Origin of the sequence: Uliginosibacterium gangwonense DSM 18521, from assembly GCF_000373965.1 — a bacterium.
Classification (GTDB): Bacteria; Pseudomonadota; Gammaproteobacteria; order Burkholderiales; family Rhodocyclaceae; genus Uliginosibacterium; species Uliginosibacterium gangwonense.
Map to the genome: position 1 here is coordinate 1 of NZ_KB892845.1, position 40,697 is coordinate 40,697.

Sequence of the window (40,697 nt, forward strand, 5' to 3'; positions counted from 1 at the left end):
AGCTGAGGGGGCAGTTCAAGGCGCTCAAGTTCATTGAGCCAGCGCAAGTGCACGGTTCCATTGACGATCTGGTCGGCATGGACGACATCAAGGCCGAGGTGGCACAGATCAAGGACCAATATCAGCGCCGCGCGGAGTATGCCGAATACGGCATNAGCAAGCCCTTCAATGTGATGTTCAGTGGTCCGGCGGGGACCGGCAAGACTAAGCTGGCCAGTTACTTGGCCAAGGAGCTGGGGCTTCCCATCCTGTTCCATTCCGCCGCCAACCTGGAAACAGGCTTTGTTGCCGGCGGTTCGAATACGTTGAGCCGCATCATGACAATGGCCAAGCGGAGAAGGCGCTGTATCGTCTTCCTCGACGAGGCTCAGGACCTTTTCATGAAGCGCGGTGGCCGCCGCAAGTTTGACGATGACACGGCGAATACGCTGTTGTCGGTGCTCGACGGCGTGCGCAACCGAAACGAAGCTGAGATCATCTGGATAGTAGCCAGCAACTTCAACAGCGAAAGCATGCCGATGGACGAAGCCATGCTGCGCCGCTTCCAAATGAAGGTTGACTTTCGCATGCCCAACCGCGAAGAGCGGTTAGCGATCATCGCTCATTACCTGGGCCAACGTGCCGGCAAGGTGTTGCCTAACCTCGACCTACGTCACATGGTGGACGTGACCGAGGGCTGCAGCCCTGCCGACCTGGAAACCATCGTCAACCAGGCCGGCATCACAGCCGTACAGGTGGGCGAGCTGATTGGCGCCGATACCTTGATGCAGGCTGCTGAACGGGTGCTGGTGGGCAACGTCAACATCCAGGCTACCGAGGAACGCGAGCGTGACCGCCGCATCATCGCCGTGCACGAATGGGGTCACTTTCTCGTTGACTTCGAGCACGAACGCACACAGCCCAATAGCAACTGGGAGCAAATCCTTGCCGATATGAAAACGATCAAGATTTCGCTCAAAGCCAACCCGCGCACCAACGCGTTGGGCTTTGTATTCCACAAACAGGGGACCAACTTGCTTAAGACCAAGAGCGACATCGAACACGATGTGCGTGTGTTGCTCGGAGGAATGGCGAACGAAGAACTATTTTTTGGCGAGGAAGGTACGACCAATGGGGCGCACAATGACATCACACGCGTGACGCAGTTACTGCACCACGCTGTCGGCGAGATGGGCATGTACCGTAAAACCCGCCTGAACTACGGGTCACTTACCAAAAGACGCCAAGACGGTGTCTATGAAATGGACGAAGAGACACGTAGCATCATGGAGGCTCAGAGCGAGCGCCTTTACAACGAAACCAAGGCTGTGCTCGCCCGGCTCAAGCCGCTGACCGAGCATCTGGTTGGCAAGCTGCTGGAAGCTGGTGAGATGAGCCTGAATGAGGTGCTGTTGGAGATCCGCCGCTTCGAGACGAGTTGATACATTTTCGACCGTGTAGTCAGTCAGTTTGAAACAAGAAGATGAAATACGTCATTTCCTAGGAGTACCTCTTTCGAGACATCAGTCCGGGGGTTTCAAAGACATCCTCTTTTGAATTTCATGCCTGATTGACCCTCATATTGATTCCGCACTGACCCGCTTCTTTTGGGTTATGAATGCATGGTTGAGAACTTAGAGTTGTCAGCCTGGCTGGGTCAGTGACACTTGGCCAATCAAGCACGGAATTCAACATCTTGACCAGATTTTTTTCGCGGTCCAGGCCGAACGGCGGAAATGTGAAGCGCAACTGACGCTCAATACGCCTGCCCTCAATGACCGCTGTGGCCAACGATGAGTCGGCGAAGACAGTGAAAGCTGGTCCCCTCTGCCTATCCAATCCTCATTGGCCGGGTATCGGCCATAGCGGCCCTTGGACTGAAACGTCAAATCAGGCAGCAACTTGCCGCTTAACTGCCGTTCAGCGTTTGGAGGTCGTGAACGGCAGCTTTCCTTTTCGACGAATAGGTGCTCAGCCGCTCACGGCAGCCAAGTCTACTGGCAGCTTCCCGCTGATAACAGACAGGCTGTTACTCCTACCGCGTTTCCATCGTGGCCAACATCGACGGACAAACCTGTTCAGCCCGTAATCCGTCAACAACTCCCTGACGGTCAACTGGCAACCTGTTCTGACTCACCTTCCACTTCCCTTCGATTGCCAGAATGGGAATCTCGATGCCGACAATGGCTTTGAGTTGAGCCGCGATAAAGTCATCGGGGGCGTCAGAAACCGTCCAGGGGTGTTCGCGTTGGCGCTCATGGTTGTTGGTCATCTCGTCGATCTGTGCCCGAACCCAGGTCGCATCATCAAAAATCTGCGGTTTGCCGCGAACCTGGACCATCGCAAAATTCCAGGTGGGCACAACTTTGCCGCTTTCAGCTTTGGACGGATACCACGAGGGTGTCACATAGCATTCAGGTCCCTGGAAGACCACCAATGCCTCGGCTCCCTCTCGAAGAGCATCTAGTTGCTTGTTTCCCCTTGCCAAATGGGCACGCAGTATCCCGTGTTCTCCACCGACATGAAGCGTGAAGGGAATCAGGTTTGCCATCAGGCCATTGCTCCCCGCGGTAATCAGCGTCGCCAAGGGATGTGCGGTTATCAGGCCATGAAGAACATCAAGGCGTTCTTCACGAAACATGGAGGGGCAGTGCATTTCAGGTCCTTTCGGAAGTCAATTCGTGGATGCATTTTTTCGCTAAACCGGACTATTATTAAGAGCCAGTTATCCACAAAGTAAATGATCCAGTATTTCGCATAAAGGAGCCTGGTCGTGCCGCGTCGCCAGCCGTTGATAGAGATTCCTGCCCTTGGAGCCTTAGACCGCACCCAGGGTGGTATTGGCCGGCAACTGGCAGAGGCTTTACGCAACGCCATCTCCCGAGGGGAACTGGCTGCTGGCGAGCCGCTACCATCCAGCAGGGCGCTGGCCAAGTCCTTAGGCGTATCACGGGGAACCGTGACGGAAGCCTACGAGCAGTTGATGGCCGAGGGGTGTCTGGATGCGCGACCTGGTGCCAGCACGCGGGTAGCGGCTACGCTTCATGAGCCGAATGTGGCTGTTCAACGCAGTTCCGTGAGTGACGCGGATTCCATGCCTATGCCACCCGAGTCTGCCTCGCGCTATGCGGCCGTTGCTGAGCGCTTGACTCCGTTACCCTTGGTACCGTTCTCCGTTGCCGTGCCAGAGGGCGCCGTGGCGATGGATGACCACTGGCGGCGACTCAGCAACCGTGTCCGGGTATCGCAAGTCGCGGCCCCATCTGGGTACAGCGACCCAAGCGGCTTGCTGCCACTGAGAGAGTCGATTGCCAACTATTTGCGGAAGGCTCGGGCTGTTCGTTGTAGCCCAGAGAACATCATCATCACCGAAGGTGCACAACAGGGGCTTTTCTTGGCGGCCAGGGTACTGCTGTCTCCCGGCGACGCAGCCTGGGCTGAAGACCCTGCCTACCCGGGTCTGACCTCGGTGCTCGAAGAGCGCGGCATTGAGGTACAGAGAATCGCCGTGGATAACCAAGGTTTCGATGTGGCAAAAGCCTTGGAGATGTGCCCAGCAGCCAAGGCTGTCTTTGTGACCCCTTCGCATCAATACCCAATGGGGATGCCATTGAGCATGCCTAGACGCTTGGCACTCATTGAATGGGCCAGAAAGTCCAACGGTTGGATTGTCGAAGACGATTATGACAGCGAGTTGCGCTATGCCGGCCAACCGTTTCCTGCCATGCAAGGTTTGGATAGCAGCCGGGTCGTTTACCTGGGGACGTTCAGTAAAGTCTTGGCGCCTTCGCTTCGGCTGGGTTACCTCGTAGCACCGGATTGCTTGGTGAAGGCGTTTGTCGGAGCACGGGCTCTAGTGGGTCGAGGTTCGCCAGTGACTGAACAGCATGTCATCGCGGCCTACATGAAAGAGGGCTACTTTGAAGCACATATTCGGCGGATTCGCGGCATCTACGGCGAGAGACACCAGATTCTGATTGATGCACTACACCTTGAACTGCCAGAGCTACACATCCTGTCGGCCGACCAGGGAATGCATATCGTTGTTTGGCTACCGGATGGGCTGGACGATGTGGCTGTTGCGAAGGCGGCTGACGAAGCAGGAATTGCGATACGAGCCTTGTCGCCGATGTGCTCAGGCAATTCTCCTCTATCCGGTTTAATGCTCGGCTTTGGTGGCTTTACGGACGAGCAGCTAAGGGATGCGGTACGAAGGCTGCGCCAAGTGCTTAAAGAAGCTGAGAGGCTTTCAAAGTAACGCCCCCTGGCTGCTCGCTATTAGCGAATAGGGCTTTGTCAAATGGCTGCTCAACGGATGGCAAGCGAACGTTGCAACCCAATTGATCAAGCTCTTCCCCAGGTCGGGAGGGTGAGTTCGGCAGGCGCGAACCGGCCGTTTAACACGATTCCTATCGACGCTGTCGGAATTAGCTGTTGAGCAGCCATCGTCCAACGGCCTCGTTGAGACAGAGCGTGGGAGAAATAGCGTCCCGATAGCGCTCAAGGATGCGGTGCCAGCCCAGATAACTGTCGAGGTATTTGGTGGCAACGCCGTTGAATCGGCGCATCCACGTTTTCAGGCGACTATCGTAGGCATTGACGTTCTGGATGTGGAATACGCCGTCGATGACATGAATACCTTGCTGTACGTTCAAAGCGCGATGCACGACGCCGGTTAGGCGTGCAAAGGTTTTATAGACCTTGGCCCCATCGGTACAGAGCACGGCGTCAGGCGCAATGATCGGGCGCAGGACGGCGATAACGTGGGGCGCATCCAGCTTGACCAGACGGAAGTTGGCTGTCTCTCCACTGCGGTCGAGCACGACCAGCACTGCGATCTGATATCGCCTGGGCATAGCGTGACCATTGTTTGCGCTTGCGCAGATGCGCCAAGGGTGTTCCGGTCAGCGCGTTGCACGTCCTGCCGCAGTCATGGCATCGATAGCGAGGTAAACCGTGGCTTTGCCCCCACGGATGCAGCTGCTCGGCATCTGCACCGCAACGCGGACAATTTGACGGGCGGGAACAGGTCTCGCCCAAAGACGGCCTTGCCGACCCCGACAAGGCGAGCGCCAACCTTGTTCTCTGCCGATCTGTCAGCAAGTCCAGTTGCTGCAGATACTCTGAAAATACTTGTTCAAGCATGATGGACCTCCGATCGACCCATTCATGCTTTCAGTTTAGAACCTGCTACAGCTAATTCCGACAGCGCCAAAGGAAATGTTCACGTTTTGCACTGTGATACTTGGTGATTCTTTTTGTCCGTTGTATTTCGGATCACCACAATGTGTGGCAGGAGATTGCTCTTGGGCTTACCCTGCCGCCACATTCATCGCAATAACATTCTCTTCTTGCCGGAGCTTCCGCGCTGGATTGAAATGAGTCGCCAGTGTTTGTTGTGTTACCCACGATTTGCCTCTCCCTTGAGTCGTCTGTTTGCAACACTACATCCACTGAACACGATCAAGGACAAGGCGTGGCCCAATTGGCCCATTCTTTACTGTCCCAAATATACGTGCTTTGCAATGGATCATCTGGCATTCGTTAAGGATCTGCTTTCTGTCGTCTCGTGCAAGATTGGAGGCAGAAGCGAAAACCAGACCAAACCAATCAGTCTCCACGGAAGCCGAGGCGATTCACAACCCCTGACTTCTTTCACTAATATTTTCTATATTGGTGGCTGATTTATCCATGGCAACCTGCAAATTCGCTCGTTACTATGTATTTCATAATACCAAATACAAGTGACATCAAGGAGCTAGTGGGGCCGCTTTGGGGCTGGCTGAGGAAAATGCCTTGAGTCGGTTCGCTTATGTCTTTCCCTAGAGCTTTGATGTCTGCTACCTGCGTGAATTACATCGTAGTGCAGGTTGTTTGCAAGAAGACACTAAGAAAGAGACAAATCAGATGAGAACATATCTTTGTAAGGCGCTACTTGGGTGCTCCATTCTCGCCGCTGCAGGCGCACAGGCGGCAACTACCATTACTGTGGCTTCTTTTCCAAGCCACGATGCCCAAGTGAAAGCGTGGCTCCCTGGGTTCAAGAAGGCTCACCCAGAAATTGAAGTCAAGCTTATGAGTCTGGCTTTTGCTGATCACCACACTGCCATGACAACTGCGCTCGCAACCGGCGCTGGTTTGCCAGATGTGATGGCGATCGAGATTGGTTATATCGGCAAATTTGCCGAGTCCGGTGGTCTTGAGGATTTATCTAAACCACCCTACAGCGCACTGCAATACCAAAGTAAATTTGCTCGTTTCTCTTTCCCGCAGGCCACCAGCGTTAATGGGGCTTTGATGGCAATTCCTACGGACATTGGGCCAGGGACTCTCTTTTATCGCAAGGATATCATTGAGAAGGCGGGTGTTACTGAGGCGGATCTTTCCAAGAGCTGGGAAGGGTTTGTTGAAGCGGGGAAGAAAATTAAGGCAAGCACGGGCGCCTATCTGCTGGCTAATGCCAAAGACATCAAGGATATCTATATTCGCACGGGCCTGAAAGACGGCGAGGGGATCTACTTCGACAAGAAGAACAATGTGCTCGTGGATAGCCCTCGCTTCCATAAAGCGTTCGAGCTTGCCAAGGCCGTGCGTGTTGCCGGAGTGGATGCCAATATTCCGCCCTGGGGTAACGAATGGTCGGAAGGTTTTCGTCGTGACAAAATTGCCACCCAGATGATGGGGTCTTGGCTGGCGAGCCACTTTGCAACATGGCTGGATCCAGATCACAAAGGCAAGTGGCGTTCCGCACAATTGCCAGGTGGTTCCTTTGCTCCATTTGGAGGCTCCTTTTTTGCCATCCCTAGCAAATCCGCTAATAAGCAGGCTGCCTGGGAGTTTATCAAGTACGCAACGATGAACAAGGACGCACAACTTGAAGCATTACGTCTGGTGGATGCGTTCCCGGCCTTGATCGAGGCGCAGAATGATCCATTCATTGAAATGCCTATCGAGTATCTTGGCGGGCAGAATGCGCGTAAGCTCTGGAAAATTGCTGCCAACAATATTCCCGCCGTCAAAGTGAATCGTTACGATGCAACGGCTCAGGATATCGTTGATACTGAATTGAATAATGTCATGGAGCGTGGCAAGGATATTAATCAGGCGTTGGCGGATGCTAAAGCATTGATTCAGCGGCGCGCACGAAGATAGGGAGAGACAAGCTTGCTGGATGAAAATAGCTCGAATCCTTGAGCGGCTTGGTAATTTCAACCCTGAGTTGTGGCAATAGTACCCCCGCCATGACTTGGGCCTGGAGAAACGAAATGAAGCATATATTGTGTGCAATCCCCCTTGTTTTTGCCACTTTGTTTGGCTCTACGGTGATGGCTGAGAGTCTTCCCGAAGCTGAGCTGGCACTGCCAATACTGGAGGATACGAATGCAGGAGATACGCAGGGGGTGTTCTTCGGGATTTTTCGGGAGATGACGGCGCCAGAACTGGTGGCTGAGGTTCCCGGGGATTTGCGTCGCAAGCCCGCTGCGGTGTTGAGCTTTTCGCGTTTTGGCGGAGCATTTCCGCAAACTCAGGTTTTGTATCTGCATCAACAAGGCTATGTTCCCCAGATTACCTGGGAGCCCTGGGGCCCGCATGATGAACCGATGCCCTTGGCCGATTTTGTGAATGGGAAGTGGGATGCCTATATCACACAGTATGCGCAAGATGCTGCGCGTCTTGATCTTCCTTTCATGTTGCGCTGGGGGCATGAGTTCAACAGCGATTGGTATCCTTGGGCGCTGATTAAGAATGGCCGTGATCCGGCGCTTTACGCCAAGGCTTTTCGCCATATTGTTGACATTTTTCGGCGGGAAGGTGCCAACAAGGTTCAGTTTGTCTGGTGTTTCAATAATGACAGCGTGCCAAATGAATCGTGGAACAACCCCGCTGCGGCTTACCCAGGGGATGATTATGTGGACTGGGTCGGTATTGATGGATATAACTGGGGGGCAAGCAAGAGTTGGAGTTCATGGCGTAGCTTTGAGCAAGTCGTGAAATCTTCTTACGATATGGCACTAAAGATAGCTCCAGATAAGCCCATTATCGTTGCTGAAATTGCGTCTGCGGAAACTGGGGGCGACAAGGCGGTCTGGATCAAGGGTATGTTTGCAACACTTCCCAGTATGCCCCGTATCCGTGCGTTGTCGTGGTTTGATCTGCGCAAGGAAACTGCATGGAATATTGATTCCAGTAGCCAGGCGTGGGCTGCCATGATTCAGGGCTTACGCCAGCCTTGGGCGCGCGGTAACGCTGAGGCCATGTATAAGGTGGCGGGCCGTAAAGCAACCGCTTCAGATAAATAGTTTGATGTCTTTGTATGTGCAAGGAGCGTGGCAGGGTTTGTGTTCTGCTCATCTCCTTGTCTTGAGTATTGTTGCGTCAGGATTGCATTATCATGATTAAATCACGTCTTGTTGTTGATCGAGACTTTGTCATATCCGAACTGGATCGTCGTCTGTTCGGTACTTTTGTGGAGCATATGGGGCGGTGCGTTTATACAGGGATTTACGAGCCTGAGCACCCTCTTGCTGATGAAAACGGGTTTCGGCAAGACGTCATTGATCTGACCCGCGAATTGGGCGCCACGGTGGTCCGTTATCCTGGTGGCAACTTCATGTCTGGCTATAACTGGGAGGATGGGGTGGGGCCGCGTGACAAGCGCCCGACCCGACTTGACTTGGCCTGGTATTCCACTGAAACCAATCAGTTCGGGACCAATGAGTTCATGGATTGGTGTCGCAAGGTCGGTATAGAACCCATGTATGGCGTCAATCTGGGCACACGTGGGCCAGATGAAGCACGTCATTTCATCGAATACTGCAACCATCCCGGTGGCACAACGCTTTCTGATTTGCGTCACAGCCACGGTTACGAAGCTCCGCATGATATCAAATTGTGGTGTTTGGGTAACGAGATGGATGGTCCCTGGCAGATTTGTCGCAAAACAGCAGATGAGTATGGGCGCATTGCGCTGGAAACCGCCAAATTGATGCGCATGGTAGACCCCACCATCCAGCTTTCGGCTTGTGGCTCATCTTTTTGGGATATGCCAACGTTCGGGGCATGGGAAGACAAGGTTCTTGAGCATTGTTTTGACGAGGTGGATTACCTCTCTTTGCACAGCTATTTTGGTAATCATCACGACTCAACAGAAGAATATTTCGGTAATATCGAGCTGACTGATCGTTTCATCAAGCAAACCGTGGCAGTGGCCGATGCAGTGGCAGCGCGCAAGCATTCCAAACGCAAGATCATGCTTTCCTTTGACGAATGGAATGTCTGGTATAAAGCACGCAGTATTGAAGATCTGCGTAAGCCGGGGTGGCCCGTGGCGCCACGTTTGATTGAAGAAGTTTACAATCACGAGGATGCGCTGGTGGTGGGGGGCGCGTTGATCGTGATGATGAATAATTGCGACCGCGTGAAGGTGGCTTGTCTGGCACAGCTTGTGAATGTGATCGGCCCGATCATGACCGAACCTGGCGGCGCAGCATGGCGCCAAACCATTTTTCATCCTTTTGCGCAGGCCGCACGGTTTGCCCATGGCCGTGTGTTGCGCCCAGTGATTGATTCCGATTCCTATGAAGCCAAAAGCTGCGAGGAGGCGATTTCCTATTTGTGCGCAGCAGTCGTGGATGATGAGGCAACAGGTCGCACCACGATTTTTGCCTTGAACCGCCATCTGGAAGAAGATATGGAGTTGCGTATCGAGTTACGCGGCCTGGGCACTGATCGTCGTCTGGAAACCGCACTGGAGCTGTTCCACACCAACATGAAGGCCGTCAACACCAAGGATGCCCCCAATACTGTTGTACCTCGTGAAAACAAGGAGGTCCGCTTTGAAGGGGAAACCTTGATTGCGTGGTTGAAACCCGGATCATGGAACGTGCTGGTCAGCTCTGCCGTAGCGCAATAAGTGAGATAGAGAAGGTAGGATGCATGTTTGAGCGTGAGCCCGTAGTTGGCACAATGAGTGCGCAAGTGGCAAAAATTCTAGGAACGCGGATCGTGGGTGGGGAATACCAACCCGGCGACACGCTGCCTATAGAGGGTGATCTATGCGCACAATTTGGGGTGAGTCGTACTACGGTCCGCGAAGCAATCAAGCACCTGGCGGGCAAGCGTCTGATTGATGTGCAGCCCAAGATTGGTACGCGCGTCCTGCCATTTGCAGATTGGAACCTTTTGGATCGAGAAGTTTTGGCGTGGCGCCTGGAAGCACAGTTTGACTCGAAGATTGTGGAAGACATCTTTGAGATGCGCCTGTGCTTTGAACCGCGCGCCAGCCTACTGGCTGCTCGCCATGGTTCAATTGAGGATTTGCGGCTGATCGAGAAGCGTTATACGAAGCTTGCTGCCATCGCCAACGCAGGTAATGATGTACAGCAGGCTGCGCAGGCTGATCTTGAGTTTCACCTGACCATCATTAATCTTTCGCATAACGGGATGTTTATCACCATAGGCAGCGCAATCAAAACGGCACTGCGGGTGTCCTCGGAAATGCTGTTACGTCACGCTGAGAACCCAAGCGAAGACTTGGACCTGTACGACAATGTACGTCGGTACATCGTCAATCGAGAGCCTGAACACGCGGCAGAAGCAATGATCCGTTTGCTGGAAGCCTCTCGCGCCCGAATGCTACCTTTCACCACCAAGGTTTGATTCCATTTCAAACTTATCATGAATCGGTAGCAATACCGCCGTCATCACTAATCGGCTAGGCGATATAAAGAGTGAGTAATGCAAACCTAAGGACTTTTACTAGCACGCCTGTAGTATGGTGCTTCATAGAGACTGAAAACGCAGCGTACTAAAATAGTCTCTTCATAGATATTGTTCCTGCGGCGCATTTAGTGTATTTATAATGCATTGGCCGTTGGCCTGCCATGCTCAAAGGCCGTAGCATTATCCAGTGTTGTTGAAGCAATTGCTTGTAGTGCTTCACAGGTAAGGAAGCCTTGATGTGATGTAATCAGTACATTGGGGAAACTCATCAGACGTGCGAGTGTGTCGTCCTGGAGGGGGCGATCAGAGAGGTCGTTAAAGAAAATACCTTCTTCCAATTCATATACATCCAGACCTACACTTCCCACTTGACCAGACTTGAGGGATTCAATTAATGCAACGGTGTCTATCAAACCGCCCCGGCTTGTATTGATGATAACGACCCCTCGACGTGTCAAAGCTAAAGTATCAGCATTAAGGATATGGTGGCTATTTTGTGTAAGTGGCAGATGGAGCGAGATTACATTGGCTTCGCGTATCAGGCGTTCGATGCTCACATACTCAAATCCTATTTCTGCGGCAATCTGTGGACTTTCATGGGTGTCGTAAGCGAGAAGGCTGCAGCCAAAGCCTTTGGCTATTTTCAGTGTGCTTTGGCCGATACGCCCAGCCCCTAAAGCACCAAATGTCTTGCCATTCAAGGTAAATCCCTCCAGGCCATCAAGGGAGAAATTTTGATCGCGTACCCTGTTATAAGCGCGGTGGATTTTACGGATCAAAGAGAGCAACAAAGCAAAAGCATGTTCAGCAACCGCCTCGGGGGAATAGGCGGGTACGCGTGTAACACATATACCGTTGTGCCCGGCGGCTGCAATATCTATTCCGTTAAAGCCTGCAGCTCGAAGCAATACGAGCCGGACTCCCAATTGTGATAGCCGTTGAAAAACCAAAGCATTAAGTCGGCAGTTGACGAAAGGGCACACCGCATCAAATCCTTTTGCCAATTCCACGGTTTTGTCATGTAACCGCTCTTCAAAGAATTCAAGCACGTGACTATGCGAGATGTTCGCTGCCTTGAGAGCCTGTTCGTCATAGGGATGAGTGTCGAAAACGGCTATGCGCATGGTCGAGATCCTCGGGGTAAGCCCAATGACGAAGTTTTTTTGTGTTGTTTTACAAGAAATGGATCGGCTTGTGTAGATACAACCAATCAGTCCGAAACGCAGTATAGATGTCGCCTGGTTAGCGGAAGTGTAACGGGTTTGTGCGCTCGCTTACTTGCCAGTACCTGATAAAGACCAATTTCACCTGTTTCGAATTCAAGAGCGCAGGCAGCCATGTATAGACGCCAAACTCGCCAAGTTGATTCACTGACGTATTTTAGTGCTTCAGCATGGCGCTCTTCCAAACGTGCAACCCAGTGCCTAAGCGTTAATGCATAGTGTGCGCGCATCGATTCGAGGTCCGCAATTTCGAAACCAGTGCGTTCCATTCCGCGCTGGATGTTGCTGATGGTATCGAGTTGGCCGTCAGGGAAAACGTAACGGTTGATGAATTCGGTGGATGAAGTTTTTTTCCAGCCTTCCACGTCGTGTGTAATACCGTGATTTAGAAATAGGCCTGAGGGCTTCAATAATTGCATGACTTTTGAGAAATAGGTTGCTAGGTTTTTGAGTCCGACATGTTCAAACATGCCGATACTGGCGACCTTGTCATAGATTGCTTCGCCTTCCAGATCACGATAGTCGCGCAGCTCAACACTCACACGGTCTTCAACACCTGCTTGAGAAATGTGGTGACGTGCAAGTTCCAGTTGTTGCTCACTCAGAGTGATGCCATGAGCGCGAACCCCATAATGTTGTGCCGCATGGATGACAAGAGCGCCCCAGCCGCAGCCGACGTCTAGAAAATTCTCTCCTGGTCTGAGCTGCAGTTTTCGACAAATGTGCTCGAGTTTGGCCGTTTGTGCCAGCTCCAATGTGTCTTCAGGGTTCTGGAAGTAGGCACAGGAGTAAACCATTTTTTCGTCTAGCCATAAAGCATAAAAATCATTGGATACATTATAGTGAAACTGTATGGCTTCTTGGTTCTCTGCTTTAGAATGTTTTTTGACAACATGTGCATGCATACAGGAGTTGCTCAATGTAGAGCTATCTGATTTGCGTGTTGCAGCGTATAGACGAATCACTTTGAAGATGGCATGCAGACGATCTCGCCAGTTCAGGCAAATCGAGTTCAGATGGTCTTTCAGTTGGAGTGCAGCGAAGAAATTGCCCTCGACGTCAATCTCGCCTCTGAAATAGGCTTCAGCCAATCGCAATCGGTCTCGTCCCAATACGATCGAACGCACGATGCGTGGAGTGTGGCATACAAGGGTGAAAGGGTCTGCTGATATTTTAGACTCTTGTTGGCCCAGGCTCAGGGTTTTCCCATTCCACAAACGTAGCGCCAACGTACCGTCAAAGCACCGAAACAAATGTTTCAACAGGTGTGTTGCTTCTCTGACGTCATTATGTTGGACGGCCCGTGCCGCAAGTTCAGGTTCCTCTGCTGTCAATGGCGTCTGTGTTGAATTAAGCACGTTGGGCTCCGAGTCTCAGTTAGGTAAAGATCGCTCCAAACGTACGCAAATGGATTCGCATTGTCTGTTCGGTATCGAACAGATTTGCGTTGTTGTTAGATTTATGTTTTCGAGATAGAAACGTATTTTTGGCGTGTTATCCAACGCAGGGGAAGGTCTTGTCAGAGACCTGTCGGGGGAATAGCCATCAGTGATAAGTCATATTGCTTTTGTGAGGGGCAGCAATCGGTCGTATTCTTTCTTTACGACGGCATAGCACTCGCAGGTACGCTGTTCCAACCCGGCGCGGTCGAGGACTTTGATGTGGCCGCGATGATAGCTGATCAGCCCTGCTTCCTGAAGATGTCCAGCGGCTTCGGTCACTCCTTCGCGGCGTACCCCGAGCATATTGGCGATTAGTTCTTGGGTCATGACCAACTCATTACTTTCAAGCCGATCCAGGCTCAAAAGCAACCAACGACATAGCTGCTGATCCAAACTGTGGTGACGATTGCAAACTGCCGTTTGCGACATTTGGGTGATGAGTGCCTGAGTGTAGCGCAGCAGCAGGTGCAAAACCGGGCCCGCCCGGTTGAATTCTTGCAATAGCAGATTTGCCTTAAGCCTGTATCCTCTCCCGGCACTTTGCACAACGGCTCGACTGGGGGTTGTCTCTCCACCCATAAACAGCGACACACCGACGATGCCTTCAAACCCAACAATGGCGATTTCAGCCGAGGCTCCATCTTCCATTACGTACAGTATTGAGACAAGGGCTGTTGTGGGGAAATATACATGGGTGAGTTTGTGACCTGATTCGTAGAGCACATCGCCCAGTGGCATATCGACCGACTCAAGCTGAGTACTCCAGCGCTCCCATTCGGCGTCCGGGAGAGCGGCCAATAAGAGATTTTGTCGTGGATTCAAGGCTCCCTCCTGGTTGGGTTTACTTGCCGCATATCAAATTGATTTTGTCGTTCAAATGCCTGAATAAAAGGGTATTGCGGCATTTTTTACATAGAACCCGCTCGAGTTCCCAGCACATACCTTCTATACCTGATTTAGGTGCGATAGCGCACAGACGCCTGAGGTTCAGGCATTCATGATCAGTACCATGGCATTGTGTTTGAACCCTTGGTTTTTCAGGAGCGCTCACTTGAATCCGATTACCTTCTTTATTGTGTCCGTGTTGGCTGCAATAGGGGCATTATTAACAGCTATTGGGTATCTACCTTGGGGTATCGCCCTTTGGGTCATCGCGGTGGTTATTTCCCAATCATTGAAGATGGCCAATACATGGCAGAAGTTTGTCGTCCTGCGGGCTGGCAAGCTGCAAGGAGTCAGAGGGCAGGGCCTATTTCTCATCATCCCTATTATAGATAACGTCGTGGCAATCATTGACGAACGGATCCAAACCACGGCCTTCAATGCTGAGCAAGCCTTGACAAGGGATACCGTCCCGGTCAATGTCGATGCCATCATCTTCTGGCACGTACATGATGCTCAGAAAGCCGCCCTGGCCACCACTGACTATCAGCTCGCCATTGATCGAGTAGCCCAGACTTCGCTGCGAGAGATGATCGGATCATCTTTGCTGGCGGCGCTGCTGTCTGATCGCCGGGCAGCCGACCAAAAATTGTGCGAAGAGATTGGGCACAAAACAATCGAGTGGGGCGTCACCGTCAGCTCTGTCGAGATCCGGGATGTAGCCATCCCGATTGCGCTGCAGGACGCGATGTCTCGTCAAGCCCAGGCCGAGCGTGAGAAACAGGCACGCATCATTCTGGGGGCCGCAGAAGCCGAAATTGCAGGAAAATTTGTAGAAGCCGCCGAAATCTATGTCAGCCAGCCGGGCGCATTGCAGTTGCGCGCCATGAACATCATTTATGAAACGACCAAAGAACGTGGGGCAACGATTTTGATCCCAACCACAATGATCGACAGCATGAACCCTTCAGCAGCAATTGCCTTGGCTGTTGCTGCAACCAGCACAGACAATGTGTCTGCCTTGAACCACGTGCCGCAGCCTGCATAGAGCGCTCACAAACGAGGATCTTATGAACCACCCGATTCGGTATCATACAGCGAAGATGCGTCGCCATGCGGCACCTGCCCAAACAATTGTGAGAACGGGACGCCCCCAGCCGCGATCAACGGAATCAATCCTGAGGGAGTTGGAGACAGCCGATCACCCATTTCTGACGCCCCATCACCATTGGCTGGCATGCCAGGCTTCAAAACTGGAATATCGTCGTAGGTGAGTGCCGCGCGAACGCTCCCATGACAAGGCCTACTTCTACACCCGAGCCGAATAGTGCATTTTGGCAAAGTCCTGTCGCCGATGTTCTTAAGCAGATGGGGGCACGGCAGGAAGGCTTGAATAATGGTGAGGTAGCAGCGCGCCTGCAGCAGTTTGGCCCCAATCTGATTCATGGTGAGCGCAAGCGTGCTGTCATCCTTCAATTCCTGACAAAATTTCGTAATCCTTTAGTTATCATCTTGCTGGTGGCCAGCGCGCTTTCAGCATTGACAGGCGATGTCGCAAGCTTCTTCATTATTGGTGCGATTGTCCTGATGAGCGTAAGTCTGGACTTTGTGCAGGAATATCGTGCAGGTCAGGCGGCAGACCGTTTACGTCAGTCTGTTGCTGTGCGAGCGAAGGTGTTGCGCGATGGTAAGCCCAATGACATTCTTATCGCTGAGTTGGTACCTGGCGATGTTGTCATACTGAGTGCAGGTGATTTGATTCCATGCGATGGGCGGGTATTGGAAGCCAAGGATTTCTTCGTTAACCAGGCATTGCTGACTGGTGAGCCCTATCCCGTAGAAAAGGCTGCCTTAGACTTGCCGCCCAATACAGAAATCCTGTCTGCAGGTAATACTGTACTGATGGGAACATCGGTCATCAGTGGCTCGGCCAAGGTTTTAATGTGCCGCACGGGGCAGGGGACGGCCCTGGGGGAGATTGCTGACACGCTACTTGCCAAGACGCCACCCACAGCATTTGAGGCTGGGATTCATCAATTTGGCATCCTCATCATGCGGATGACAATCCTGCTCGTGCTGTTTGTCTTGCTTATCAATGCGTTCTACCATCGTCCTTGGCTCGAATCTTTTCTGTTCGCGGTTGCACTGGCCGTCGGGCTTACCCCAGAATTACTTCCAATGGTGGTATCTGTGACGCTGGCACGGGGTGCGATGCGCATGTCCACCAGCAAGGTGATCGTCAAGCGCTTGGGTTCCATTATCAATCTGGGGAGCATGGATGTTTTTTGTACGGACAAGACCGGCACCCTGACCGAGGCGAAGATCAAACTGGAGCGTCACCTGGACCCCGATGGTCATAGTAGTCAACATGTGTTGGAGTTGGCCTACCTGAACAGCTATTTTGAAACAGGGGTTAAAAGTCCTCTAGATGACGCCATTCTGGAGCATAAAGAAATTGATGTGAGTGCGTGGCACAAGATCGATGAGGTGTCCTTTGATTTTGAGCGCCGCCGGATTTCTGTTTTGCTCGATAACGCAGCAACCCGGTTGTTGATCGTAAAGGGGGCGCCCGAGGATATCTTGCGTTTATCGATCAACTATGGGCTTGAAGGCGATCCAGAGGAACATTTGCTGGACGCAACTGCACGCGCACGCATCAATGCCCAATTTGAGGCACTTAGCGCGGAGGGGTTCCGTGTGCTGGGGATCGCGTCAAAACGCGTTGGAATGGACCACCCGCATGCTGTTGTGGGCGATGAAGCGGAAATGATGTTTCTGGGGTTTGCCGCCTTCCTGGACCCGGCAAAGGAGAGTGCCAAGGTGGCCTTGGCAGGGCTTGCCGCAGACCAGATCCAAGTCAAGGTGATTACGGGGGATAATGAACTTGTTACCCAGCATCTCTGTGCACAACTCGGCCTTGCCGTTACAGGTGTACTGACGGGAGCTGATATCCAGAGGCTGGATGATTCTGCACTCGCCATCCGGGTGGAGCAGGCCAATCTGTTTTGTCGTGTGGCACCTGCGCAAAAAAATCGCGTGATTCTCGCACTAAAACGGCGTGGCCATACGGTGGGCTATCTGGGGGATGGTATTAACGACGCGCCCTCGTTACACTCGGCGGATGTTGGAATTTCTGTGGCCAGCGCGGTGGATGTAGCCAAGGCTGCGGCAGATATGATTCTGCTTGAGCAGGATCTCGGGGTGCTTCATGCAGGTGTGTTGGAGGGGCGGCGTACCTTCAGCAACATCATGAAATACATCATGATGGGAACCAGTTCCAATTTCGGCAACATGTTCAGCATGGCTGGCGCATCCCTGTTTCTTCCATTTCTTCCGATGCTGCCGGTGCAGATCCTGCTTAATAATCTGCTCTACGATGTCTCTGAACTCCCTATTCCACTGGATCGGGTAGATGACGATTACCTGAGCCACCCACGGCATTGGGATATGAGTTATATCCGCAATTTCATGCTTATGCTTGGCCCCGTTAGTTCAATTTTTGATTTTCTGACCTTTTACGTCATGCTGACAGTATTTCGGGCTAATGAGGACTTGTTTCACACCGGTTGGTTCATCGAATCGATGGCAACACAGGTTCTGGTCATCTTTATCATTCGTACTCGCAAGAGTCCTTTCAAAAGCCAGCCGCATCCATGGTTGATTGCATCTTCCCTCATCGCCGTGATTGCGGCAGTGCTACTGCCCTATACCCCGGCAGGCCGCTATCTGGGGTTTGTAGCGCCTCCACCCCTATTCTTTCTTGTGCTATCAGGCATGTTGGTGTTATACCTGTTCGCGGCGGAACGGATGAAGCAGTGGTTCTTTCGCCGGTTTGCCATTGATTGACCGCAGGCCGCGTGATGGACAGCGGGTAGGGGTCTAGTGTACCGACGCGTTGAGCTTGATAGGTGATGCAGGAACTGTAGATGAAGGCTATCCCAGAATTTGGAGAGTAATTTTACATACCAATCCGCTATCGCTTTTCTCTTTCAGGTTTGAATGCCATTCCAGGCGCAAACCGTTTAAAGGGTTTGTATTGCGCCAGTCTGCAGATTCCGTTACAAGGGTTACTCAGCTTGTCGGCTTTGCTCCTGGTCTTGCTTGGAACGCTGTGCAACAAGATTCAACAACAATGCTTGAGTTATAAGGATCTCTACTGGAGTGCCGATGCCAGACGACGTACGCCGAAGCCATGATATTTTTGTACAGCGCGTTACAGAATGCGCCAATGTCGGCCAAGTCGTAGACATGGCGATGTCAACATGGCATGCACTCAATAATGTGTTGTCTCCAGTCATTGGACAACGAGGATTCTTTGAACTTTACAAGCGCAGCTTGTATGTTAATCGCATTCTCTACCCCTGGTTGCTGGCGGTATACGAAGACGCGAAACGCCCAGACGATTTCACTGGTTTGCGCGATGTGCTCTTGCAGCGAACAATGCAGGATGCCACGGAATCTAATGATAAATTAATGCAAACATTTTATGACATCCTGGGCAAACTGATCGGAGAACCCCTCGCCGAGCGTTTGCTTAGATCCCTTTGGGAAAAACCTTCAAGCGGCCATCCCGCACAGGATACCTCTTCATGAGCAAAGCAAATATCAACCGTCTCAAGACCGGCGTTCAAGGGTTGGACGAGGTGCTTGGCGGTGGTCTGCCGGAATTCTCGTTCAACCTACTCGCAGGTCCTCCCGGTAGTGGCAAGACTACTTTGGCACACCAGATCATGTTTGCTCTGGCTACACCGGAACGGCCCGCACTGTACTTCACCGTGCTGGGAGAGCCCCCGTTGAAGATGCTGCGCTATCAGCAGCAGTTTGACTTCTTTGATCTCGACAAACTGAACCGTTCAATTCGATTCATCAATCTGGCTGATGACCTTGCTGCGGGAGACCTCAGCAAGGTGCTCGCTCGCATCGTGGGAGAGGTTGAGGCTCATGAGCCAGGACTGGTGTTTGTGGATTCTTTTCGTTCCGTGATTCTTGCGAATCAAGGAGAAGGAAATTCCTTCATCAGCTTGCAAAAATTTATCCAGGAGTTGGGCGTCTTGCTGACGAGTTGGCAAGCCACCACTTTTCTGATCGGTGAATACTTCACCGAGACAGATCCGAATCCAGTGTTTACCGTTTCCGATGGTTTAATCTGGCTGCGCCAGAGCGTGCAGGGTAACTCCATGGTGCGCAAGATTGAAATCATGAAGATGCGTGGGCAGGCAAGCTTGCAAGGCTTGCATACGTTTCGCATCAGCAATTCAGGTATCCAGATTTTCACGCCCCCACCGCTGGCGTCGCCCCCTGAGCACGACGACACGTTGTCGGTTTGCAGCCGCTTGCCAATGGGAATACTGGGCCTAGATGAAATGATGGGCGGAGGCTTGCCAAGCGGATATTCTTTGCTGGTAGCAGGGCCATCAGGTTCAGGTAAGAGCATCTTGGCGTCTGCTTACCTTGCAGAAGGTGCGCGCAATGGGGAGGCAGGCGTGATTGCAGCCTTCGAGCAGCGCCCCAGCCAGGCACGTGGTCATGTGATTGCCGGGCTTATCCAAAGTGGCCGGATTGGTGTGGTCGATACGCGTGCCACCTCATTGTCTGTAGACGAAATTTCGATGCAACTCATTGCCGAGATTCGTCGACTTAAGGCACGTCGTGTTGTCATCGACTCACTGTCGGGATTCGAATTGGCTCTGGCACCTACATTTCGTGCGGACTTCCGTGAGTCGTTGGCTCGCATGGTTTCGGCGCTGGCAAGCACAGGGGCTACGGTTCTTATGACTTCAGAATTGGAAGACCGCTATTATGATTTACGTTTTAGCCCTTATGGTACGGCATTTTTAACCGACGCAATCATTGTACAGCGCTATATTGAGATTGATGGGCGCCTGCAGCGTGTAATGGCAGTGGTAAAGGTACGCGCGAGCGCACATTCCAACGAATTGCGTCTGTTTCATATTGGCAACGAGGGCATCGAAATAGGCGAACGTTTTGCCAATTACGAAGGACTTCTGTGTGGTAAGCCCAGCCTCTACCAGAGAGACCCCATGACTGATTAGAAGGTGATATGCAATGAGCGACAACTTGGAAGGTAATGCAGCTGTCGCCGTAGAGCATACCGTTATACGTCTTAACCACGAGGTGAAGGCACTTCGAGCCGAGGTTCTTGCCTTACGGCAAAAGCTGGCTGATGCCCAGCAAACGCATGGCGAACCACATAACAGACAACTCCTGGAAGCCAACGAGCACTTGGTAATTGCTGCGCTCCAAGCAGATATGGTTGCAGAAATAGCCAAGTCCGATCTTGTCGAATTGGCCCGTACCAGTCAACACGACGCGCTGACTGAAATTCCTAACCGTACTCTGATGCTTGACCTCCTTGAGCATTCTGTTGCCATATCAAAAAGAAACCGCACAAGATTTGCTTTGATTTTTCTAGATCTTGACCAGTTCAAACAGGTCAACGATGAGATGGGGCACGCTATTGGCGATGAGGTCTTAAGGCATACAGCATGCTGTGTACAGTCCGTGCTGCGCGACTCGGATACGGTCAGTCGCCAAGGAGGAGACGAGTTCTTGGTCTTGCTGAACGATGTTTTGCAAATCAGTGATGCTGAACATATCGCCCAGAAAATTCTGCACGTCCTTTCTACGCCATATAAGGCTGGAGAACACACGTTCCGTTTATCTGCCAGCCTTGGTATAGCCATGTACCCAGAGGATGGGAAAGATCCAGCCAGTCTGATCGCCCACGCAGATGCCGCCATGTACCGCTCAAAAAAACGTGGGCCAGGCGGCTTTGCGTTTCACACGGCGGGTAATCAAGACTGACGTGCTGTGTTGATTGTCCCTCCATTCAACATGGTAATCGTATTGCTCGATTTAAGTTCCAGATGAGTTCGATAACGTACAGACACACTTCGTGCTAATTGTGCATCATTAAGATATCACCTATTCCATGTAGAAAAAATTGTCATGGATAACTATGGATGGTATCTCGGCCAATACGTGATTTGTATGACTAACTAGCCGAGAGGGCATGGTAAATCAATCAGACTCGTCTCAGGTGAAGGATCAAAATCATGAACAAAGACCAAGTTAAAGGCGCTGCCAAAGATATCGCTGGCAAAATACAAGAGGGTGCAGGCAAGGTTGTTGGTAGTAAAAACCAAGAACTTAAAGGGCTGGAAAAGCAGGTAGAAGGCCGTACTCAGAAAAATCTGGGTGATGCAAAAAAAGTAATCAAGGATGCGGCCAAACAGCATCGATCATGATGCGCTACCCAGGGTAGGGATTCCCACGTAGAGCAAGCTTTGTGTATTGATGAGAGTAGCGCCGTCCTGAGGATTGGTGTGGCGGACAAACTCTCATCCTGCCGCTCTTCTGTATGAGCCAAAGTCAGAATAACCTATAGGATATTATATGCCTAATGTATTGTTTACTTCCTTTTCTATTCGTACGATTACGGTTTTATTTGTACTCGTATTGGGGGCCTGCGCAAGCGAGCCAAAATCAAACATGCAGATGGCCGTGGCAGAAGCCTCTGTTCAGCACGCCAACACCAGCAGCACAAGTGAAAATGCCAACGGCCAACTCCAGATAGCACTTTCCAAGCTGGACCGCGCACGCCAGGCTGTAATCGACAAAGACTACGAGCGTGCGCAACAACTGGCGGAGCAAGTTGAGCTCGATTCGCAGGTGGCTGAGCTGCACGCCCAGTCTGAGCGTTCGCGCAAAGCCGCCCAAGAGACACAAAACGCAGCCAATGTGCTGCGTGATGAAATCAATCGCAAAACCCCTCATTGAGCAAAATAGGAATATAAAATGAAAAATAGATATCTTTACCTTGCTACCTTGTCGGTTGTCTTGGCAGCCTGCAACTCGATGCCCGCAAACCGTAATAGCCAGCTGGATCAGGCCACCGAGCACTTCAAATTGGCACAGGGCGACTCACAGGTTTCCGCACTTGCCCCAGAGGAACTGGTGCGAGCAGGAGAGTCATTGCGCATCGCGGAGCTTGCCTGGATGAATGGCGACAAAACCGATAAGGTGGACCACCTTGCCTATATGGCTGATCGTCGCGTCGTCATAGCTCAGGAAACAGCTTCAAGTAAGACCGCACAAAATGTGACCGCAAGTGCAGCGGCAGAGCGCGACAAAATGCGCCTGGAAATGCGTACTGCAGAAGCTGACACCGCTCACCAGCAGTTGGCTGTGGCAAAGCTGGATACACTGCAAAAAGAAGGCGAATTGTCAGATGTGAAAGATGCTGCAGCCCGAAGTGCAGAAAATCTTGAACGAAGCGATGCACGGGTTAATGACCTGGAATACCAGCTCAAAGATCTCAATGCACGGAAAACTCCGCGTGGTATGGTTGTAACCTTAGGAGATGTCTTGTTTGATACAGGCAAATCCGCCCTCGCGCACAATAGTAGCCACAATATGGATAAACTCGCCGATTTCTTTATTCGTAATCCGCAACGCACGGCTACGATCGAAGGTTATACTGACAATATTGGTAGTACAAGCTCCAACTACCGGTTATCCGAAAGACGAGCCAACGCAGTGATGAAGATGCTTGTTGATAAAGGAGTGCCTCAAGACAGACTGAGTACACATGCGTATGGAGAAGAGAGCCCTGTTGCAGACAATGCCAGTGCAGCAGGTCGGCAAATGAATCGCCGTGTGGAAATCGTGTTTTCGCAGCAAAGTGGGGACGTATCGGAGAAGTGATAATCGTGGTGGTAGACCGAAGGTCTCATTGGTAAAGTATTTTCAATGCCGTAAAAAGAGACCAGCTGCGAGGCTGGTCTCTTTTTATAATCCAATTTTAGGGGTCAGGGAATGCGGCGTTCAGTGGTGAATTCCTCAATTTCAACACGGCGGTTGGGTTCAAGGCACTTGATCAGATCAGCACGTTTCTTTTCATTGCACTCGACAATTGGGTCACTCTCGCCCTTGGCTATGGTACTCAGGCGGCCAGCGTCGACTCCCTTGTTGGCCAGATAGGCCTTGACGGCGTCCGCACGGCGTTGTGAGAGCTTGTTGTTATACTTTGCAGAGCCTAAGCGATCGGTGTAGCCCGTAATGGTGATGTTGCTGATTTCGGGCTTGCGGTTCAAGACATCCGCAATTTCATCCAGCTTGGGCTGTGGCAAGCGTAGATCAGAGCGGTCGAAGCTAAACAGTTCAGTTGAAGAGAGCGTATAGCGTTCAAAACGTGGCTTAGGCGGCGGTGGTTCTGTGGGTGGGGTGGGGGTGACCACTGGTGGAGGGGCCGCCTGGGCAATAGGTGCTGGCATGGGGGAAGGGACCCTTTCCATTGGTGTTTTTCCAAAAGCATATATCACACCCAAGGTGACGGTGTTTGTCTTGGCGTGGCGGAAACCAAAGTCACTGCTACGTAAGTAACTTTGGGCATGGCGGATATCAACTTGCATCCCCCATTGATCAGTAAACAAATACTGTGCCCCAAGCCCCACATTCATATACGGTGAGGTGTGTGCGGCGTGCAGGGTTGGGCCATTGGCCTTGTCGAACTCGGCCCCACCTCCAATGAATATGAACGGACGGAGGCTATTACGCGAGAACATATAGAGTAAATCTACACCCAAAGTATTCTGGCGGTATTGAGAGTCGCCTTCATGCGTACGTGAATACGTAGGCCCAAACTGTAAGTCCCAGCTTGGTGAAAGCGGTTTTCCCAAGCGTAGCCCCGCTCCTGATCCGTGACGGTTTGGCCCAAAATCATGGTCTGGCTTGAAGATATTGACGCTTGGGATGATGTACCAGGATGGGTTATAGGCCATAGCCGGCCTGAAATCATCGTTGCTTTGGGCTTGCACAAAATTTGAGGTAAGGCATCCCAAAACCGTGATGGCGCCTGCAATGCCGGTTAAACGCATATTTTTGATCGTGTTCATTTTAACCTCGCGTAGTGGATTTGCCTGATGAAACATTCAAATTGAGGCATCAGGCCGTATCCGGGTACAAAGTTTGGTTCGAATGGGTAAACAGACTTGTGTGCTATAAAATTTATTTTTCATAGATGAATCCTGCGTTGCCAGTTTTCACAGTGTATGTGATGACATTTTTAGTCTGTTCGTTAGCGAACAAAGTTCTGCCTTGAGTTATTTGGCATCTGCAGAACATAATCATGAAATCTATTCGATGGAATGTGCGCCACCGTACTGTAAGCGGTATAAGGTATGACTAAGCTTGGTTTATCTGCCTATCTCAGATCCTCTTGAGGGGCAAAACAGACAAAGGGGTCGCATGCGTTTATTTTCGCTGGAGCACAGCAGGTTTGCTTATGGCATCGACTTTATGGCGTATGGCGTTGCAGTCGTGGGGCTGACATCGCTTCTTGTGGTGCTGAGTCCGCCCACGCAACGGCTTGCTCTAATCGCTCTGGTGCTGGTCGGGCTATTGAGTTGGAGTTTGATTGAATATCTACTCCATCGTTTTGTGTTACATGGGATGCAGCCGTTTCGGCGCTGGCATGCAGCGCACCATCAGCGCCCCAAGGCATTGATTTATACCCCCACAATCATGAGTGCGGCGATGATATTCTTTTTGGTTTTTATGCCGACATTTGGTGTGATGGGTTTATGGAGTGCCAGTTCTTTTTTTCTTGGCGTATTGGTAGGGTATTTTGCATATTCTGTTACCCATCATGCTATACATCATTGGCAATTTAATAGTCTATGGTTGAAGCAGCGCAAGCACTGGCATGCACTGCATCACCGTAGGCTCGATAAGCCGGGCTACTACGGCGTTACCAACTCATTTTGGGACAGGGTGTTTGGCAGTGGTGAATCGGAACGCAGCCCTGGATCTGCGCGTGGTTAAAAAAAGTATTGAATTCCGAGTGTTTGCATTTTTAGGTGCTTGCTACGTACAAAAGGGTAGCGCAAAAAACTATTCAAATCTCTAGAGCTGTGTAACACAAACAAATTTTATAAATTGTGTTCGGTAGCGCACTGATTGAATTTCTTGAAAATGTTTATATGTAAATTAGGTTGTTATTATTTTGATATTCTCTGTACTGCGTCCTATTTTACTATTTGAGGAGCATCTGATGAGCCTAGGAACATTGCTTCTATTAATTCTAATCCTGATGTTGGTGGGGGTTCTGCCCACTTGGTCACATAGCCATAGTTGGGGGTACATGCCTAGCGGGGGGGTTGGCGTTTTGCTCGTCATTGTCATTGTGCTGCTGCTAACAGGGCGTTTGTAATGATCAAGCCTGCAATATATGAGCTTCTATGCCCGCATTGATTTCGATTTGTACGCTGACGCACAGATAGGGTTCAGAAAGACCTGCATGATGTGCTGAGGGTTGGTTATGTTCAAAAATTTTCCAAATAATAAGGAGGTACCATGAGTACCGAACCCAGCTTGAGTTCCATTGGAGTTGAAGCACGGAAGGATGCGCTAATGAAGGACATAAAAGTGGTGGCAGAAGATGCGGATAGCTTGATCAAGGATGTTGGTAATGCCACCGTTGAAGAGGTGTCTGCGACACGCGCAAATATTGAAAACAGTATTGGCGCGGTCCGAACAAAATTACATGATGTCAGAACGACTGTCGGTCACAAGGTGGGATGTGTAGCAAATTGCACACATGCTTATGTCAATCAACATCCGTGGAAATCTATTGGGCTCGCATCGATAGCCGGGCTGATGATTGGATTTCTGCTTCGTCGCCGTTAAACTTCTTACCTTAATCACCCTGATGTTGCCTATTCCGTGTCCTGCCCAGTCAGGCCTCGCGCAAATGAATTTCTTTGCATTCACGACATCTTATTATCTCGGGAGATCCTCATCATGAAACTAATCAACAGGCTTCTTTCTGTGTTATTCCTTGCTTTTGCCTTGAGCATCGTTATGGGCTGTGCGTCTACTGCCAAACAGGAAGGTACCGGCGAATATATCGATGACAGCGTAGTAACCACGAAGGTCAAGACAGCAATTCTAAATGAGCCAAGCCTGAAAGTTAACGAAATCAACGTTGAGACTTTCAAGGGAATTGTCCAGCTAAGCGGCTTTGTTAACACCCAGGCTGCTGTGAACAAAGCGACAGAGGTCGCGCGCTCAGTGGGTGGGGTGAAGTCCGTAAAAAATGATATACGTGTTAAATAGAGGATGACTAATCGCGGGGCTCTTTCAGGCTTAAGGTCTTTGGGCAACCCGCGCAGTGTTGTCTATTGTTCAGAATATCCTAAGCCTGTTTGGCTATGGCGGTTACTGGCCATACTCAGTGAGTCGGTCACTTCATGGATCAGCCATCGCGCAGGAAGTAAAAGTGCAGCATTGGCGTTTTACACTTTGTTTTCCATGACACCGATCCTGTTATTGGCAATAGCAATTGGTGGGCGCATATTCGGTGCTCAAGCAGCACAGGATGAGATTGTGGCACAAGTACACAGTTTGGTTGGCCCTAACGGTGCTCTTGTAATTCAGGCATTACTGGCGGCGGCAGCGGATACTTCTGCAGGACTGTTGGCAACTCTGGTCGCCAGTGTTGTGCTTCTGGTTGGAGCCACCAGTGTGTTTGTCGAGCTTAAAGGTAGTCTTGATGAGCTCTGGGGCATCAATGCTCGCCCGGCTGCATTTAGCGTGGTATTTCTCAAAACGCGGCTTTTATCTTTTGGGATGGTATTGGCACTGGCTTTTCTTCTCCTCATTTCGCTGGTAGTGAGTGCCGCGTTGGCTATGTTAGCCCATTACACGAATAGTGCTTCGGGCTACATAGCCTCTCTTTTCGCCTCCATAGCCTCCCTGATCTCATTTTGTGTGATTGCTGGCTTGTTTGCCGTGATCTATAAAACGCTACCTGATGCGCTACTGTCATGGCGTGACGTATGGATTGGGGCTGCCTTTACTGCGGGTCTGTTCAGTCTGGGCAAGCATGTGATCGGCCTATATCTTGGCAACAGTGGGGTCGCATCAAGTTTTGGCGCTGCCGGGTCACTGATTGCACTGCTACTCTGGGTCTATTATTCGGCACAAATTTTCTTTCTCGGTGCGGAATTTACCCGACTATACGCGTTGGCTTGTGGCAGTTTGCACCGAAAAACATCAAATATGTAGTTGTGTCTCAAGTGGGCTAGGTTCAATTTTGTATGTACGGTATCGAACAGACCGTACGTTTAAAATGAACTATGGTGAAGGCGTGGACGAAAGCCTATTGTCATCTTCCTGGGAGATTGTCATGCTCCCGATCCCCTTGGCTATTTCTCGGCATTTTTTGTTGAGTCGGTGGTCAGCACGTATACTTCAATTGCTGCTTAAGGAATCGTCTTTCGCGACCTGATTCACATCGCCGAGACCTCCCTTTCTGGAAAGGATCCACTAAATTGGGCGCCGGCAACACTGTCGTCAGGCAATGGTTTCCTTGGAGCACCGTGCTTCTGCGTGGAGTGTGGTCAAAAATCTCCAGCATAGAAGAGCCGCCGTTGCGTGCAGAACTCTTCAGTGCAGACCAGATGGAGCAGCACGGTAGGGCCCTTGCAGCAACGCATGCGCTTGCCTTGGGGCGTGGGCCAGATCTGCTGTTGCCGCGCCTTGCTGAAAACGAAGCGGTGTTGATCGGCGTTTGCAATGTGTTAGCGGGAGTCGTGACTGCCAAGAGTCGAATTACACCGGCTGCTGGCTGGTTACTTGATAATTTCTATCTGATCGAAGAGCAGATCCGTACCGCCAAGCGGCATTTACCCAAGGGCTACAGCCGTGGGCTTCCACGCTTGGCACAAGGGCCATCGGCAGGGCGACCACGTATGTATGACATTGCGTTGGAGATTATTTCCCACGGCGATGGTCGCGTCGATATTGAGGTTCTCAGCCATTTTGTGGAGGCATACCAGACCGTAACGGACCTTACCTTGGGAGAATTGTGGGCAATTCCAATCATGCTTAGGTTGGCCGTGATCGAAAATCTGCGTCGGGTTGCGATGCGGATTTCAGCGGGCTGGAGTGCGCGTGATCTGGCCAATTCATGGGCTGACCGAATGACGCAGATCATTGAGGAAGACCCCAAAAGCCTGATCCTGATTGTTGCCGACATGGCACGTTCCGATCCTCCTATGGTCAGTGCCTTTGTGGCCGAACTGGCGCGCCGCTTGCAGGGCAGGGGGCCAGCGCTGGCATTGCCTTTGACCTGGATTGAGCAGCGATTGTCTGAGTCGGGGCTGTCAATCGAATTACTCGTCCAGTCTGAAAACCAGCAGCAAGCAGCGGATCAGGTATCCATCAGCAACAGTATTGGCAGCCTTCGCATGCTGGGGGCCATAGACTGGCGTAATTTCGTTGAAACAGTCAGCATCGTTGAGCAAATTCTGTGTGAAGACCCTGCGGGCATATACGCCAAGATGGATTTTCCCACCCGAGATCAGTATCGCCATGCCACTGAACGTATTGCCAAGGCTGGTGTTATGGCCGAAAAGGAAGTGGCTCGCAAAGCGATTGAGCTGGCTTGCGCAGGAGTGGTAATTGATGAGAGTACCGAGTCGAATGCTTACATGGGTCATGTGGGTTATTTTCTGATTGACAAAGGGGTTCCAGAACTGGAGCAGTTTGCGCGAGTGCATCTATCCGTGGGCACTTTGATACGTCGTGCGATGCGTAAGGTCCCTTTATCGCTTTATTTGGGCGGGGTCGCACTTGTTTCGCTCATGGCTACGCTGTTACTCATGGTGCAGTTGCCTACGGCAGGCTTGGAGGAATGGATATTGTGGTCGGTCGGTAGCATTGCGCTCATAGCAGCCAGCCGCTTAGCGGTAGCTTTGGCCAACTGGGTGAGTAGTGTAATAGTCGCGCCACAGTCATTGCCAAAAATGGATTTTTCCAAGGGCATACCACCACAATGGCACACTCTGGTGATTGTGCCCACCATGCTGACCAGTGTTGCAAGCGTAGAAAATTTGATTGAAGCGCTGGAAGTACGCTTCCTAGCCAATCAGGACAAATATTTGAGTTTTGGTCTGCTCACCGATTTCGCCGATGCAGATCGTGCTACCTTATCTGAAGACGAGCCTATACTGGCATTGGCAAAAAATAGAATAAATAAGCTTAATGACAAATACTTTGCCAGTGATAGTGAGTATGCCCAGGGTGGTGTTTTCTTTCTCTTTCATCGCCCACGGTGTTGGAATCCACACGACAAGATCTGGATGGGCTATGAACGCAAGCGGGGAAAACTGGCGGCATTGAACGCTTTCCTGCGCGGAGGTGGTCAGGACGCCTTTACACTTGTCGTCGGTAACACTGCATTGTTGGGTGATGTGAAATATGTCATCACGCTGGACACGGATACGCAGTTGCCCCGTGATGCGGCGCGGCAATTTGTCGGCGCCATGGCACACCCTCTGAATCAACCACATTTTGACGCAACAAGGCTGCGTGTCATTAAAGGGTATGGAATTTTGCAGCCAAGTGTCGCTATCAGCTTGCCAAGTACCAATCGTTCACGCTATGCCCGCCTGTATGGCGGAGAACCCGGAATTGACCCCTATACGCGTGCTGCATCAGATGTTTATCAAGATGTATTTGGCGAAGGTTCCTTCATCGGTAAGGGAATCTATGATATTGATGCGTTCGAGCAGGCTGTAGGGGGATGTTTCCCTGAGAACCGGATACTGAGTCACGATTTACTCGAAGGCTGTTATGCACGCTCGGGGCTGCTAAGCGATGTGCAGCTCTATGAGGATTACCCAACTCGCTATATGGCGGATGTCTGCCGACGTTACCGTTGGATTCGTGGCGATTGGCAACTGGCCAGTTGGCTGCTGCGACGTGTTCCGGCAGGAGGCGCAAGTAGCTGTCAAAATCCGCTCTCTGCTTTGTCACAGTGGAAATTGCTTGATAATCTGCGCCGCAGTCTTGTACCTACGGCACTGATGGTCTTGTTCTTTACCGGGTGGTTGGTATTGCCACAGGCATGGGTTTGGAGTGCTTCTGTGCTGAGTTTCATATTCATCCCGTCTTTGTGTTCACTCATTCGTGAGCTGCTGCGCAAACCCGAAGAGGTGATGTTCAGGCAACACCTTATGGCGTTGGCACACTCAGCTTCCCGCCATTTTGGCCAGATGTTTTTTGAACTTGCGTGCTTGCCATATGAAGCTCTTTTCAGTCTGGATGCAATTGTTCGAACGCTCTGGCGCGTGGCAAGGGCCCGAGGGCATTTACTTGAGTGGAATCCGTCGAGCAACGACAGCAGCGTATTTGCCCGCAATGCGTTCCTTAGCACTGTCCGCAAGATGTGGATCGCGCCGGTGTGCGCTGTGTTAGGGAGTATCGCGTTGCTTTTCATGCAACCGGTATCCTTGCCGGTTGCTGTCCCATTCCTGTTACTATGGTGTATTGCGCCTCTGTTTGCCTGGTGGATAAGCCTGCCATTGCAGCCTCACCAAGCAGCCCTATCGTCGGAGCAATTACTTTTCCTGCGTTGTATTGCTCGCCGCACCTGGGCCTTCTTCGATGGCTTTGTCAGTCAGGAAGACCACTGGCTGCCGCCTGACAATGTACAGGCGTATCGTGCGGTTGCGGTGACTCATCGCACATCTCCCACCAATATGGGGCTGGCGTTACTGGCGAACCTATCAGCATATGATTTTGGCTATATTTCTAGCGGTAGCCTGATTGAGCGGAGTACCAATACCCTGCATACGATGAAGACCTTGGCTCGACATCGCGGGCACTTCTTCAACTGGTATGACACCCTTACGCTTCAACCGCTGCCGCCGCTCTATGTATCAACAGTGGATAGCGGAAACCTTGCTGGTCACCTATTGACCCTACGTGGCGGACTTCTTGCGCTGAGCGCTCAACCGATTCTAGGAGGGCAGCTGTTTGAAGGGCTGAGCGATACGGTGAGGATTCTTTCGGAAACCTTGGGAGATGCTTTTGCAACAACTATTGTGCGCGTGAAGGCATCCCTTGCCTCTATACAGCACCATCCACTCAATACCTTGAGTGCTGCACATCTGTCACTTGTCGATTTACTTCAGCATGTAAAGACACTGAATAACCTGCTTCCAGGAAATGCCCTTCCTACGGAAGCACTTGGGATGGAAATCATCGCGCCCGAACATGAGGCGGCTGCCTGGCAGATGGCACTTGTCCAACAGTGCCAAGAAGCGCTGAACGATCTCGAAGCCCTGGCCCCTTGGGTGCAATTACCCGTTCCACCAGTAGGGCTGGAGGTGTTTCTCCGCACAGCAAATGTCGTCCCAAGCCTGCGTGCGCTATCGAAGCTGGATGATGTGCTGTGCCCCGCAATTGCAAGCCGGCTCGATCAAGGCGTTGATCCGGCTCAACGTATATGGCTTGAAAGCCTAGATCGAACTGTACTCACCGGTAGTCAGTGCGCCCGAGAACGCATCCTGGCGCTGGAGGCACTGGCGCAGACATGTCTTGAGCTCTCGCATATGGATTACGAGTTCCTGTTTGACAAGGCTCGTCGATTGCTCTCTATTGGCTATAACGCCGGGGAGCGTCGAGTAGATGCGGGCTATTATGATTTGTTGGCTTCTGAATCCCGGCTCTGCAGTTTTGTTGCCATTGCACAGGGGCAATTACCGCAAGAGAGCTGGTTTTCATTGGGACGTCTGCTTACGAGCACTGGGGGGGATCCGGTTTTGCTATCGTGGAGCGGCTCAATGTTTGAGTATCTGATGCCATTGCTGGTGATGCCAACCTATGACAATACGCTGCTCGATCAAACGTGTAAGGCCGCTGTTGCAAGACAGATTGAATACGGCCATCAGCGCGGTGTGCCCTGGGGGATTTCTGAGTCTGGCTACAACACGGTCGATCTGCATCTGAATTATCAGTATCATGCATTTGGTGTGCCGGGGCTTGGGCTCAAGCGTGGGCTGGCAGAGGATCTTGTTATTGCGCCTTATGCTTCTGCAATGGCTTTAATGGTTGATCCAGAAGAGGCTTGCCGGAATCTTCAACGGATGGCACAGGATGGGTTTGTTGGTAAATACGGATTTTTTGAGGCGATAGACTATACCCCAGCCCGACAACGCCGGGGACGTTCCTGCTCAATCGTGCGTTCCTTCATGGCGCACCACCAAGGCATGAGTCTGTTGGCCTTGGCGTATTTGATTCTGGATCGCCCTATGCAGAAACGGTTTGAATCGGAGGCTCAGTTTCAGGCTGTCATGTTGTTGTTGCAGGAGCGGATTCCGAAAGAACCCGCCTTGTTTTCACATACAGCCCAACATTTTGATCTGCGGTCAAATTCTGCAGCGGAAACCTCAATTCGGGTATTTGACAACCCAACCACCGCTATGCCCGAAGTTCAATTGCTATCAAATGGCCGTTATCACGTCATGGTAAGCAATGCTGGAGGAGGTTACAGCCGCTGGAAAGATCTGGCGGTTACGCGTTGGCGTGAAGACAGTACTTGCGACAATTGGGGAAGCTTCTGTTACATCCGAGATGTGGCAAGCGGCAGGTTCTGGTCAACCAGTTATCAGCCTACGCTCGAAATGCCAGAACGCTACGAAGCGATCTTCTCCGAGGGGCGCGTTGAATTTCGTCGTCGTGATACTTCGAATTATGGCGAAAGTATATTTGATACCCATACCGAAATTGTTGTATCTCCCGAAGATGATATTGAATTACGTCGTGTGCACGTCACGAATCGTTCACGCCACCAGAAACAAATTGACCTGACAAGCTATGCTGAAGTCGTCATAGCGTCTGCTTCTGCCGATGCAATGCATCCCGCGTTCAGCAATCTATTTGTGCAGACCGAGATTCTTCAGGACCGACACGCAATTCTGTGTACCCGTCGCCCCCACTCGGTTGGGGGACAGTCGCCTTGGATGTTGCATCTGATGGTGGTGCGCGGTTGTGTTATCGGTGAGGTTTCTTTCGAGACGGATCGGTCGCGCTTTATCGGCCGTACTTGTAACGCTGCTAACCCGCAAGCGATGCGTAGCGCTGGCGCTCTTTCCGGTACTGAAGGTTCGGTACTCGACCCGATTGTGGCAATCCGCTGTCGCATCACACTCGAACCAGAACAAACGGCCATCTTTGACATTGTGTCGGGCATGGCCGATACCCGCGATATAGCCCTCAGCCTAGTTGAAAAATATCAGGACAGGCATCTTGCAGACCGTGTGTTTGATCTGGCATGGACCCATAGCCAGGTGGTCTTGCGTCAGCTCAATGCCAGTGAGGCTGAGGCCCAACTGCATTCACGCTTGGCCAGTTCTGTCATCTATGCAAATGCTGTGTTGCGCACAGACCCTGCTGTGATCGTCCGTAATCGTCGTGGGCAGTCTGGCCTATGGGGCTATGCGATCTCAGGCGATTTGCCGATTGTGCTGCTCCAGATCGGGGATGCCGCCAACATCGATTTCGTTCGACAACTCGTGCAGGCGCATGCGTATTGGCGCCTTAAGGGGTTGGCGGTGGATCTGGTGATCTGGAATGAAGATCACGCCGGTTATCGACTACGCCTGCAAGAGCAGATCATGGGGTTGATCGCCTCCGGGATTGGGGCCAGCTTGATTGATCGGCCCGGGGGGATCTTTGTTCGTTCTGCAGACCAGATATCAAATGAAGATCGGATACTGTTCCAGTCAGTTTCCAGGGTGGTGATCTCTGATGGGCGTGGCTCGCTTGTTGAGCAACTTGATCAGCGTGGGCAGCCAGAGCCACGTGCGCCTCGCTTCGTCCCCAGCAGGTACGCTCAGGCAGAACATCCGGATGGCAAGAACCACGCGCGCGAGTTGCTGCTTTTCAACGGGCTGGGTGGTTTTACGCCTGATGGTCAGGAATACGTCATTACGCTCGCATCTAGTCAGACAACCCCGGCACCCTGGGTTAACGTACTGGCCAACCCACAATTTGGCAGCGTTATCTCTGAAAATGGCGTTTCCTATACATGGATGAACAATGCGCATGAGTATCGGCTTACCCCCTGGAACAATGATCCTGTGAGTGACCTTAGTGGGGAAGCCTTCTATCTCCGTGATGAAGAAAGTGGTCATTACTGGTCACCGTCACCCTTGCCAGCACGTTCAGCAACCCCTTATGTTATTCGACATGGCTTTGGCTACAGTGTTTTCGAGAACACCACAGGAGGGATCCGTTCCGAGTTGTGGGTCTACGTGGCGTTGGATGCTGCGGTGAAATTTTCTGTACTCAAGCTTTGTAATGAATCTTCCCGACCACGAAAACTTTCGGTTACCGGATATGTGGAGTGGGTATTAGGGGACTTGCGGGCAAAATCGGCTATGCATGTGAGTACAGAGATCGACCCTCACACGGGGGCTGTGTATGCAAGAAATGCCTATAACACTGAGCTTGCAGACCGTGTTGCCTTCTTTGATGTGGATGACCTCACCCGTACTCTTACAGGAGATCGTACTGAATTCATCGGGCGCAACGGCTCGTTGCGTAACCCAGCAGCAATGAGCCGCACACGCCTGTCTGGCAAGGTAGGCGCAGCGTTGGACCCTTGTGCAGCAATTCAGATTGAACTTGAACTGGCAGAAGGGCAGGAGCGAACGATTGTTTTTCGCCTTGGTGCTGGACGCAATGCCGAAGATGCGGGAGCGTTGGTTCAACGTTTCCGCGGCACACTCGCTGCACGAGGCGCGCTCGAAGCGGTCCAGCGTTACTGGAGGGGCATACTTGGGGCCGTGAAGGTCGAGACCCCGGACCCCGCGCTCAACGTACTCACCAACGGTTGGCTGATTTACCAAACCCTGGCCTGCCGTATCTGGGCACGTAGCGGCTACTACCAATCTGGCGGTGCCTACGGTTTTCGAGATCAGCTGCAGGATGTGATGGCACTTGTGCATGCAGAACCCGCCTTGGTACGCGCACACTTATTGTTATGCGCGAGCAGGCAATTCCAAGAGGGCGATGTTCAGCATTGGTGGCATCCCCCAACTGGACGCGGAGTGCGCACACGCTGTTCTGATGATTACTTGTGGCTGCCTCTGGCAGTCTGCCGATATGTCACGAGCACGGGCGATTTTGCCGTGCTTGACGAGCAGGTGTCTTTTCTGGAAGGTCGCCCCGTAAATCCGGAGGATGAATCCTATTATGACCTTCCTGGACGCTCTGCTGATGTGGCTAGTCTCTATGACCATTGCGCCCGTGCAATTCGGCATGGTCTGAGGTTTGGTGAGCACGGACTGCCGCTGATCGGCTCTGGCGACTGGAATGATGGCATGAATCTGGTGGGCGTCCATGGCAAGGGGGAGAGTGTCTGGTTGGGATTTTTCCTCTGTGAAGTGCTGCAACAATTTTCTGTGCTTGCGCAAGCACATGGCAATATTGTCTTTGCCGAAACATGCACAGCAGCGCATGTGAATCTTCGTACAGCGATTGAGCTGACTGGTTGGGATGGTGAGTGGTATCGCAGAGCCTATTTTGACGACGGAACGCCTCTGGGAGCGGCAAATAACGAAGAATGTCAAATAGATTCCATATCACAGAGCTGGTCAGTGCTCTCTGGCCCTGGAGATGTGTCGCGTTCGAGCATGGGTATGGAGGCTGTCTATAAACGCCTCGTGCGCCACAGTCATGGGCTGGTCCAATTGCTTGATCCCCCTTTTAGCGCATCCGGGCTTGATCCAGGTTACATACGTGGCTACGTGCCAGGGGTGCGTGAAAATGGCGGACAATACACCCATGCCGCAATCTGGGTGGCGATGGCATTTGCTAAATTAGGGCAGGGCAGGCGAGCTTGGGAGGTATTCAACATGATCAACCCTGTCAATCATGCCAGAACGATCGAAGGGGTCGCCACCTACAAGGTAGAACCTTATGTGGTGAGCGCAGATGTCTATGCAGTCGAACCGCATATCGGTCGCGGTGGCTGGAGTTGGTATACCGGATCAGCTGGCTGGATGTATCGGCTGGTGGTTGAGTCCCTGCTTGGCTTGGTTCGTGAGGGGAACACACTTTATATGCGACCTTGCATGCCTAAAGAATGGATTGGCTTCAATTTTACATATTCTTATCGAGAAACTGATTACAAAATAATCGTGTCGCTCATCGATGATAAAAGCATGGTGAATGGGGATTTCATTCAAATCAAGGTCGACGGTATTTTGCAGCTAAAGCCTTGCCTTACTTTGATAAATGACAAGAGTACTCATGAAGTCGACGTATATGTCTTGCCAGATTCAACTGAAATATGAGTCTAGGCTGCTCGGAATTTTGTAACCCGGGATGTTGAGTTGAGGCCGTAAGTTTGCCTCTTTCACAATTTCTGATTGCCTCCATCAAACAACCAATTTTTGCGTTTAATACATGAGAAGGAGGTTGATCATATAAGCCCTCATATAATAATTGGCCTCAAGTCTTGATGGCGCTATGGAACAGGAACACTCGTTAGTCATTCGTCATTAACAAGCTTGTCGTAGATATCAATGTCCGAGTCGTTTCGCGCTCACCCAGGGGCGACCTATGATCCGACGGAAAGAAACTGCTGGTCAGCACGTGACGCCGATCAGTTGTCTGGGCTCAGCAGATATTCCCGCACGAGTTCGCGCGCGCGATGTAGCCGACTCTTGACCGCCCCTGGCTGCTCCCCAAGGCGCTCGGAGATTTCCGCGATGGTCAGCTCTTCAAAATCCCGTAGCAACACGATTTCAAGGTAGTGAGCAGGCAACGATTCGAGCGCGTGCGCGAGGTCAATTCTCAAGGCCTCATCAGTGCGGTAGGTCAACAGCTGCTCGGCCACCTCGTCTTCCAGTGGCTCATGCTTGAACATCATGCGTTCGAGCTTACGGCACTCGCGCTTGATGACGATGAACAACCAAGAAGAAAACGCCACTGCGGCTTTCAGGCTTGCGACCCTGCGTGAAATGATCAGCAGCGATTCCTGTACAGCGTCATCAACGTCACTGGCATGACAATGCCTGCGGGCATAGCGGCGGGCATCCGCCTGGCAGACCGCGAGCAGACGGGTGATCGCCGTTTGGTCGCCCGTCTGAGCCGCCAAGATTAGATTCTCTCGTTCGATCACGCTTGTCGCCATGGTTCAGTGCCCCTTATCGAGCTTGCGGCCCACCATGGCGCACATGGGGCAAAAACCCACCAAACCGGTCATGGCAAGCATAGCTCCCATGATGCCTGCACCGACGGCCAAGCCCGAGGTACCCCAGTTCATGGCGGCGAACACGAGCGCCACCACACCTATGACGATGCGCAAGATACGTTCCCAGTTGGGGACATTCTTCACGTAGAACATTTCAATCTCCTTTGGCGGTTGCGAGAGTTTGAGGACATCCCTCGCTTGCTAAGAGGAAACGAGCCAACAAAACGGTTCGCAAGTGACTGAAAAAAGTGCGCCCCTATACGGTTGTAGCCTGTATGACGCCGCATCAAAAGCGTGTTGTCAATGCAGTCAGCCAAGGCGGAGACATCTCGACCAGCCAAGCCTCCAGTGGCTTGTCGGCTCCAGTAAGAATCAGCGCTGCAATGGCCACCATGATGGCTCCCAGCGCAATCTTTCCTGTTTTGCCTGCCTGCATCAGCTTGCCACGTACCTTCATCATGGCGGCACGCGAGAGGTAGGCAAGGCCAACGACCGGCATGGCCGCGCCGATACCGAAGATACCCATGAGCAAGGCAATCTGCGGTAGATGCGAGCCCTGGCTGGCCAACACGACAGCAGCACCAAGCGTCGGACCGACACAGGGGCTCCAGATCACGCCCAAGGCCAAGCCGATGACAAACTGTCCTCTGAGGCCGTTGAGATTGAGCCGAGAAATGAAGGTGTTGCCTGCATCCCCAATGCTGGAGGTCGCTGACGCAAAGCGCTGTTGGAGACTGGCAGACATCAACACCAACCCGAGCAGGCCCAGGATTGCAGCCCCCACATTTCGGATGATGGAGACATCAATGCCAATGGCTGTGCCTGCCCACGCGATCAGCGTTCCGATGACGGCATATGACAGGGCCAGGCCACCCGCGAGGGCCAGTGGCGCGCGGGGATGTGCCGTCGTGGCCGAGCCCAACAGAATAGGCAGGATGGGCAGTACGCAGGGCGACAAAGTGGAGAGCAGCCCGGCCAGTAGACCGAAGCCATAGGAGCCGAGCCCGAACTCCATCAGTAGCCCGCCTTCTTAAAGATGTTCTCAATGCCGGCAGGCGTGGTGTCACCAACCGAACGCGCCATTTCCTTGCCGCCCTTGAAGGCGATCAAGGTGCTTTGCATATTCACTTTGAATTGCTTAAGGACGGCCTTGTCGGCGTCGAAGTCCACCGCCAGAATCGCCACATCCTTGTAGGCAGGCTGCTTGGATAGGTTCTCGACAATGGGCTTCTGGGCCTTGCAGGTCGGGCACCAGGTGGCAGACACATCCACCACGACCGGCTTGCCGTCATGAGCCAGTTTGTCGAAGTCTTGCTGGGTGAAGGGTTTGGGCTCAGCAGCGGATGCAATGGCTGCCCACAACGTGAGCGCAGTCATAGAAATGGCGAGGACGGCGGATCGTTTCATGGTGTTCTCCTTGGGATGGGTTGGTGGGGAAAAGTGAATCAATAGGCTGGCTTGAAGGTCTTTTGCAGCTCAGCCACATAGGTGGTCAGGTTGGCCAGCTCTTTGGAATTCCATGGCAACAGCTTGGCGGCCATGGGTATGACCATGCAAGCTTGCACCATCTCGTCTAGGTTTACACTCTTGAGGCTAAGCCGATCACGTGCCATCACCACCATGTGAGGGTACGGCTTGGCGAAGCTGGTCGAAAAAGCGCCATGGTTGGCGTGGCAGGAGGCGCACGACATCCCATTGGTAGAGAGCTTCGTGTCGTTGAACAGCACCTTCCCCGCTTCGGGATCGCCCTTCAAGGGTTTGTAGCCAGAAGGGCGGACGGTTGATGCCGCCAGATTAGTTTGTGCGAACGCCATGGACGCTGCCAGGGCAAGCCCGGTGGTGATGAGCACGCGCCGAGCAGTTGAGTCGAGTTTCATAGGAAGCCTCCTTTCACGGTGGTTGCCAACTAAGAGGTGGTGGAAGATCAAAACGGTTCGCGGCTGAAAAATTATTCTCGCGACCGCGAATCCGAACGCAACCATGCCGCCTCTTAGCAAGCGAGGACCATCCTCAACCATCCATCTGTTAAGGAGAACTGTATGAAGACCCAACTGAAACTGGCCTCGCTGGCTGCTCTGACCGCCGCCACCCTGGCGCTGCCCGCGGCAGCCCAAGAGGTGGCGACTCCGGTCAAGTGTGCACCCGTCGCCATGGCGAAATGTGGTGCGAAGTGTGCACCAAAATGCCATGCCAAAAAGCACCCGGCCAAGAAGGCTGCCAAGTGCGGGGCCAGCAAGTGCGCCCCAAAATGTGCTCCCAAGTGTGCGCCAAAGAACTGACCTTCATGAAGAAGGCGCAGCCACGCTCACCAAAGCCCGATAACCGTCTGGCGACGGCCGGGCTGCGCCTGCAGCAGACCTACGCAGGCCTGGCCGAGCGTGGCGAGCACCTGCTGGGTCAGTTGCTCAAGGGGGAGCCTCCCCGGCAGTGGACACACTACCCGGAAGACGACGCCATCGATGCTACCAGCAGCTATCAGTGGTTCTACCACTCACACAGCCCCGAGGATCGACCGGACGCGGTGGAGCATGGGCACGTCCACCTGTTTGTGCGAAGACCCCTATGGGGCAGAAGGCTGTACTCAAGATCGGAGCGCGCGTTCGCTGAACTGTGTGGCAACCCGTCCGCCAGTCCGGCAACACGGCATCTGCTCACCATCGGCTTCGACGCGAAGGGCCTGCCGATCTCGTTGTTCACGGTCAACAGTTGGGTGACGGGCGACCTGATGCTGGGAGCCGACCTGACCCTGGAACTGCTCTCGTCGATGAAGCTCGCCACCGGGCATCCCGAGGTTGATGCTGTCATCGAATCGATCGCCCAGCTCTGCGAACCCGAGTTGTGGGAAGTGATGCGGCGGCGGGATGACGCCCTGCGGCCGCATCAAGCTGCCAACAAGCTGCAAGACGAAACGCTGGAACTGCTCTCGGAAGTCCGCATTGATCTGGACGCTAAGCTGTGTGCTCTCATGAGTGATTAGGCAGTCGGGATAACAACATCCCAGTCTTAAGAGCAAGTGTTGATAGTGATGGCGGTACGAAACTCAGCTTGTGAGTTTCCATCAGCACGCAATACCCCACAAGGTCGAGATCGGGATATGCGGCAAATGTACCCACGGTGCTACCTAAGAACCTGTTCACGATCTTTTGAGCAAAAGCGCCAGGAATGCAAGATGTATGAACTGCAAGCTTGTGTTGAGTTTGCGCTCGCAGTTCTTCCACAAACGCCTACATTTTTCGATCCAGGCAAATGACCGCTCAACCACCCAGCGCTGGGGTAGGACAGCAAAGGTATGCAACTGGTTGCGTTTGGCGATTTGAACCTTGGCGCCCAGAAGTTCTTCAACGGCCTTGGCAAAGGGGTGGCCGACATACCCTC

At 52.2% G+C, this 40,697-nt stretch carries 32 protein-coding genes and 1 pseudogene; 21 read left to right on the top strand and 12 right to left on the bottom strand.

Features of this window, described 5'->3' with window-relative positions:
• Window positions 1-173 precede the first annotated feature (173 nt).
• Window positions 174-1,421 carry an AAA family ATPase gene (locus B145_RS0111310; protein WP_425425582.1) on the top strand — a complete coding sequence of 416 codons (1,248 nt, stop codon included), beginning with the start codon at window positions 174-176 and terminating at the stop codon, window positions 1,419-1,421.
• A 593-nt stretch (window positions 1,422-2,014) separates the two neighbouring features.
• On the opposite strand, the gene B145_RS0111315 is transcribed toward B145_RS0111310, so the two are convergent.
• The gene (locus B145_RS0111315; protein WP_033407008.1) at window positions 2,015-2,635 is read right to left on the bottom strand and encodes an FMN-binding negative transcriptional regulator; all 621 of its coding nucleotides are present in this window, start codon (window positions 2,633-2,635) and stop codon (window positions 2,015-2,017) included.
• A gap of 117 nt (window positions 2,636-2,752) precedes the next feature.
• Here B145_RS0111315 and pdxR point away from each other — a divergent pair, with 117 nt between their 5' ends.
• Window positions 2,753-4,237: a MocR-like pyridoxine biosynthesis transcription factor PdxR gene (gene pdxR / locus B145_RS0111320; protein ID WP_018607419.1), complete on the top strand. Its 1,485-nt coding sequence runs from the start codon at window positions 2,753-2,755 to the stop codon at window positions 4,235-4,237.
• Between the two features lie 187 nt (window positions 4,238-4,424).
• Here the strand turns inward: pdxR and B145_RS28095 are convergent.
• Window positions 4,425-5,124: pseudogene (locus B145_RS28095) on the bottom strand (IS1595 family transposase); the annotation flags it as partial.
• Between the two features lie 762 nt (window positions 5,125-5,886).
• Between B145_RS28095 and B145_RS0111330 the strand changes: the two are divergent.
• The 4 genes from B145_RS0111330 (at window position 5,887) to B145_RS0111345 (ending at window position 10,638) form a co-directional block, all read left to right on the top strand.
• On the top strand, window positions 5,887-7,131 hold the full coding sequence (locus tag B145_RS0111330; RefSeq protein WP_026259052.1) for an ABC transporter substrate-binding protein: 1,245 nt from the start codon (window positions 5,887-5,889) through the stop codon (window positions 7,129-7,131).
• Between the two features lie 113 nt (window positions 7,132-7,244).
• Window positions 7,245-8,279: a glycoside hydrolase family 26 protein gene (locus B145_RS27475; protein ID WP_018607422.1), complete on the top strand. Its 1,035-nt coding sequence runs from the start codon at window positions 7,245-7,247 to the stop codon at window positions 8,277-8,279.
• A 92-nt stretch (window positions 8,280-8,371) separates the two neighbouring features.
• Window positions 8,372-9,892, top strand: coding sequence for an arabinosylfuranosidase ArfA (gene arfA / locus B145_RS0111340; protein ID WP_018607423.1), 1,521 nt, complete (start codon window positions 8,372-8,374; stop codon window positions 9,890-9,892).
• A 65-nt stretch (window positions 9,893-9,957) separates the two neighbouring features.
• Window positions 9,958-10,638 carry a FadR/GntR family transcriptional regulator gene (locus B145_RS0111345; protein ID WP_211209816.1) on the top strand — a complete coding sequence of 227 codons (681 nt, stop codon included), beginning with the start codon at window positions 9,958-9,960 and terminating at the stop codon, window positions 10,636-10,638.
• A gap of 197 nt (window positions 10,639-10,835) precedes the next feature.
• Here the strand turns inward: B145_RS0111345 and B145_RS0111350 are convergent, their stop codons facing one another.
• The 3 genes from B145_RS0111350 to B145_RS0111360 all read right to left on the bottom strand — a co-directional run bounded on the left by B145_RS0111350 (window position 10,836) and on the right by B145_RS0111360 (window position 14,188).
• The gene (locus B145_RS0111350; protein ID WP_018607425.1) at window positions 10,836-11,825 is read right to left on the bottom strand and encodes a 2-hydroxyacid dehydrogenase; all 990 of its coding nucleotides are present in this window, start codon (window positions 11,823-11,825) and stop codon (window positions 10,836-10,838) included.
• 86 nt (window positions 11,826-11,911) lie between these two features.
• Window positions 11,912-13,282, bottom strand: coding sequence for an SAM-dependent methyltransferase (locus tag B145_RS0111355; RefSeq protein ID WP_033407010.1), 1,371 nt, complete (start codon window positions 13,280-13,282; stop codon window positions 11,912-11,914).
• 198 nt (window positions 13,283-13,480) lie between these two features.
• Window positions 13,481-14,188 (bottom strand): Crp/Fnr family transcriptional regulator, encoded by a 708-nt coding sequence (locus B145_RS0111360; protein WP_026259054.1) that lies wholly within the window; start codon window positions 14,186-14,188, stop codon window positions 13,481-13,483.
• A 229-nt stretch (window positions 14,189-14,417) separates the two neighbouring features.
• Between B145_RS0111360 and B145_RS0111365 the strand changes: the two genes are divergently transcribed.
• From B145_RS0111365 to B145_RS0111400, 8 genes are all read left to right on the top strand, one after another.
• Complete coding sequence (locus tag B145_RS0111365) at window positions 14,418-15,296, top strand: slipin family protein (RefSeq protein ID WP_026259055.1); 879 nt, start codon at window positions 14,418-14,420, stop codon at window positions 15,294-15,296.
• A gap of 245 nt (window positions 15,297-15,541) precedes the next feature.
• The gene (gene mgtA, locus B145_RS0111370; protein ID WP_026259056.1) at window positions 15,542-18,094 is read left to right on the top strand and encodes a magnesium-translocating P-type ATPase; all 2,553 of its coding nucleotides are present in this window, start codon (window positions 15,542-15,544) and stop codon (window positions 18,092-18,094) included.
• Window positions 18,095-18,415: 321 nt separating this feature from the next.
• On the top strand, window positions 18,416-18,841 hold the full coding sequence (locus B145_RS0111375; protein WP_018607430.1) for a hypothetical protein: 426 nt from the start codon (window positions 18,416-18,418) through the stop codon (window positions 18,839-18,841).
• On the top strand, window positions 18,838-20,301 hold the full coding sequence (locus B145_RS0111380) for an ATPase domain-containing protein (protein WP_018607431.1): 1,464 nt from the start codon (window positions 18,838-18,840) through the stop codon (window positions 20,299-20,301). The genes B145_RS0111375 and B145_RS0111380 overlap by 4 nt, the downstream gene beginning before the upstream one ends.
• Before the next feature lie 13 nt (window positions 20,302-20,314).
• On the top strand, window positions 20,315-21,073 hold the full coding sequence (locus B145_RS25330; protein WP_018607432.1) for a GGDEF domain-containing protein: 759 nt from the start codon (window positions 20,315-20,317) through the stop codon (window positions 21,071-21,073).
• A gap of 251 nt (window positions 21,074-21,324) precedes the next feature.
• Window positions 21,325-21,516: a CsbD family protein gene (locus B145_RS28100; protein WP_083917725.1), complete on the top strand. Its 192-nt coding sequence runs from the start codon at window positions 21,325-21,327 to the stop codon at window positions 21,514-21,516.
• Between the two features lie 256 nt (window positions 21,517-21,772).
• Complete coding sequence (locus tag B145_RS0111395; RefSeq protein ID WP_169558547.1) at window positions 21,773-22,048, top strand: DUF4398 domain-containing protein; 276 nt, start codon at window positions 21,773-21,775, stop codon at window positions 22,046-22,048.
• 18 nt (window positions 22,049-22,066) lie between these two features.
• On the top strand, window positions 22,067-22,975 hold the full coding sequence (locus B145_RS0111400) for an OmpA family protein (protein WP_018607438.1): 909 nt from the start codon (window positions 22,067-22,069) through the stop codon (window positions 22,973-22,975).
• 104 nt (window positions 22,976-23,079) lie between these two features.
• Here the strand turns inward: B145_RS0111400 and B145_RS0111405 are convergent, their stop codons facing one another.
• Window positions 23,080-24,165 (bottom strand): OmpA family protein, encoded by a 1,086-nt coding sequence (locus B145_RS0111405; RefSeq protein WP_018607439.1) that lies wholly within the window; start codon window positions 24,163-24,165, stop codon window positions 23,080-23,082.
• A 352-nt stretch (window positions 24,166-24,517) separates the two neighbouring features.
• On the opposite strand from B145_RS0111405, the gene B145_RS0111410 reads away from it, so the two are divergent.
• The 6 genes from B145_RS0111410 (at window position 24,518) to B145_RS0111430 (ending at window position 36,420) form a co-directional block, all read left to right on the top strand.
• Window positions 24,518-25,093: a sterol desaturase family protein gene (locus B145_RS0111410; protein ID WP_018607440.1), complete on the top strand. Its 576-nt coding sequence runs from the start codon at window positions 24,518-24,520 to the stop codon at window positions 25,091-25,093.
• Window positions 25,094-25,322: 229 nt separating this feature from the next.
• Window positions 25,323-25,481, top strand: coding sequence for a DUF3309 family protein (locus B145_RS28105; RefSeq protein ID WP_083917727.1), 159 nt, complete (start codon window positions 25,323-25,325; stop codon window positions 25,479-25,481).
• A gap of 143 nt (window positions 25,482-25,624) precedes the next feature.
• On the top strand, window positions 25,625-25,957 hold the full coding sequence (locus B145_RS0111415) for an ElaB/YgaM/YqjD family protein (RefSeq protein ID WP_018607441.1): 333 nt from the start codon (window positions 25,625-25,627) through the stop codon (window positions 25,955-25,957).
• Between the two features lie 114 nt (window positions 25,958-26,071).
• Window positions 26,072-26,386 (top strand): BON domain-containing protein, encoded by a 315-nt coding sequence (locus tag B145_RS0111420; RefSeq protein WP_018607442.1) that lies wholly within the window; start codon window positions 26,072-26,074, stop codon window positions 26,384-26,386.
• A gap of 39 nt (window positions 26,387-26,425) precedes the next feature.
• On the top strand, window positions 26,426-27,337 hold the full coding sequence (locus B145_RS0111425) for a YihY/virulence factor BrkB family protein (protein WP_051082582.1): 912 nt from the start codon (window positions 26,426-26,428) through the stop codon (window positions 27,335-27,337).
• 686 nt (window positions 27,338-28,023) lie between these two features.
• Complete coding sequence (locus B145_RS0111430; RefSeq protein WP_245541853.1) at window positions 28,024-36,420, top strand: glycoside hydrolase family 94 protein; 8,397 nt, start codon at window positions 28,024-28,026, stop codon at window positions 36,418-36,420.
• 311 nt (window positions 36,421-36,731) lie between these two features.
• Here the strand turns inward: B145_RS0111430 and B145_RS0111435 are convergent, their stop codons facing one another.
• The 5 genes from B145_RS0111435 to B145_RS0111455 all read right to left on the bottom strand — a co-directional run bounded on the left by B145_RS0111435 (window position 36,732) and on the right by B145_RS0111455 (window position 39,199).
• Complete coding sequence (locus B145_RS0111435) at window positions 36,732-37,262, bottom strand: RNA polymerase sigma factor (RefSeq protein ID WP_026259060.1); 531 nt, start codon at window positions 37,260-37,262, stop codon at window positions 36,732-36,734.
• A 3-nt stretch (window positions 37,263-37,265) separates the two neighbouring features.
• Window positions 37,266-37,475 (bottom strand): YgaP family membrane protein, encoded by a 210-nt coding sequence (locus tag B145_RS0111440; protein WP_018607446.1) that lies wholly within the window; start codon window positions 37,473-37,475, stop codon window positions 37,266-37,268.
• A 133-nt stretch (window positions 37,476-37,608) separates the two neighbouring features.
• Window positions 37,609-38,337, bottom strand: a complete 729-nt coding sequence (locus B145_RS0111445; protein WP_018607447.1) for a cytochrome c biogenesis CcdA family protein — start codon at window positions 38,335-38,337, stop codon at window positions 37,609-37,611.
• A complete protein-coding gene (locus B145_RS0111450; protein ID WP_018607448.1) occupies window positions 38,337-38,729 on the bottom strand; it encodes a thioredoxin family protein in 393 nt (130 codons plus the stop codon). Before B145_RS0111450 ends, B145_RS0111445 begins: the two co-directional genes overlap by 1 nt.
• A gap of 38 nt (window positions 38,730-38,767) precedes the next feature.
• Window positions 38,768-39,199 carry a c-type cytochrome gene (locus tag B145_RS0111455; RefSeq protein ID WP_018607450.1) on the bottom strand — a complete coding sequence of 144 codons (432 nt, stop codon included), beginning with the start codon at window positions 39,197-39,199 and terminating at the stop codon, window positions 38,768-38,770.
• A 305-nt stretch (window positions 39,200-39,504) separates the two neighbouring features.
• Here B145_RS0111455 and B145_RS0111465 point away from each other — a divergent pair, with 305 nt between their 5' ends.
• A complete protein-coding gene (locus B145_RS0111465) occupies window positions 39,505-40,299 on the top strand; it encodes a DUF6969 family protein (RefSeq protein WP_211209817.1) in 795 nt (264 codons plus the stop codon).
• A 156-nt stretch (window positions 40,300-40,455) separates the two neighbouring features.
• On the opposite strand, the gene B145_RS0111470 is transcribed toward B145_RS0111465, so the two are convergent.
• Window positions 40,456-40,697, bottom strand: a 242-nt coding sequence (locus B145_RS0111470) for a transposase (RefSeq protein ID WP_018607455.1), incomplete at its 5' end; no start/stop codon positions are given.

What these genes read in the sequence shown, in the direction of transcription:
- B145_RS0111310 (WP_425425582.1), top strand. Translation starts at nt 174, where the DNA reads ATGTTCAGTGGTCCGGCGGGGACCGGCAAGACTAAGCTGGCCAGTTAC.
- B145_RS0111315 (WP_033407008.1), bottom strand. Translation starts at nt 2,635, where the DNA reads ATGCACTGCCCCTCCATGTTTCGTGAAGAACGCCTTGATGTTCTTCAT.
- B145_RS0111330 (WP_026259052.1), top strand. Translation starts at nt 5,887, where the DNA reads ATGAGAACATATCTTTGTAAGGCGCTACTTGGGTGCTCCATTCTCGCC.
- B145_RS27475 (WP_018607422.1), top strand. Translation starts at nt 7,245, where the DNA reads ATGAAGCATATATTGTGTGCAATCCCCCTTGTTTTTGCCACTTTGTTT.
- arfA (WP_018607423.1), top strand. Translation starts at nt 8,372, where the DNA reads ATGATTAAATCACGTCTTGTTGTTGATCGAGACTTTGTCATATCCGAA.
- B145_RS0111350 (WP_018607425.1), bottom strand. Translation starts at nt 11,825, where the DNA reads ATGCGCATAGCCGTTTTCGACACTCATCCCTATGACGAACAGGCTCTC.
- mgtA (WP_026259056.1), top strand. Translation starts at nt 15,542, where the DNA reads ATGACAAGGCCTACTTCTACACCCGAGCCGAATAGTGCATTTTGGCAA.
- B145_RS0111375 (WP_018607430.1), top strand. Translation starts at nt 18,416, where the DNA reads ATGCCAGACGACGTACGCCGAAGCCATGATATTTTTGTACAGCGCGTT.
- B145_RS0111380 (WP_018607431.1), top strand. Translation starts at nt 18,838, where the DNA reads ATGAGCAAAGCAAATATCAACCGTCTCAAGACCGGCGTTCAAGGGTTG.
- B145_RS25330 (WP_018607432.1), top strand. Translation starts at nt 20,315, where the DNA reads ATGAGCGACAACTTGGAAGGTAATGCAGCTGTCGCCGTAGAGCATACC.
- B145_RS28100 (WP_083917725.1), top strand. Translation starts at nt 21,325, where the DNA reads ATGAACAAAGACCAAGTTAAAGGCGCTGCCAAAGATATCGCTGGCAAA.
- B145_RS0111400 (WP_018607438.1), top strand. Translation starts at nt 22,067, where the DNA reads ATGAAAAATAGATATCTTTACCTTGCTACCTTGTCGGTTGTCTTGGCA.
- B145_RS0111405 (WP_018607439.1), bottom strand. Translation starts at nt 24,165, where the DNA reads ATGAACACGATCAAAAATATGCGTTTAACCGGCATTGCAGGCGCCATC.
- B145_RS0111410 (WP_018607440.1), top strand. Translation starts at nt 24,518, where the DNA reads ATGCGTTTATTTTCGCTGGAGCACAGCAGGTTTGCTTATGGCATCGAC.
- B145_RS28105 (WP_083917727.1), top strand. Translation starts at nt 25,323, where the DNA reads ATGAGCCTAGGAACATTGCTTCTATTAATTCTAATCCTGATGTTGGTG.
- B145_RS0111415 (WP_018607441.1), top strand. Translation starts at nt 25,625, where the DNA reads ATGAGTACCGAACCCAGCTTGAGTTCCATTGGAGTTGAAGCACGGAAG.
- B145_RS0111420 (WP_018607442.1), top strand. Translation starts at nt 26,072, where the DNA reads ATGAAACTAATCAACAGGCTTCTTTCTGTGTTATTCCTTGCTTTTGCC.
- B145_RS0111430 (WP_245541853.1), top strand. Translation starts at nt 28,024, where the DNA reads ATGTATGACATTGCGTTGGAGATTATTTCCCACGGCGATGGTCGCGTC.
- B145_RS0111435 (WP_026259060.1), bottom strand. Translation starts at nt 37,262, where the DNA reads ATGGCGACAAGCGTGATCGAACGAGAGAATCTAATCTTGGCGGCTCAG.
- B145_RS0111440 (WP_018607446.1), bottom strand. Translation starts at nt 37,475, where the DNA reads ATGTTCTACGTGAAGAATGTCCCCAACTGGGAACGTATCTTGCGCATC.
- B145_RS0111445 (WP_018607447.1), bottom strand. Translation starts at nt 38,337, where the DNA reads ATGGAGTTCGGGCTCGGCTCCTATGGCTTCGGTCTACTGGCCGGGCTG.
- B145_RS0111450 (WP_018607448.1), bottom strand. Translation starts at nt 38,729, where the DNA reads ATGAAACGATCCGCCGTCCTCGCCATTTCTATGACTGCGCTCACGTTG.
- B145_RS0111455 (WP_018607450.1), bottom strand. Translation starts at nt 39,199, where the DNA reads ATGAAACTCGACTCAACTGCTCGGCGCGTGCTCATCACCACCGGGCTT.
- B145_RS0111465 (WP_211209817.1), top strand. Translation starts at nt 39,505, where the DNA reads ATGCCATGCCAAAAAGCACCCGGCCAAGAAGGCTGCCAAGTGCGGGGC.